The following is a 57,671-nucleotide window of genomic DNA, read 5'->3' as shown; positions in this document are numbered from 1 at the left end:
CGACGCCGGAAGGAGTAAGTCACCTATGTCAGAACAGACCACCGTCTGGGATTTAGTGCTGATCCAGAAGTACAATTATTCGGGCCCGCGATACACATCCTATCCCACAGCACTTGAGTTCAGTGAAAGCTACGACAACATCGCTTTCGAAAATGCGGCCGCCCGTTATCCGGCGCGTACGCTCTCATTGTATGTGCACATTCCTTTCTGCCATAAACTCTGCTACTTCTGCGGCTGCAATAAACTGGTCACACGCCAGCAGCATAAAGCCGAAGAATATCTTAACGTGCTTGAAAAAGAGATCAGCCACCGTGCACCGCTCTTTAAAGGCCGTCAGGTCAGTCAGCTGCACTGGGGCGGTGGTACACCGACTTACCTCAATAAAGCGCAGATAAGCCGTCTGATGGGCCTTCTGCGGGCACACTTTGATATCCTGCCCGATGCAGAAATGTCACTGGAAGTGGATCCTCGTGAAATCGAGCTGGATGTGCTCGATCACCTGCGCAGCGAAGGTTTTAATCGCCTGAGCATGGGCGTTCAGGATTTCAATAAAGAAGTGCAGCGTCTGGTGAACCGCGAGCAGGATGAAGACTTCATCTTTGCCCTGATGGAACGCGCCCGCGCGCTGGGTTTCAATTCGACCAATATCGACCTGATCTACGGGCTGCCGAAACAAACGGCGGAGAGTTTTGCCTACACACTGCAACGCGTGGCTGAGCTTAATCCCGACCGGCTGAGCGTATTCAACTATGCGCATATGCCAAAATTGTTTGCTGCTCAGCGTAAAATCAAAGATGCCGATTTACCCGGCGCGGAAGAGAAACTGAAAATTCTGCAGGAAACCATCGCCTCGCTGACCGCCTCCGGTTACCGTTTTATCGGCATGGATCACTTTGCCCGTCCTGATGATGAACTGGCGGTTGCCCAGCGAGAAGGCAAACTGCACCGCAATTTCCAGGGCTATACCACCCAGGGCGACAGCGATTTGCTGGGGATGGGCGTTTCGGCGATCAGCATGCTCGGCGATACCTACGCGCAGAACGAGAAAGATCTCAAAACGTATTACGCCAGAGTGGAAGAGCAGGGGAATGCGTTATGGCGCGGTCTGGAAATGACCGATGATGACTGCCTGCGCCGCGACGTGATCAAATCGCTGATCTGCCATTTTGAACTGAATTTCGCTGAGATCGAACAGCGTTACGGCCTTCAGTTTACCGACTATTTTGCCGACGATCTGGCGCTGCTGAAGCCGCTGGCAGAAGACGGGCTGGTTGAGGTAAGCGACACGCATATTCAGGTGACGCCGCGCGGACGTTTGCTGATCCGCAATATCTGTATGTGTTTTGATATTTATCTGCGCCGTCAGGTGCGTCAGCAGCAGTTCTCCCGCGTGATCTGATTTTCTTCGCTGAGCAAAGCAAAACAGCCGCATAAGCGGCTGTTTTGCTGTCTGGTACACAGAAGGATTATTCCATGCCCAGTTCTTTCAGCTTACGGGTCAGGGTATTGCGTCCCCAGCCCAGCAACCGTGCGGCTTCCTGTTTATGTCCCTGAGTGTGGCGCAGCGCCGTGGTCAGTAACGTACGCTCCATTTCAGGTTGTGCTTCTGACAGCAGGTTTTGATGACCGGAACGCAGGGCGCGGTCTGCCCATTGTGCCAGCAGCGTTGCCCAGCTGTCCGGCAGACTCTGACCGCCGGTTTCCGGGGCTGACGTCTCAAACAGTTCGCTGGGCAGATCCTGAATCAGCACTTCCTGACCCGCTGCCATCACGGTGAGCCAGCGACAGGTATTTTCCAGCTGGCGCACGTTGCCTTGCCACGGCAGACGCGTCAGTGCGGTTTCCGTTTCCGGATGCAGGTTTTTCGCTTCCACTCCCAGTTCTTTGGCTGCCACTTGCAGGAAGTAACGCGCCAGACGCGGAATGTCTTCACGGCGTTCGCGCAGCGGTGGCAGATGGACGCGGATAACGTTCAGGCGATGGAATAAATCCTCACGGAATTTGCCTTCCTGTACCCGCAGTTCCAGATTCTGGTGCGTCGCGGCGATGATTCGCACATCCACTTTCACCGGCGCATAACCGCCCACACGGTAGAACTGACCATCTGCCAGCACGCGCAGCAGACGGGTTTGCACGTCGAGTGGCATATCACCGATTTCATCGAGGAACAGCGTGCCGTTATCGGCCTGCTCAAAACGCCCCTGACGAATGGTATTGGCACCGGTAAATGCCCCTTTCTCGTGGCCGAATAATTCGGATTCGATCAGGTCTTTCGGGATTGCCGCCATGTTCAGCGCGATAAAGGGCGCTTTGGCGCGCGGGCTGTGACGGTGTAAAGCATGCGCGACCAGTTCTTTACCTGTACCGGATTCCCCGTTAATCAGCACGCTGATGGAAGAGCGGGACAAACGGCCGATGATGCGGAACACGTCCTGCATGGCTGGCGCTTCGCCGATAATGTCGGCAGTCGGGCCACTTGCCGGCTGGCTGCGTGCCGGTTGCTGTTGTTCCTGATAATGACTGATGGCGCGTTCAACCAGTGCCACGGCTTCGTCAATGTCGAACGGTTTTGGCAGATAATCAAAGGCACCTTGCTGATAGGCGCTGACTGCGGCATCCAGATCGGAATGCGCTGTCATTATGATGACCGGAAGCATCGGGTGACGTTGTTTAATCTGCTTTAACAGGGCTAAACCGTCCATCCCGGGCATACGGATATCCGATAACAACACGTCAGGGGTTTGAGTCGCAATGGCATCAAGCACTTCATTGCCGCTGTCAAACGTGGTGCAGGTTAAACCGGCTCCAGTGAGCGCACGTTCAAGTACCCAGCGGATGGAGCTATCGTCATCGACGATCCAGACTATCCCTCGTTGCATAAGAACCTCACTGGCGAATAGGCAGGAAAACCGAGAATTCGGTATGTCCTGGCCAACTGTTAAATTCAACTTTACCCGAATGCTGATCAATCAAACTGCGCGCGATAGACAGGCCCAAACCGGTGCCCCCTTCGCGGCCACTGACCATGGGGTAAAAAAGGGTGTCCTGCAAATGCGCCGGTACGCCGGGGCCGTCATCTTCAATATCGATACGGGCCACCAGGCGGTAACGCACGCCATGTAACGTGATCTGGAAAGCGGTACGTGTGCGTAATGTAATTGTGCCGCCTTCCTCCCCCAGCGCCTGCAAGGCGTTGCGGGTAATATTTAACAAAATCTGTTCTATCTGATCGGGATCGTGTGCCAGTTCCGGCAGGCTCGGGTCATAGTCCCGCACCAGCTGAACATTATCCGGCTTCTCCATCGATACCAGCTGGCAAACCCGTTCCGCCACCTGATGGATACTTTGCGTCACATGCTGGCTCGGACGTTGCGGCCCAAGCAATCTGTCCACCAGATTACGCAGACGGTCAGCCTGCTCGATAATGACTTTGGTGTATTCCAGCAAGGCTGGATCAGGCAGCGCTCTGGATAACAATTGCGCGGCACCGCGTAATCCGCCGAGCGGATTCTTTATCTCGTGCGCCAGACCGCGGATCAAATCACGCGCAGCAACCTGTTGAGCATGCTGCAATTGTTCCTGACTCAGGCGACGCTGATTATCCATCGGCGCCAGTTCCACCAGAATGAAACCTTCCGGCAGCATCTGCGCGGTCAGCGACAACACATGCGCACGACCGTCAACCACCAGCGTCACTTCACTGTCTGTAAAGCCCTGTCCGGCTGTCAGACTTTCACGCATTAACTCGATGTTCAGCGAAAAATATCCCACCAGTTCTGGCAAAGGGGTGCCAAAAAGCTTTCGGGAACTTTGCGCCAGTAACTGCTGAGCCGCCGGATTGGCGTAATGCACCGCCAGTTCGTCGTCCAACAGCAGAACGCTGTTGATTAAGGAATTCAGGATCTGCCCAGCATCGGGCAGTTTGCCAGTTGCCATACCGCAGTCTCCCGCACCTGATTGGTGCATTTTATCTCGCTACCCGGGGAAATCACGGGCCTGAGGGGTTAAGCAGGAAAGAGTGTGGAGAAAAAAGCCCATCCGGAGATGGGCTGAAAGTTTCCACGGCAACAAATATAAATCGTCATACTTAATTTTGACGCTGAAGGAGTTGTTAACGCCGTCCTCCAGTCGGGTATTTCTCTCAGCGCCGGTCGGAAAACCGGCGCTGAGGTCAGGTTCAATTAAAAATTAAACGCTGTTTTTTTAGACGCTGTAGTACAGTTCGAACTCAACCGGATGCGGAGTCATACGCACGCGGTCCATTTCTTCTTTACGCAGACCGATGTAAGCATCGATAGCGTCGTCAGTGAACACGCCACCACGGGTCAGGAACTCGCGGTCTTCGTTCAGTGCGTTCAGTGCTTCTTCCAGTGAACCTGCAACTTTTGGAATTTCTGCTTCTTCTTCCGGTGGCAGGTCATACAGGTTTTTGTCCATCGCATCGCCAGGGTGGATCTTGTTGATGATACCGTCGAGGCCAGCCATCATCAGTGCAGCAAACGCCAGGTATGGGTTAGCCGCTGGATCAGGGAAACGTGCTTCGATACGCATCGCTTTTGGCGTTGATACGTGTGGAATACGGATGGATGCAGAACGGTTACGCGCGGAGTAAGCCAGCATCACTGGCGCTTCGTAGCCCGGGACCAGACGCTTGTAAGAGTTGGTGGTCGGGTTAGCGTAGGCGTTGATTGCTTTAGCGTGTTTGATGATACCGCCGATGTAGAACAGTGCCATTTCAGACAGGCCGCCGTATTTGTCGCCAGCGAACAGGTTGTTACCGTTCTTGGACAGAGACATGTGGCAGTGCATACCTGAACCGTTATCGCCAAACATTGGTTTTGGCATGAAGGTCGCGGTTTTGCCAAATGCGTGAGCCACGTTGTGAACCACGTATTTGTAGATTTGGATTTCGTCGGCTTTCTTGGTCAGGGTGTTGAAGCGGGTTGCCACTTCGTTCTGACCTGCAGTTGCCACTTCGTGGTGGTGAGCTTCAACAACCAGACCCATTTCTTCCATGGTCAGACACATGGTAGAGCGCAGATCCTGGGAGGAGTCGACCGGAGGAACCGGGAAGTAACCGCCTTTCACTGCAGGACGGTGGCCTTTGTTGCCGCCTTCGTATTTGGTGCTGGAGTTCCATGCGCCTTCGATATCATCGATAGCCACGTGAGAACCGGAGATGCTGCTGCCGAAGCGCACATCATCAAACAGGAAGAATTCTGGCTCTGGCCCGAACAGAACGGTGTCCGCGATACCGGAAGAACGCAGGAAGTCTTCTGCACGTTTTGCGGTAGAGCGTGGGTCGCGGTCATAACCTTGCAGCGTAGTTGGCTCAAGGATGTCGCAACGAATGATCAGGGTGGTTTCTTCGTAGAATGGGTCCAGAACAGCAGTGCTCGCATCTGGCATCAATACCATGTCAGATTCGTTAATGCCTTTCCAGCCACCGATTGAAGAGCCATCAAACATTTTGCCTTCTTCGAAGAAGTCAGCGCTAACCTGGTGTGCAGGAATGGTGACGTGCTGTTCTTTGCCTTTGGTATCAGTGAAACGTAAATCTACGAATTTCACTTCATGCTCATTCAGCATCGTCAAAACGTGTTCAGCGGACATACTAGTTCTCCCGAATTTCTCATTATCGTCGTGGAACGAATAACCATTTTTGGTCTTTAGTTGGAAATAACAGCTTTACTTGAACTGGCGTGTGGACTGAACAGCGCTATTATTTGACTGGTCAGACGCTTCACCCTGTAAAAACTTTTTTTTACCCTAAAAACTATTAGCGAAAAGTGTGCCAACTTTGAGAAAATGCAAACAACGCCATTTTACAGGGCTCTTGCACTCGATAAGTATGCACCATAACGGAATTTCTGCACTATAATGGTGCTAACTCTGAGATGCATGGCACCAAAACGGTGCGTCATAATGGTTCAGTGGTCTTTTTGCACCGTGAAAGGGATCACAAAGTAACCATCCATAAGTTGTTTCATCAAGATCCTTGTGATCTTGTTTAGAACCTCGCTTAATACGTGTACAATAGCGCGCTATTTCTAATGCCTGAGGCAAAGCTGTGATCGAAAATTTGCGTAACATCGCCATTATTGCCCACGTTGACCATGGTAAAACCACCCTGGTCGACAAGCTGCTGCAACAATCCGGTACTTTCGGAGAGCGTGTAGAAGCCACTGAACGCGTAATGGACTCCAACGATTTGGAGAAAGAGCGTGGGATTACCATCCTCGCAAAAAACACCGCCATTAATTGGAAAGACTACCGCATCAACATCGTGGATACCCCAGGACACGCCGATTTCGGCGGTGAGGTAGAGCGTGTGATGTCAATGGTCGACTCGGTGCTGCTGGTTGTGGATGCAATGGATGGCCCAATGCCGCAAACCCGTTTCGTGACCAAAAAAGCCTTCGCTAATGGTCTGAAACCGATCGTGGTAATCAACAAGGTTGACCGCCCTGGCGCGCGTCCTGACTGGGTTGTTGATCAGGTCTTCGACCTGTTCGTTAACCTGGACGCAACCGACGAACAACTCGATTTCCCAATCATCTATGCATCAGCATTGATGGGTATCGCGGGTAACGACCATAACGATATGGCCGAAGACATGACCCCGCTGTATCAGGCGATCGTTGACCACGTATCTCCGCCACAAGTTGAGATGGATGCACCTTTCCAGATGCAAATCTCTCAGCTGGACTACAACAACTATGTTGGCGTCATCGGCATCGGCCGCATCAAACGCGGTACCGTTAAGCCTAACCAGCAGATCACTGTCATCGACAGCGAAGGCAAAACCCGTAACGGTAAAGTCGGTAAAGTTCTGACCCACATGGGTCTTGAGCGTATCGAAGCGGCCGTTGCTGAAGCGGGCGACATCATCGCCATCACCGGCCTGGGCGAACTGAACATCTCCGACACTATCTGTGATCCGGCGAATGTTGAAGCTCTGCCAGCGCTGAGCGTTGATGAACCAACAGTAACCATGTACTTCAACGTCAACACCTCTCCGTTCTGTGGTAAAGAAGGTAAGTATGTGACTTCACGTCAGATCCTTGACCGTCTGAACAAAGAACTGGTGCACAACGTTGCCTTGCGTGTTGAAGAAACTGAAGATGCTGATGCATTCCGCGTTTCAGGCCGTGGTGAACTTCACCTGTCGGTTCTGATCGAAAACATGCGTCGCGAAGGTTTCGAGCTGGCGGTTTCCCGTCCTAAAGTAATCAACCGTAAAATCGATGGCCGCATGCAAGAGCCATTCGAGAACGTGACACTGGATATCGAAGAGCAACACCAGGGTTCTGTCATGCAGGCCATGGGTGAGCGTAAAGGCGATGTCAAAGACATGATCCCAGACGGCAAAGGTCGTATCCGTCTTGATTACCTGATCCCAGCACGTGGCCTGATCGGCTTCCGTACCGAATTCATGACCATGACTTCCGGTACCGGTCTGCTGTACTCCACGTTCAGCCACTACGATGACGTTCGTCCGGGCGAAATCGGCCAGCGTCAGAACGGCGTGCTGATCTCCAACGGTCAGGGTAAAGCTGTTGCGTTCGCACTGTTCAGCCTGCAAGACCGCGGTAAATTGTTCCTGGGCCACGGCGCAGAAGTGTATGAAGGCCAGATCATCGGTATTCACTCACGTTCTAACGACCTGACCGTGAACTGCCTGACCGGTAAGAAACTGACCAACATGCGTGCGTCCGGTACTGACGAAGCAACGACTCTGGTTCCTGCTATCAAAATGTCTCTGGAGCAAGCTCTGGAATTCATCGATGATGACGAACTGGTCGAAGTGACTCCTCAGTCTGTACGTATCCGTAAACGTCACCTGACCGAGAACGATCGTAAACGTGCAATGCGTGGCCCTAAAGAAGGTTAATCTTCTTCCACGTTAGCCGTTACACAGAAACAGGGTGCCTCCGGGTACCCTGTTTTTTTTATGTTTTTTTCTTCTCCGTTCGTTAAGCCCCGCAGAGATGTCACTGTTCACCTGTACGTTTTACCGCTAAAGTTAACTGTTATCGTTGAAATCAGGAGCGTGCAATGCTGTACATTTTTGATATGGGAAACGTCATTATAGATATTGATTTCAAACGTGTGCTGGGGGTGTGGAGCCATCTGAGCGGAACGCCGCTGGCCATGCTGACCGAGCGTTTTTCAATGGGCGAGGCGTTCCAGAAACACGAGCGCGGTGAAATCAGCGACGAACAGTTTGCCGCCGATCTGTGTGATGAAATGGGCATTGCGCTCAGCTTCGAGCAGTTCAGTGCGGGCTGGCACGCCGTTTTCGTCGGTCTGCGTCCGGAAGTCATTACCTTATTCCAGAAGCTTCGCGAAGAAGGTCATCGCGTCGTCGTGCTGTCAAATACCAATCGCTTACATCTGGATTTCTGGCCGCATCATTATCCGGAAATCGAAGCCAATACGGATGCGATGTACCTCTCGCAAAATCTCGGTATGCGCAAACCGGAACCTGAAATATTCCGGCACGTTCTGGACACCGAAGGGTTTACCGCCGATCAGGCCGTGTTCTTTGATGACGTTGCCGAAAATATTGAAGCTGCCCGGCAGGCAGGCATTCAGGCTGTGTGGGTGGAAGATAACCAGACGGTACCGCAATACTTTTCCTGAAGGATGTACGGATGCAGAAAAGGGCACTGAGCCACTACCTAAAATCATTGTGGAGATTCACGCACCTGCTGCTGAAGCGTTCGGATAAAGATGGCCTGACGCTTCTCGCGGGCCATCTGGCTTATGTCTCTTTGCTTTCGCTGGTGCCGCTGATCGCCGTGGTGTTTTCGCTGTTTGCGTTATTCCCGGTTTTCTCAGACATCAGCATGCAGCTGAAAACTTTCATTTTTTCCAACTTCATGCCCGCCACCGGCAACACCATCCAGCGTTATCTGGAACAGTTTGTTGCCAACTCCAGCAAAATGACCGCCGTGGGCACCTGCGGATTAATCGTCACCGCATTGCTTCTGATCGCCTCAGTAGACAGCGTGCTGAACAAAATCTGGGACAGCAAAACCAAGCGCCCGATCGTCTTCTCCTTTGCCGTCTACTGGATGGTTTTAACGCTCGGGCCTATTTTGCTGGTCGCCAGTGTGGCGGTCAGCTCGTATCTGCTCTCCCTGAACTGGCTGAATATCAGCGGCGTGCATTCGGTGATCGACCACGCGCTGCGCATCCTGCCGTTGCTGATTTCCTGGGTGACATTCTGGCTGCTTTATCAGGTCGTGCCGACGGTGAGAGTTCCGGCAAAGGATGCGCTGGTGGGCGCGCTGGTTTCCGGGGCTTTATTCGAGTTAAGTAAAAAAATCTTCACCTTATACATTCAGCTTTTTCCGTCGTATCAGTTGATTTACGGTGTACTGGCTGTGATCCCCATTTTATTTCTCTGGGTGTATGTCAGCTGGTGTATCGTACTTCTCGGGGCGGAAATTACCGTCACACTGGGAGAATTCCGTTCTCTGAGGAAATTGCAGTCCGCGCAACACATCGCAGAAGAATAATCAGTCCGAAGGATATGTATGATCGCGTTAATTCAGCGGGTATTGAATGCCAGCGTCACGATAGAGGGCGAAATCTGCGGCCAGATAGGGCCGGGATTACTGGTGTTACTGGGTGTTGAACAGGGCGACGATGAGCAAAAAGCCAAACGCCTCTGTGAACGGGTGATCGGGTACCGGATTTTCGGTGACGAAAACGACAAGATGAATCTGAACGTGCAGCAGGCTGGCGGCAGTCTGCTGGTGGTGTCGCAGTTCACACTGGCGGCAGACACGCAAAAAGGCATGCGCCCGGGATTCTCACGCGGGGCGGAACCTCAGGAAGCTGACCGGTTATATCAGTATTTTTGCGGGCAGTGCCGGGAAAAAGGCATAGCGACCGAAACCGGTCGTTTTGCAGCGGACATGAAAGTGGCACTGGTGAACGACGGACCGGTGACCTTCTGGCTACAAGTCTGACCGACAAGGCATAACGCCGGAGAGAAAGTATCTATGTATCACCTGAGAGTACCGACGACCGAAAAAGAACTGGCCGCCTATTACCGATTCCGCTGGGAAATGCTGCGTAAACCGCTGCACCAGCCGGAGGGTTCAGAGCGTGATGCCTACGATTCTATCGCACATCACCAGATGGTGGTGGATGAACACGGCGAGCCGGTGGCGGTGGGTCGTTTATACATCAATGCCGATAATGAAGCCTCTATCCGCTTCCTGGCGGTGGATCCGAATGTGCAGGACAAAGGGCTGGGAACACTGGTGGCGATGACCCTGGAGTCTGTGGCGCGTCAGGAAGGGGTGAAACGTGTGGTCTGTAGCGCCCGTGAAGATGCCGTGGATTTCTTTGCCAAATTGGGCTTTGTGAATCAGGGGGAAATTACCACCCCGCAAACCACGCCGGTTCGCCATTTCCTGATGATCAAACCGATCGAAACGCTGGATGATATTCTGCATCGCCCAGACTGGTGCGGTCAGCTGCAACAGGCCTGGTATGACCATATTCCGCTCAGCGAAAAAATGGGCGTCCGTATCAGTCAGTACACCGGCCAGCGTTTTGTGACCACGATGCCTGAGACGGGCAACCAGAACCCGCACCACACACTCTTCGCCGGCAGTCTGTTTTCACTGGCGACGCTGACCGGCTGGGGGCTGATCTGGTTATTGCTGCGTGAGCGCCATCTGGGCGGCACCATTGTGCTGGCCGATGCCCACATCCGCTACAGTACGCCGGTGACCGGCAGGCCGCGTGCGGTGGCCGATCTCGGCTCTGTTCGCGGTGACCTCGACCGTCTGGCCCGCGGGCGCAAAGCGCGCGTGCAGCTTGAAGTGAATTTATACGGTGATGAGGTGGACGGCGCGGTGTTTGAAGGCACCTATCTGGTGCTTCCAGCGGCACCCGGCGCACCGCTGGAACCTGAAATCAACTGACCTGAATTACGGCGTAGCGGGTACTGGCGCTGCTGTTGTGGCCGCGCCGGACACCAGTCCGTTGACCATTCTTTCCGTCACGGACTGCCCGCTGGCGCTGTTCACCTGCAATGTCCCGCTGAGTGTCGGTGTGTAATCCACATTTGCGGGCATCTGCCCTTGCAGATTGAGCTGCATATTCGCATTCCCTTCCAGCGCCAGATGCTGCCATCCCCAGTTTTCCAGCTGATTGGCAGGCACGGAACGGCCTGTCATTTTCAGCGAGAAATGACGCTGCGGCTGCTGGTCAACCGTCGCACTGGCTTCCAGCAATCCTTCTTTGGTGAACGCACTCAGTTCGGAAATGTTCACCTGACTGTCGTTCGCATTCAGTGTAATGGAGGGACGACGCACATCATTGCGGTTAAAGGTCGCTTCACTGGCATTGAGATTCAGCGTGCCGTTCCAGATCCCCCACTGGTGATTACGCGCCAGCAGCAGATTGTTGCCGAGGCCATCAAGCGCCGTCAGCTGGAACGGGAATTGAGGATTGATATCAATGATCAGATTGCGGTTAGCAATGAACCGGCTGATAAACACCTCTGACAGCGAATCCGGCAGTGCCTGATTCCACAGCTGTTTCCAGTTTTCCGGCAATGTGTATTCCAGCCCCGCGACAGACACTTCATCAAGCTGCAGGCGTTTGTTGGCGCGCAGCCAGTTGCCGGTTGTGCGCAGTAAACTGCGTTCCCAGCGCGCCGTGGCTTGTTTGATCGCAATGCCCTGCGGTGAAAGGTCGAGGCTGATGATCGGATCCTGAATATGCAGATTGCCGTCAATCATGTCGGTTGCATTCAGCGTGATTTCGCCGTCATCGCTTTGCCAGTCACCTTTTTCCAGCGTCAGATCCTGTACAGACAAATCAACGTCGCTGAAGGCCCAGTCCGTTCCCTGCAAACGCGCGTCGATCAGATCAAGACGCTGGAGGGTCACTTTGGGCAGGGTCTGGAAGTCATCGAAGAAAGCGGAAAGCGGTTTGGAGGTTTGCAGACGCACATTGCTCAGGCGCAGGTTTTCGATATTCCAGCTGCCGTCGGCGGCCTGTGTGGCTTTGCCGGTCAGCTGACCGCGCGCCAGATCACCGCCAAAATTACTCAGCGTGAGATTTTTATGATTGATATTGCCCTGAATCAGCACATTTTCGGCTGGCAGTCCGTTGACCGTCAGGCTGGCGGCGCTTAGCTGGAAGTCGGCTTTATCGCCTAAAAGCTGATGAGGTTTCGGCTGCCATGGCGAAATACCGGCATTAATCTGCTGCCCCTGAATATCCAGGCCGGCGGCATTGCCGGTGAGCGCCATCTTACTCAGTTGCAGGGTATTGGCCTGCAACGGCAAATTCATTGAGGAAGGACTGACGTTAAGACGCCCGTTAATCAGAACGACGCGATCGAAAAAGCGCGGTTCAGTGATCTGACGCCAGCTTAAATCCAGATCGACTTCCCCGGCACTGAGAATTTCCGGCTGATTCTTTTGCCCGAAGACCACATTGTTTAACGTCACGCGCCCCGGAGATGACCAGTTATGGTCGAGTTTCTCAACGGAGACCCGGTACTCGCTGTTGTTGCTGATCCAGCGGCTGACCCAGCCAGCGGCCCAGCGCGTTTGCAACAGGACGTACACCAGCACGATCGCCAGTACCAGAAGTAAGGCGAACGTCAGCAAAATTTTACCGATAAATCTCATCGTCTGGAGCCCTGTAGCGGGAAAGTGGAAAAAAGATTCTTTGTTTATGCCGCAAACAGCGACTTTTCTCAACAGGTTAGCAGAATGGAGACAATAAAAAGCGGCAGGGGTTCCAGACCCTCTGCCGCTGTTGCACGCGGATTACATCCTGTGTTTACTTCTCGTGAGGGAAAACCAGATTCAGAACTATCGCAGTAATCCCGCCTGCCGCAATACCGGATGACAGCAAGGTTTTCAGCCAGTCGGGCGCGAATTGCAGGATCAGCGGTTGCTGGGAAACACCCATACCGACGGCCAGAGAAAGCGCCATGATCATAATCGCGCGGCGGTTCAGGCGCTCGCGGGAAACAATACGCACACCGGATGCGGCAATGGTGCCGAACATCACGATGGTCGCACCGCCCAGAACCGGTTCAGGAATATGCTGCACAAACCCGGCCACCGCCGGGAACAGACCCAGTACGATCAGCATCAGCGCGACAACGAAACCGACATAACGGCTGGCAACACCGGTCAGCTGGATGACGCCGTTGTTCTGTCCGAAGCAGGAATTCGGGAACGTATTAAACACCGCTGACAGCATGGAGTTCAGGCCATTGGCCAGCACGCCGCCTTTGATGCGCTTCATATACAGCGGGCCGCTGACCGGCTGCTCAGACACGTCTGAGGTCGCGGTAATATCACCGATGGTTTCCAGCGATGTCACCATGAAAATCAGCATCAGCGGGATCAGCAGATTCCAGTCGAAGCCCAGCCCGTAATACAGCGGCGTCGGTAAGGTTATCCAGTTGCTTTGGGTGGCTGGCGCAGCCGCTGTCGGTAACATCCCCATCATCCAGGCCACCAGATAACCCACAGCCATGGCGATCACCAGAGATGCCACGCGCAGATATGGGTTGCGCTGACGGTTCAGCAGAACAATCACCACCAGCACCACGGCGGCCAGCAACAGATTTTTCGGTGCGCCGAAAGTGTGATCACTCATGGCGGAGTAACCGCCGCCAATCGATGTCAGCCCGACCTGAATCAGTGACAGCCCGATAATCATCACCACGATGCCGGAAACCAGCGGCGTGATAATGCGGCGCGCGAGATGCAGAAAACGGGACAGAATGATTTCAGTACAGGAAGCCAGCATCAGCGTGCCGAACAGGGCGGCCATCATGGTCGGTACATCTGCGCCGCCGTTCTTCAGTGCCATTCCGCCCATGATCAGCGGTGCCACAAAGTTAAAGCTGGTGCCCTGAATGGACAGCAAACCGGAACCGACCGGCCCCCAGGTTTTGATCTGCAAAATAGACGCAAGACCGGAGGCGAACAGCGACATGCTGATGATGTGCTGAGTGTCCTGTGCAGGCAGACCCAGCGCCTGACAAATCAGTAATGCCGGTGTGATCACCGCAACAAACATCGCCAGCAAGTGCTGACAGGCGGCAAATAACGTCTGAGGTAAAGGCGGGCGGTCTTCGAGCCGGTAAATCAGTTCACTTTTTTGCTGGCGGGAGAGATCGGGGTGCTGTGTTTCTTGTTCTGCGGTTTGCGAACTCATGTTGTGGCATTCCAATAAGCGGCAAAGCGGGCATTTTTATTGAAATTAACGACAAAAGCAATCGTTTGCTATCAGCAATTTTCAGTGGCTGGTTTGAGTTTAGGTGGCGTTTATGGCCTGTTTTTCTTGCGTAATGCAGCGTGAATGACTTCTAATTCAGCCTCTGGGAAAAAAACGGTAAGCGAAAAGTTTATAACGTAATAATTTTATTGGATTTATTTTAGAATGGAGTTCGTCAATGATTCAACTCGATACCTACGGCACACTGGTTGCCGCCACGTTGGTACTCCTTTTAGGACGAAAATGCGTCCAGTCGGTCAAATTCCTCAATAAATACACCATTCCTGAACCCGTCGCCGGAGGGTTACTGGTCGCTTTGCTGCTGCTGATCGCCAATCAGATGTTCGGCTGGGAAGTCGGTTTCGACATGTCCTTAAAAGAGCCACTGATGCTGGCATTTTTTGCGACGATCGGCCTTAACGCCAATCTGGCAAGCCTGAGAGCAGGGGGAAAATCCCTTTTCCTGCTGGTTTTTGTGGTTGTGGGTTTATTGCTTTTGCAAAATGCCATCGGTATCGGCATGGCGAAAATGCTCGGTCTGGATCCGCTGATGGGGCTGCTGGCGGGGTCGATTACCCTTTCCGGTGGTCACGGCACCGGCGCGGCGTGGAGCAAGCTGTTCACCGAGCGTTATGGTTTTGAAAACGCGACAGAAGTTGCCATGGCCTGTGCGACCTTCGGTCTGGTACTCGGTGGGATTATCGGTGGCCCGGTGGCGCGCTATCTGGTGAGCCATTCTTCCACACCTCACGGTACCCCTGAGGATACGGTCGACCCGAGCGCCTTTGAGAAACCGTCGATTGGCAGAATGATCACGCCCCTGGTGATGGTGGAAACCATCGCGCTGATTGCGATCTGCCTGACCGCGGGGACGCACATCTCCGGCCTGTTGCAGGGTTCGGCATTTGAAATCCCGACATTTGTCTGCGTGCTCTTCGTCGGTGTGATCCTGAGTAATGTGCTGGCATGGCTGGGTTTTTATCGTGTCTTCGATCGCGCAGTGTCCGTGCTGGGTAATGTCAGCTTGTCGCTGTTCCTCGCCATGGCATTGATGAGTCTGAAGTTATGGGAGATGGCGTCACTGGCGCTGCCGATGATGGCGATTCTGATGGTACAAACCCTCGCGATGGCACTTTACGCGATTTTTGTCACTTATCGCGTGATGGGGAAAAACTACGACGCGGCGGTGCTGGCGGCCGGGCACTGCGGTTTCGGACTGGGCGCGACGCCGACAGCCATTGCCAATATGCAGGCGATCACCAATCAGTTTGGTCCTTCGCATCTTGCGTTTCTGGTGGTGCCGATGGTTGGGGCCTTCTTCATCGATATCGCCAATGCGATTGTCATTAAACTCTATCTGATGCTGCCGATATTCCCGGCTATCAGCTAAAAAAACAGGCACAGAAACATCGCTTCTGTGCCTGTCTCCTTCCTTCCCTGCCTGTTATTGCGTGGCGTCGGCCTTTTCAGAGAACACCTGTTCAGCTTCGGCGGCTTTCTCCTGCGTCATTAACTGCTTCTCGTAGACCTTGAAGAACGGATAATAAATCACCATCGACAGCGCCATCAGCAGAACGACCAGAATCGATACTTTGAAATCCCAGCCCATTGCCCATGCCGCCCCGACAGGTGCCGGAGACGTCCACGGAACCAGTGAAATCATATGCGGAAGCAGATCGGTCGACACGGCCAGATAGGCGATGACGGCGTTGACCATGGGTGCCAGCAGGAAGGGGATAAAAAAGACCGGATTCATTACGATAGGCGTGCCGAAAATGACCGGTTCATTGATATTGAAACAGCTCGGCACCAGACTGAGTTTCCCCATTGTGCGCAGGTGCGCTGACTTACTGCGACAAAACAGCAGCACCAGTCCTATGGTCGCGCCGGACCCGCCAATCACGATCAGGAAATTCCAGAATGCCTCAGTCATGATATGCGTCATCGGTAAACCGGCAGCGAGGGCTGTCTGATTAAGCCCGAGATTGGTCAGCCAGAATGCCTGCAACATGCCGGAAACGATGGCTGAGCCATGAATACCGGCAAACCACAGCAGATGACAAATCAGCACGGCCAGCAGCACCGCAGGCAGCGAGTCAGCGGCGGAAATCAGCGGCTCGAACAGCGCCATAATTGCCTGCGGCAGCAACATATCAAACCCGTATTGCACCAGCAAACTCAGCGGGAAAAGCGTCACTACCACAGCAATAATCGGGATCAGCAAATCAAATGAATGCTTAATGTTTGACGGTACCTGCTCGGGTAAGCGGATGCCGATATTGTATTTTTTCAGTAACCGCGTCAGCTCCGTGACGTAAATGGCAACCAGAATGGCGGTAAAGATCCCCACACCGCCCAGCGCCGCCGTCGGCATCTTTTCATCAATTTGTGGCGCGGCCACCAGCAGGAAAGACATCAGCGCCAGCATGGCTGTCATGAACGGGTCAAGTTTGTAACTCCGTGCCAGATTGTAGGCAATCGATGCCGAGATATAGATCGACATGATGCCCATGGTCATATTGAACGGCGTCAGGATCTGCACTTCATATTTTGCCGAGAGCGCCAGCCAGCTTCTGGCGAAACCCCATGACGATTCCGGCGAAAAGGGCGGATGCACGAAAACCAATAAAAATGATCCAACAATCATAAAGGGCATTGCTGAAATGAAGCCGTCGCGCACCGCCATGACATGTCGCTGAGAGGACAGTCGTGCGGCAAAGGGGCTGATTTTCTGTTCTATAAAAGTAAAGAGGGATTGGCTGATACTCATGATGATTTGGCCTTATGTTGAGGACATCAGACAGGGTTGCCTTAATTATCATCAGTGTAGTGGTGGGGTGTGGAACCGGTTACCGGCTTTGCCTCACTCTGTGAAGGTTATCAAATAACCGATGCAGAAAGCGCAGTTGAGGGAGGATAAGGAGAAATGGAAAAAATGTGTTGAGGGTGAAACATCATTTTCAATAATGTTTCGAGGGTATAAAAGCAGGAAAAGGAGACTCAGGCGTTGGTATAGCGGACGCGTTCTGGCAGCCAGCGCTCAATCAGGGCCCTGGCATGTTCAGGGAACTGCTGCTGCAGATAACGCGCAATGCGCTGTACATCGGGGATCATCGCCTGGTCACGCAACAGGTCCGCGACTTTAAACTCGGCACTGCCGGTCTGGCGCGTACCCAGTAATTCGCCCGGCCCGCGGATTTCTAAATCCTGCTGGGCAATGACAAAGCCGTCGTTGCTGTCGCGTAAAACCTGCAAACGTTTCTGCGCAGTTTTACTAAGGGGCGTTTTATAGAGCAGAACGCAGTGAGACGCGACAGCACCGCGCCCGACGCGTCCGCGTAACTGGTGCAACTGCGCCAGTCCTAAACGCTCCGGGTTTTCGATAATCATCAGGCTGGCATTGGGAACATCGACGCCCACTTCAATCACGGTGGTGGCAACCAGCAGTTGCACTTCACCCTGTTTGAACGCCTGCATGACGGCCTGTTTTTCCTGCGCTTTCATGCGCCCATGAACCAGTCCGATATTGAGTGCCGGAAGCGCCTCTTTCAGCCCTTCCCAGGTGGCTTCTGCGGCCTGAGCTTCCAGCATTTCTGATTCTTCAATCAGCGTACACACCCAATAAGCCTGACGGTTTTCCTGTTCGCAGGCACTTTTCACCCGGCTGATGATGTCGCTGCGGCGGGTATCAGGGATCGCGACGGTTGTCACCGGCGTACGGCCCGGAGGCAGTTCGTCGATGACGGACGTATCCAGATCCGCATAGGCAGTCATCGCCAGTGTGCGGGGGATCGGCGTAGCGGTCATGATCAGCTGATGCGGGTGGAAGCCCTGTTGCAGCCCCTTTTCCCACAGCGCCAGACGCTGATGTACACCGAAACGGTGCTGTTCATCAATAATGACCAGGGAAAGCGAAGAGAACAAAACCTGTTCCTGGAAGATGGCATGCGTTCCCACCACCATCGACACCTGTCCGCTGGCGATCGCGTCCTGCTGCGCCTGCCGCGCTTTACCTTTTTGTTTTCCTGCCAGCCAGCCGACCTGAATGCCCAGCGGTTCAAACCACTGACGGAAATTATTGGCGTGTTGTTCGGCCAGCAATTCAGTGGGTGCCATTAATCCGACCTGCTGCCCCTGCGCGATAGCGCAAAGGGCGGCAAGTGCAGCGACCAGCGTTTTACCAGAACCGACGTCGCCCTGAACCAGGCGCATCATCGGATAACTTTTCGCTAAATCCTGCTCGATTTCAGCCACCACGCGCTGCTGCGCACCGGTCGGACTGAAAGGAAGGGACGCGAGAAACTGATTCTTCAACCGGTCGTCATGATGCAACGGCAGGGCTTTATAACTTTGTGTACCGGCGCGGACGGCCAGCATACTGAGATTGTGTGCCAGCAGCTCTTCCATAATCAGACGGCGTTGTGCCGGATGATGACCTTTTTCAAGATCGGCAAGCTGGATATCAGGCGGTGGGCGGTGCAGCAAATGCAGCGCCTGAGGAAGCGGGATCAACGACCGGCTCAGTTCTTCCGGCAACAGTTCGGCAATTGGCACGGTGTCGAGCAGTTCAAGTGCCTGATCGGTCAGTTTACGCAGCGTTGCCTGACGAATGCCTTCTGTTGTCGGGTAAACCGGTGTCAGCGATTCCTGCAAAACCACTTCGCTGTTTTCACCCTGAATGCGGTATTCCGGATGAATGATTTCTGCGCCGATTGTGCCGCGTTTGATTTCACCATAAGCAGTGACACGACGGCCTGCGGCCAGACTGTTTTTCATCGCGGCGTTAAAGTTGAAGAAGCGTAATGTCACCATGCCGGTACCGTCGCTTATCTGACAGGTGAGCATTCTGCGGCGACCAAAACTGATATCGCTGCGCAGGACTTCGCCTTCTATGGTGGCGAAAATACCGGGCTGCAAATCATTGATGGTGTAAAGGCGGGTACGATCTTCATAACGCAAAGGCAGGTGAAGCAGTAAATCCTGAATAGTTTCAAGGCCGAGCTTAGCGAGTTTATCTGCCTGACTGGCTCCGACGCCGGAAAGCGACGTCAGCGGGATGGCGTCGAGCAGGCGACCTTTCATCTTTTTTTAACCGTCATTTGCATCGCAGACCACCATTCATCATCGGCAATAATTTGCCCCTGATCGTCAATGAAAGGGCGTGGCAGTTTTTTGCGTTTCGCCACATTCGACAGCACCGGATAGCCACCTTCAAACAGCAATCGCTGTTGCTCTTTCTCGCTCAGAAGGCTGGTGTCGCGGCGATACATGCCGGCGTTTTCACGCTGGCGCTGGGCTTCATACAAAATCAGCGCCGAAGCAACGGAAACGTTAAGAGACTGCACCATACCGATCATCGGAATGATGATATCGCTGTCTGCCAGGGCTAATGCTTCAGGCGTGATGCCCGTTTTCTCCTGACCCAGCAAAATACAGGTCGGACGGGTGTAATCAATCGCGCGGAAGTCGACGGCTTTCTCTGACAGGTTGGTGGCCAGAATTTGCATGCCCTGCGCCTTCATTTTGGCGACGGCATCCTGAATGGTTTTGTGAGTTTTGACCTGAACCCAACTGTTGCTGCCTGCCGCCGAAGAGACCAGCGTCTTCATCCGGGTGGTGGGCCAGACAGCATGGATTTCGTGAACGCCAACGGCGTCTGCCGTACGGATCACGGCAGAAACGTTATGCGGTTTATGCACCTGTTCCATGCAGACCGTCAGGTCTGGCTGTCGGGCCGCAAGCATTTCGCGGATGCGCGCATAACGTTCTGGGGTCATAACAATCAGTTTCGGTTGCGGGTAACTTTGATGACGTCCGGCATGATACGAATTTTACGCATGATATTCGCCAGATGAACGCGGTCGCGGGTCGTCAGGCGGATAAAGGCGCTGTAGACGCGACCGTCTTTTTCTTCAGTGCTCAGACTCTGAATGTTCGACTGTGCCGCATTGATCGCTGCGGTCAGGTTCGCCAGTGCACCCTGATGGTTGAACATATCGACTTTGATTTCAGCGATAAATTCCTGATCGGTTTCCTGGTGGTCATCCCAGTCAACGGCCATGAATTTCTCAGGTTCTTTCTGATAGCCACGAATATTACGGCAGGATTCATGGTGGATCACCAGACCTTTACCCGGACTGACGTGCGCAATGATCGGGTCACCAGGGATCGGACGACAGCATTTTGCGAACGTGATCAGCACGCCATCTGCACCTTTAATCGGCAGATTGCGGGTGCCGGACGTGGCCATTGAAGACTGGTCACCCATCAGATTTTTGGCAACCACCACGCTCATGGCATTGCCGAGGCCGATTTCAGCCAGCAGGTCATCCATCGCGGCGAGCTTCATGCGATCCAGCTCGTTTTTGATGTTTTCCGGCGGAATATCTGAGAGTTTTTTACCGGCGCCCAGCGCATGATTCAGCAGACGACGGCCAAGTGAAACGGAATCATCACGTTTCAGGTTTTTAAGCATCTGGCGAATTTTGGCACGAGCGCGCGAGCTGACAACAAAGTTCAGCCAGGCGGCATTCGGACGGGCACCCGGAGCGGTAATGATTTCGATAGTCTGACCGCTGGTGAGCGGCTGTGAAAGCGGATAAGGCTGGCGGTCAACGCGCGCGCCCACACAGGCATGGCCGATATCGGTATGCACTGCGTAAGCAAAGTCGACCGGCGTCGCGCCCGCAGGCAATTCGACGATACGACCTTCCGGGGTAAAGACATAAATCTCATCCGGGAACAGATCCGATTTCACACTCTCGATAAATTCAAAGGAGTTGCCTGCGCTTTGTTGCAGCTCAAGCAAACTCTGCAACCAGCGTTGAGCGCGGATCTGCGCCGTCGTGCTGGTTTCACTGTTCTCTTTATAAGCCCAGTGAGCCGCAACCCCCATCTCTGCCATCTGATCCATATCTTCAGTACGGATCTGCACTTCAACCGGCACGCCGTGCGGGCCGATAAGTGAGGTATGCAAAGATTGATAGCCGTTGGCTTTTGGGATTGCGATGTAATCTTTGACCCGACCCGGACGCGGTTTGTAGAGGCTATGAGCCTGCCCTAACACGCGATAGCAGGTATCGAGGTCTTTAACGATCACCCGGAAGGCGTAGATATCCATGATGGAATGGAAACGCTGTTCCTTGAGGTGCATTTTGCAATAGATAGAGTACAGGTGTTTTTCGCGGCCACTGACACGGCACTGAATACCGGCTTCGGTTAAACGGCCTTCTATCTCAGAGAGGATTTTTTGGATCATCTCTTTACGGTTACCACGCGCGGCTTTCACCACTTCTTTGATGACGCGATAACGGTTTGGATAGAGTGCTTCGAAGCCCAGCTCTTCGAGCTCGGTTTTCAGGTGATGAATACCCAAACGGTGTGCCAGCGGGCTGTAAATTTCCAACGTTTCGCGGGCAATGCGGCGACGTTTATCCGGGCGCAAAGAGCCCAGCGTGCGCATGTTATGGGTACGGTCAGCGAGTTTGATCAGAATGACGCGGATGTCTTGCACCATCGCCATGACCATTTTGCGGAAGTTTTCCGCCTGTGCTTCTTTCTTATCGCGGAACTTCAGCTTGTCTAACTTTGAAACGCCTTCAACCAGCTCAGCAACGCTCTTGCCAAACAGTTGTTCCATATCCTGGTAAGTTGCAGGCGTGTCTTCGATAACGTCGTGTAATAACGCCGCCATCAGAGTCTCATGATCGAGCCTCATTTCAGCCAAAATACAGGCCACGGCCACCGGGTGAGTAATATACGGCTCACCGCTGGAACGTGTTTGCCCCTCGTGCGCATCCCGCGCCACGAGGTAAGCCTGCACGAGGCGCTTAATTTGCTCCTCCGGCAGGTATTTTTGAATCAGTTGATTCAGGCTTTCAAAGATATACAAGTGAGATCCGTTTCGTTAATTAACGACGGCCTTCAGCGATGGCAGTCACTGCCTGAATCTCTGCGGCTTCCTGCTCTTGTTGCTCCTGACGGTCACGAACGTCGAGGATCTGATTAGTGATCAGGCCTTCTTCGATTTCGCGCAGGGCAATAACGGTGAATTTATCGTTTTCTTCAGCGACCAGTGGATCTTTACCACCAGATTGCAGTTGGCGTGCGCGACGAGCAGCCACCAACACCAGGTCAAAACGGTTACCAATTTTCTCAACAGCGTCTTGAACAGTTACGCGTGCCATATATGTGCTACTCCACAGGGTGACGAAAGACTGGGCATAATACTGAAAGTGACTTCAGTCTGCCAATAGTTTGGTGATTAATCCGTCATGACGGAGCCGCTGACGGCTCAGACGCAGACGTTCGGCGCGAATAATGGTTTTTAAATCCGATAACGCCAGATCAAAATCATCATTCACAATTAAATAGTCGTATTCAGCAAAGTGCGTCATTTCCGCAACAGCTTGTGCCATACGTTTTGCGATAACGTCTTCGCTGTCCTGACCGCGGCCACGCAGGCGGCGGTCAAGCTCATCTTTGGATGGCGGCAATACAAAAATACTGCGTGCCTGAGGCATTTTTTTCCGGATTTGCTGAGCGCCTTGCCAGTCGATATCCAGGAAAACATCCACACCAGAAGCTAAAACCTGCTCAATGGTTTCACGCGAAGTGCCGTAGTAATTACCGAAAACTTCTGCGTGTTCTAAAAAGGCATCACGTTCAATCATCTCGCGAAACTCTTCTTTAGAGACAAAGAAGTAATGTTCGCTGTGTTTCTCGCCCGGTCGCATTGAACGGGTGGTATGAGAAATAGAAACCTGTGTGTCGTAGAGCGGTTGTGTTTTAAGTAAAGCCTGAATCAGACTTGATTTACCTGCTCCACTAGGGGCGGAGACAATATATAGCGTGCCTTGAACCATGATGACGTTTCAACTGAATGGGTTGATAGGAAGTATGCGAAGAGTGATCTCTCGCACAGTATACACGCTCGCCGCATTCGGTGCAGCGCCCAGACGTATTTCATCGCAACTTCACCCGAGAAAATAGCCTTTCCTGACAGATTTACGTGCCGCATTCCAAATTTTTTCTTCGTTACTGCAACAGATGAAATAACCCGGAAAGCATCTCGCAAGAACCGGTGATGCCAGTGGCGGGAAACGCCATACCCGCGTTTACTGGCGGTCACAAGGAGGTGCCTATGCGCCAGTTCATTTTTCTTATCTGCCTGTTCTCTTTTACTTTCTCTGTGTCCGGTCAGGATATGCCGCCGCAGGAATGTCCGGCCTGGTCATCGTCACGCTTGTCGCAGGAAACCCGCCATCTCACGGATCAGCTGACCCGATGGGATACGGCTTATCATCAGTCCGGCAGCAGCCCGATAGAAGATTCGGTCTATGACCAGTTACGTCAGAAACAACGTGTCTGGCTACAGTGTGCCAGCCAGCCTGTGCCCGAAGTGACCGTGCCCGCCGGTGATACTGCTGAATTTCCGCATCCGGTCGCCCATACCGGCCTGCATAAAATGAAAGATAAACAGGCCGTCTCGAACTGGATGAAGGGACGAAAGAATCTCAGTATTCAGCCCAAAATCGATGGCGTGGCGGTGTCGCTGGTTTACCGGTACGGGCAACTGGCTGCATTGATCAGCCGGGGGAACGGTGAGAAAGGACAAAACTGGACGTCGAAAGCCGCATCAATACCGGCGATCCCCCTCACCATTCCGGACGTGAGCCCGGAGTTAGTGCTGCAGGGCGAGCTTTACCTGAAGATGACCGGTCATCAGCAAAGTGTCGATGGTGGCATGAATGCCAGATCAAAAGTCGCGGGTGCAATGCGGCGTACGTCGGCTTCTGACATCCTGAAACAGGTGGGTGTGTTTATCTGGTCGTGGCCGGATGGGCCGATCCTTATGTCAGACCATCTTGAGAAACTGAGCCGGTTCGGATTTCCGGTTGTTGCTCAGTTCACGCTGCCGGTCAGCACACCGGAAGAGGTAGAAAAATGGCGCGAGCACTGGTTCCGCCAGGCATTACCTTTTGCTACTGATGGTGTCGTCATCCGTCAGGAAGAAGAGCCAGCGGGAAAATATTGGCAAAATACGCCTCCCACATGGGCTGTCGCCTGGAAATACCCCCCCGCCAGACAGCTTACTGATGTTACCGGCATCACGACGACGACAGGGCGAAGCGGGAAGGTGACGGTCATCCTCAACCTGAACCCTCTGAGGCTGGACGATAAGTTAGTCAGTAAGGTGAGTGTGGGGTCCGTCAGTCGTTTCAGGCAATGGGATGTGCTTCCCGGTGATCAGGTTGCCATCACACTGGCAGGGCAGGGGATCCCGCGTCTTGATGAAGTGACATGGCGGGTCAGTGAGCGTTCGCCGGTGTCATTGCCCGATCCGCAGCGTTATAACGCCTTTTCCTGTTTTACGCCCGGTCCGGGTTGTGCGGCGCAATTTCTCTCACGTCTTATCTGGCTCAGCGGCCCTGAAGCCCTGGATATGGCAGGATTTGGCGGGGCGACATGGCAAAAGTTGCTGGATGCAATTCCTGCCGACTCCCTGATCAGCTGGTTAGCATTGAATGAAAAAGACCTGGCTGCGGTTCCGGGAATCGGAGTTAAACAGGCGCAAAAACTGATGGCACAGATTCACTTTGCCAGGGAGAAGGACTTGCGACACTGGCTGTCCGCGCTGGGATTTCCTTCTTATGCCCTGAAATTTGCCGGGCAACAGCAGGGCTGGAGCCAATTGAAACAACTGACGTCTCACGACTGGGCAAAGGCCGCAGGAATGGGGGAAAAAAGAGCCGCTCAGGTTTTTGACTTTATACATCACCCGGCTGTCATGGCAATCACCGGGGCGTTACAGCAGGCGCAATTGCCTGCTTTCCGCTAACTGAAAACCCGCGGGGCAGATCAGTGGTCAGAGTGCGGATAATTGAAGACCGGCAACCCAAGGCGGAAACGTAATGCGATCAGTCGGGCGGTAAAGCCGACCAGCAACGTGATAATCACCACCAGATTGTGCGGCAGAGAGAAATATTGCAGCCCGATATAAACCCAGGCAGAGGCAAATGAAACGCCGGCATAAATTTCTTTCTGAAAGACCAGCGGGATCTGATTACACATCATATCCCGCAGCACGCCGCCAAAAACGCCGGTGATGACGGCACAGACAGAGGCGATGATGGCACCATGCCCCATATCGAGTGCGACTTGTGTCCCGATGATTGAAAACACCACTAAACCTAAGGCATCAAGCACTAAGAAGAGCCGGCGAAGATGTTGCATCAGTGGGGCAAGCCAGGTGGTCATGAGTGCCGCGATAGCCACGATCACAATGTATTCCGGATGCTTAACCCAGCCCAAAGGATAATGGCCCAGCAACATGTCACGGACAGAACCCCCGCCAATAGCCGTCGCAGACGCGATAATAATGACCCCAAAGGAGTCCATTTTCCGGCGTCCGGCGGCAAGGGCACCGGTCATGGCTTCTGCGGTGATCCCGATAATATAAAGAACGGTGAGTAACATGGATGTACGCCAGACAAATCAGTAATGAGAAAGCGGTAGCCGCGCAGAGTAATGCGTTTTTCTTCAGCTCTCGACTGAGTTTTTCTTTTAGATTGATTTTGACATTATTAAATCTAATGCGAATATCCGATATTCAGCCCAGTACTTAAGGATGAGACAGAATGTCGGTTTATTTTAGATTAGAAAAAGCGCGATTGCGTGTTTATCTGGTCATTCCCCTCACATATATGGCTGACGTCTCTTTTTCATCAGAGGTGTATTTTCGTCGTTTATAAGTTACGATTAATTGAAATCGTCACTCATTGACGCACTGCATAATTGTTTTATCAGCCCGGAGGAGTGTATGAAGCCCGATATTCCGGTTGCGTTAACACAGCGTGGACCTGCCGAGCATGAACGGCGCGAGCAAATCATTGATGCGGCTTTTGAGCACTTCCGCCTGTATGGTTACGCCAAAACGTCGGTCGCCGATCTGGCCAAATCGATTGGTGTTTCAAGTGCTTATATTTACAAGTTTTTTGAGTCGAAACAGGCGATTGGCGAAGCCATTTGTTCACAGCGTGTGGGACAGATAGATGATGCACTGATGCTTATTGCGCAAAGCCACCAAAGTGCAACTCTGCGCCTGCGATCTATTTTTAAAACACTGCTGACACGTAGTCTGGAGCTCTTCTTTCAGGATAGAAAATTGCATGATCTGGCGGCCACAGCCTCCGCACAACAATGGAAGTCGACACTTAATCATCGGGCGATGATGTACAGCATCGTGGAAAAAGTGGTCACTGACGGGCGGGAATCCGGTGAGTTTGAGCGTAAAACGCCGCTGGATGAGGTATGTATGGCGATCACCAGTGTGACGACGCCGTTTTCTCATCCGTTATTGCTGGAACAAAAAACACCGGAACAGCTTGAAGAACGCGTTCAGGCCATCACCAGTCTGGTGTTGCGCAGTCTGGCAAAGTAGCCACGAAAAATTTTTGGTTACGGGTTTACAAAATCGTAATTCGTCACATACTGTCAGCCTTATTCGCTGAAACCCGTTTTTGTCAGGTTTGCAGAAGTCCCGGCAGAAACTTACGTCTTAAACAGACAGAGAGGAATGTTTTATGACTCATCGTCGAGTGGTTATTACCGGCATGGGGGCTGTGAGTCCTCTGGGCTGTGATATCGAAACTATCTGGAAGCGTCTGCTGGCCGGTCAGTCTGGTATCCGCGTTTTGCCGGAAGAAATTGTTGAAACCCTGAGCGTGAAAATCGGTGGTCAGGTACAAACGAAAGAGCAGGACCCTGAATCAGGCTTCGATCCGGATCAGTTCGTGGTACCGAAAGACCAGAAAAAAATGGACCGTTTCATTCTGTTCGCGATGGCTGCTGCCGATATGGCTGTTGCTGATGCTGGCTGGAAAGCGGAAACCCCTGAACAACAGGAACGTACTGCAACGGTCATCGGTTCCGGTATTGGTGGCTTCCCGGCGATTGCCCATGCGGTGCGTACCAACGACAGCCGTGGTGCCAAACGTTTGTCGCCTTTCACCATTCCTTCATTCCTGGTGAATCTCGCGGCGGGTCAGGTTTCCATCAAACATCAGTTCAAAGGCCCGATTGGTGCACCGGTCACGGCTTGTGCGGCGGGTGTTCAGGCCATCGGTGATGCTGTTCGTTTGATCCGCAACGATGAAGCGGATGTTGCACTTTGCGGTGGTGCTGAAGCGGCTATCGATACTGTCAGCCTGGGCGGTTTCGCGGCGGCAAAAGCCATGTCTACCGGCCATGAAGATCATCCTGAGAAAGCATCCCGTCCGTTCGACAGCGCACGCGATGGTTTCATCATGGGTGAAGGCGCAGGCATGCTGGTCATTGAAGAGCTGGAACATGCGAAAGCGCGTGGAGCCAAAATCCTGGCTGAGATTGTCGGTTACGGCACCAGCGGTGACGCTTATCACATGACTTCCGGTGCGGAAGACGGCAACGGAGCGGGCCGCGCGATGAAAATCGCCCTGCGTCAGGCAGGCATTCAGCCTTCAGATGTTCAGCACCTGAATGCTCATGCTACCTCTACGCCGGTGGGCGATCTGGGTGAAATCAATGCGATTAAAACCCTGTTCGGAACCGACGGTAAGCTGGCGGTGACGTCCACCAAATCTGCGACCGGCCATCTTCTGGGCGCGGCTGGCGGGCTGGAAACCATTTTCACCATTCTGGCCGTGCGTGACCAAATCGTTCCTCCGACGCTGAATCTGGAAAACAAAGATGAAGCGGCTGCGGGTCTGAATATCGTGGGTAATACCGCGCAAAAGCATGACATTACCTATGCCCTGTCAAATGGCTTTGGTTTCGGTGGCGTGAATGCCTGCGTGCTGTTGAAACGCTGGGAAGATTAATTTCTCTCTTCGTTAAAGCATAAAAAAACGCCTCGGGTTTTGATGACCGGAGGCGTTTTTTTTGTGCGTGAGGCAATGAACCCGTTGTCGTTATTTTTTATTCAGACGCTTTGCCGCTGATTCAATTTGCCTGATGCTGTGTTCCAGAGCGGGGAGATTTTCCGGCATGGTTCCGCCTAATTCTTCGATTGTTTTCCGAACCTTACTACCCACATCAAAATGTGTCTGATTAGCCTGTTCTTTTGAATCCACCTGATCGCGTCGCAATTTCTCCTCTGTCTGAGTTGCTCTGAACAAGTTGGCGGCCAGTTCAGTGGATCCCATATGATCGAGGATCTTTTGACTCTTTTTGAGCCCCTTACGCTGATGGATAGCTTTTTGGTCTAACCCACCATACAGCCCCTGATAGCCGTGATTCTGAAACACGGCAAAGTCCAGCGTTGTTGCTACTCCTGCCTGTTGAGCGACTTCAACCAATTGTTTATTGTGCTCTTTTAGTTCGTTACGCAGGAATAAACGCTTTTCATCTTCTCTCAGCTGTTTAAACGTAGCGTCATCCGCCAGCTCTTGCCGTCTGGTCTGGAGGGCGAAGTAAGTCTGTCCGGCTGCGATGACGGGTTTGCCGGGGTCACCATTCTGGACAACCAGATAACATGCATACCTCGACAAGTGAATGTCCTCTAATTCACGTTGTGCTCCGGAACCAAGAATTACCATTTTGGTGGCATCAACGAAATGGTCGCTTAACTGTTGATTGCTGGTTTCACAAGCTTGCGCCGCTCTGGATAGAACATTTTGAAAGTTACGCCAATCTCTATAATCCAGCAACGGGGCCAGATCTCTTGCTGACCAATATTCATTGTTGTCATTGCTGTGCTGGCGAAGTTCTTCAAAAGGTTGATGGTTCTTTTTCATTTTAATCTCCCTATCGCAAATGATGCCGGTAGCCAATGCCCGGAATGGCGAATTTTACAGCGCCTTTATGATAGCGCGTGAAAATTAAAAAGCCCGTCTGTAGACGGGCTTCTCGGGGTACCGATGCTTCATAATTAATGAAGATTTACTCAATATTCTGAATCTGCTCGCGCATTTGTTCGATCAGCACTTTCAGCTCGATGGCTGATGTCGTGACGTCGGCATTGATCGATTTTGAGGCCAGAGTGTTCGACTCGCGGTTAAATTCCTGCATCATGAAATCAAGACGACGGCCAACGGCTTCTTCTTTCTTCATGATTTTGTGCGTTTCTTTGACGTGCGCTTCCAGACGATCCAGCTCTTCAGCCACATCCACACGCTGTGCCATCAGCACCAGTTCCTGCTCAAGACGGGTATTTTCCAGCTGTACCTGCGCGTCTTCCAGCTTGCTGACCAGACGCTCGCGCTGCCATTGCAGAATATTTGGCATCTGGGCGCGGACTTTCACCACTTCTGCGCTCACACCGTCGAGGCGTTGTTCGATCATCGTTTTCAGTGCGGCGCCTTCGCTTTCGCGTGCGCTGATGAAATCGTCCAGCGCGGTTTCCAGCGCCAGCAGCAATTCAGTACTGATGGCGTCCAGATCTTGTTCTTCAGCCAGCATCACACCCGGCCAGCGCAGGACTTCCAGCGGATTGATTTCGCCTTCATCACTTTGCATTTTCACCCATTGCGCGGCTTCCACCAGTTGCTTCGCCAATTTTTCATTGAGTTGCAGCGTGCTCTGCGCGCTCGGGTCGAGGTCAAAACGCAAATTACATTCGACTTTACCGCGGGTCAGTCGGGCGCGAATACGCTCACGGACAACCGGCTCCAGGCTGCGGAATTGCTCGGGCAGACGGATGTAAGTTTCGAGATAACGTTGGTTTACCGAGCGGAGTTCCCACGCTGCGCTGCCCCAGTTACCCTTAATTTCGCGTCGGGCATAAGCGGTCATACTACGGATCATGTATGCGTACCTGTTAATGTAAAGATGCAGCGATTATAGCCTCCACGGGCGGGTCATGATAGGCATTACCTCGCGAAGTCCGTATAATGCGCAGCCAAACACGAATCGCGACCCGGAGAACTATCCATGCGTCCAGCTGGCCGAAATGCACAACAAGTGCGCCCCGTAACACTGACCCGCCATTACACTAAACACGCTGAAGGTTCCGTGCTGGTGGAGTTTGGTGATACCAAAGTGCTGTGTACCGCGACGGTGGAGGAAGGTGTTCCGCGTTTTCTGAAAGGTCAGGGACAAGGTTGGATCACCGCAGAGTACGGCATGTTGCCGCGTTCTACCCATACGCGTAATGCGCGTGAAGCCGCAAAAGGCAAACAAGGTGGCCGTACTCTGGAAATCCAGCGTCTGATTGCCCGTTCCCTGCGTGCTGCGGTAGACCTGAAAAAGCTGGGTGAATTTACTATTACGCTCGACTGCGACGTATTGCAGGCTGACGGCGGCACACGTACGGCGTCTATTTCCGGGGCTTGCGTTGCTCTGGCCGATGCGCTGAACGCGCTGGTGGCGACAGGTAAACTGAAAGCTAACCCGATGAAAGGTATGGTGGCGGCAGTGTCAGTCGGCATCGTGAAAGGCGAAGCGCTGTGCGACCTTGAGTATGTCGAAGACTCGGCAGCTGAAACCGATATGAATGTGGTGATGATGGAAGATGGCCGCATGATTGAGGTGCAGGGCACCGCCGAAGGCGAGCCGTTCAGCCATGAAGAACTGCTCGGTTTGCTTGCCCTCGCCAGAGGGGGAATCGACACCATCTTCCAGGCGCAGAAAGCGGCGCTGGCGGAATAATTTTTTAAGGCGACTGAGAAGTCGCCTTTTTTATGGCCTGCGGGCTGACAATGAGAAATAAGACATTATCTAGGAGACCATCAATGAAAGCCTATCAGCGCCAGTTTATTGAGTTCGCACTGAACAAACAGGTTTTGAAATTCGGTGAATTTACCCTGAAGTCCGGGCGTATCAGCCCTTACTTCTTCAATGCCGGTTTGTTTAACACTGGCCGTGATCTGGCGTTACTGGGACGTTTTTATGCCGAAGCATTGGTGGATTCCAAGATTGATTTTGATTTAGTGTTTGGCCCGGCTTACAAAGGTATTCCTATTGCCACGACCACGGCCGTTGCGCTGGCTGAACATCATGAACGTGACGTGCCGTATTGCTTTAACCGTAAAGAAGCAAAAGATCACGGCGAAGGCGGCTTACTGGTCGGCAGCCCGTTGCAGGGGCGCGTCATGCTGGTGGATGATGTGATCACCGCTGGCACTGCTATCCGTGAATCGATGGAAATCATCAATGCCAACAAAGCCACGCTGGCAGGCGTATTGATTTCTCTGGATCGCCAGGAACGTGGACGCGCGGACATTTCTGCCATTCAGGAAGTGGAGCGTGACTATCACTGTAAAGTGATTTCAATCATTACACTGGTTGATCTGATTGAGTATCTGGAAGAGAAAACCGAAATGGCTGACCATCTGGCGGCGGTCCGGACTTACCAGCAGACTTACGGCGTATAACCGCTGATGAAAACAAAAGGGCCTTTCGGCCCTTTTTGATATCTGACGTCTGACTCTGCGGCGTGCCTTTATTGCAACTGAGCAGAGATGAGCGGCCAGCGGGTATCGAAGTCCTGAGTCGGTTTGTACTTGAATTCCGAACGTACAAAACGCGACAACATCCCTTCGCAAAAGGCCAGTAACTGGCTGGCAAGCAGGGTTTCATCACTGATGAATCCGCTGCCTTCACGCATTTTCTTTTCCCGCAACACCTGACGCAGTTGCGCTTCAATTCGCTCAAAAAGCTGGTTGATGCGGCCTTGCAGGCGATCCTGTTCAAACATCAGGGCGTGACCGGTCATAATGCGGGTCAGCCCCGGATTACGTTCTGCAAACCCTAAAATCAGCAGCAAAATCAGACGTATTCTGTTCAGCGTATCCTTTTCATCCTGCAGGATGAGATTGATACGGGTGATCAGACTGTCTTCGATAAACTCGATTAAGCTGTCAAACATCCGCGTTTTACTGGGAAAATGACGATAAAGAGCTGCTTCTGAAACACCTACGCTGGCGGCGAGCTTTGCAGTCGTGATCCGCTGGCTGCCATCGCTGGACTGAAGCATTTGCGCTAATGCCTGCAAAATCTCTTCGCGCCTGTTCCTTTTTGTCGTTTCTTTCTCTGCCATGTCTGAATAGACCCTTGCTAAAAAACGGCTAAAATCATGGAGAAACCGCACAACTGCCGCATGAATCGCTGTGATCCTGCGGCTTATTTCGTTCCCTTCGCGTTGTGACGGTCTGATAGTGATAAGGATCTGTTCAATATCGCGTCAGAATCAGCGGTGCTGAACAGGTTCTTATTGGCGACCTGAGTGGCCAAAGCCCCCTTCGCCGCGTTCACTGGCGTCAAAATCTTCCACCAGATTGAATTCTGCCTGAACAACAGGCACAAACACCATTTGAGCAATACGCTCGCCCGGTTCGATAACAAAGGTCGTCTGACCGCGGTTCCATACCGATACCATCAGCTGGCCCTGATAATCAGAATCGATAAGGCCGACCAGGTTGCCCAGCACGACGCCATGCTTATGGCCCAGACCGGAGCGCGGCAGAATTACCGCCGCCAGATTAGCATCACCAATATGGATAGCCAGACCTGTTGGCAGCAGCGTAGTCTCGCCCGGTTTCAGTTCAACCGACGCATCCAGACAGGCGCGTAAATCCAGACCCGCCGACCCTGGTGTCGCGTAAGCCGGTAAAGGGAAAGTCGAACCGATGCGCGGGTCGAGAATTTTAATGTCGATTTTTTTCATCATAACGGCTGACAATCTCTTCTAATAAACGTTGGCCAAGCAGGGACTTATCGCTGAGCGGTAAGATTTTATCCCCGTCCTGCCAAAAAAGATGCAAAGCATTGGAATCACTGTTGAAACCTTGCCCGGCAAGTGAAACATCGTTGGCGCAGATCAGATCCAGATTCTTGCGGATCCTTTTTTGCCGCGCGTATTCTTCCACATTCTGGGTTTCAGCGGCAAACCCCACGACGTAAGGGCGGTTTTCTGTCATGGCCGCAACACCGGCAACAATGTCAGGGTTCTTAATCATTTTTACGGTGATTTCATCGCCTTGCTTTTTGATTTTCTCATCTGCAATGCGTTCCGCACGATAATCTGCCACGGCGGCACAGGAAATGAAAATCTGCTGCGAGGCTGCTGAAAGCCGGACGGCTTGCTGCATCTCCAGCGCGCTTTCCACATCAATACGGCGGACATTAGCGGGTGTCGGCTGCGATACCGGTCCGGCGATCAGCGTCACGTTAGCACCCCGTTCAGCGGCGGCTTTGGCTATCGCAAAACCCATTTTTCCGGAGCTGTGATTACTGATGAAGCGAACCGGATCCAGTGGCTCGCGCGTCGGACCTGCGGTGACCATAATGTTCAGATGTGCCAGATCCTTGCGCGCAGAAAAATGGCTGTTCGCCATATCAACAATCACCAGCGGATCCAGCATGCGTCCCGGGCCAACATCGCCGCAAGCCTGACTGCCGCTGTCCGGACCCCACACTAACGTGCCGCGTGCCGTCAGGCTTTGCAGATTTTCCTGCGTCACCGCAGCGCGGTACATTTGCTGATTCATTGCAGGCAGCACGGCGACCGGTGCCGCTGTCGCCAGACACACCGTCGTCAGCAGATCATTGGCCATGCCAGCGTTCATGCGGGCCAGCAAATCCGCCGTCGCGGGCGCGATAATGACTAAATCGGCCCATTTGCCTAATTCGATATGCCCCATCGCCGCTTCGGCAGCCGGATCAAGCAGGTCGTCAGACACCGGATAGCCAGACACTGCCTGCAGGCTCAACGGCGTCACGAAGGATTTCGCCGCTTCAGTCATGACGACGCGGACTTCTGCGCCTCTTTCACGTAAGCGACGTACCAGTTCTGGTGCTTTATAGGCAGCGATACCACCGCTGATACCGAGCACAATATGTTTGCCGGAAAGTCCCGTCATCATCATTGTCCGATTGGTTGAAAGCTGAAAGAAGCGACATTTTAGCATAACGGGGAATGATGACAGCTATTGGCGATGCGCCGAAATCTGAAGAATAAAAATTTTGCGTAACGTCTCGCAAGCTTACTCAGTGAGCGTCTTAGCGGAAGGAATGTTGTGCCACAATCGCGGCGAAAAAGGAGTCAGGATGACGAAACAAGCAGACCAGTGGCCGGGAATGATGCCACCACGGGAAAAATTGTTGCAGCAGGGTGCGAAGGAACTGACAGATCAGGAATTGCTGGCGATCTATCTGCGTACAGGATGCCGGGGATTACATGTGATGGATCTGGCAAAGAACCTGCTGGAAGAATTCGGTTCATTGCATAAATTACTGATGGCCGATTTTGAGGCCATGGCGCGTACGAAAGGGATGGGCGTCGCCAAGTTTTCGCAGCTGGTGGCGGTGTCTGAATTATCACGCCGCGCCTATTTGCGTCACCTGAGTGCCGAAAATGCGATGCTAAGCCCCGAGGTCATCAGGGAATATTTGCAGAATTTGCTCGTTTTTCGGGAAAGAGAGGTATTTCTGGTACTTTTTCTCGACAACCAGCATCGCGTTATTCGCCATGAGGAGATGTTTGCTGGTACTATTGGGCACGTAGAAGTGTATCCCCGCGAAATTGTTCGTGGTGCGATGAAGGTTAATGCGGCAGCCCTAATTCTGGCGCATAATCACCCATCCGGTCGGGCTGAGCCCAGTCTGATGGACAGAAAAGTGACTGAACAGATTATCCGAGCGTGCCAGCTGCTGGAAATTCGTGTCCTTGACCATTTGGTTGTAGGTCACGGAGAAACGGTATCTTTTGCCGAACGCGGCTGGATTTAGCGTCGTTTTTTGAAGATCCTTTGGGATCTTTAGCTGTTCGGGACTTGAGCACTTACGCTACAGAGCGTATACTACGCCACCTTTGAGAATCTTGGGTTTGGCGTTAAGAGCCTATCTCAGCAGGTTTCTAACCTGATGAATTGGTTTTTACCCGACGACAGTGAGTCGGTTCTCAGTGGAGTTTGCTGAGATGGGCTCTAAAAGCCTGACGAGGCGGCCATACCCTATACGAAGCTCGAGCTGATTTGATTTTTGGAGAATAGACATGTCCCGAGTCTGCCAAGTTACTGGCAAGCGCCCGGTGAGCGGTAACAACCGTTCCCACGCAATGAACGCGACCAAACGCCGTTTTCTGCCGAACCTGCACTCCCACCGTTTTTGGGTTGAGGCTGAGAAGCGCTTTGTAACTCTGCGTGTATCTGCTAAAGGTATGCGTGTTATCGATAAGAAGGGTATTGAGACGGTCTTGGCCGATCTGCGTGCCCGCGGTGAGAAGTATTAAGGAACTGCATCATGGCTAAAGGTGTTCGCGAGAAGATCAAGCTGGTTTCTTCTGCTGGTACTGGTCACTTCTATACCACCACGAAGAACAAGCGTACTAAGCCGGAAAAATTGGAACTGAAGAAATTCGATCCAGTTGTCCGTCAACACGTGATCTACAAAGAAGCTAAAATTAAATAATTTTAGTGGATTGCTAAAAACCCGGCTCCGGCCGGGTTTTTTATTGCCTGAATTTTGTGGTTTTCATTCGGCGTGACTTTTATTTGCCTGATATCGACGACTGCGACACACTCTGTAAACGATTCTGCTCAAGGGGAAATTATGCCGGAATTACCTGAGGTTGAAACCAGCCGCAGAGGGATTGAACCCTATCTGAAAGGTCACACGATACTGCATGCCATCGTGCGCAATCCACGCCTGCGCTGGCCTGTCTCGGCGGAAATCTTAGCGTTAAGCGATCAGCCCGTTCTGAGTGTGCAGCGCCGGGCAAAATATCTGCTGGTCGAGCTGAAAACCGGCTGGATCATCATCCATCTGGGTATGTCCGGCAGTTTGCGTGTACTGCCGGAAGAAACAGAAGCAGGCAAACATGACCATGTTGATCTGGTCATGGATACCGGACATGTGCTGCGTTATACCGATCCGCGACGGTTTGGTGCCTGGTTGTGGTCTGCTGATCTGGCGGCCAGTAATGTTCTGGCGCATCTGGGGCCGGAGCCGTTAAGCGAAGATTTCACAGCAGAGTATTTGTTTGAGAAATCGCGCACAAAAAAATCGCCGATCAAACCCTGGCTGATGGACAACAAACTGGTGGTCGGGGTAGGGAATATCTACGCCAGCGAGTCCTTGTTTGTTGCCGGTATTTCACCTGACAGACCTGCTCATTCGCTCAAACGTGATGAGACGGAATTACTGGTGAGAACGATTAAAGCGGTATTGCTACGCTCTATTGAACAGGGCGGGACGACGCTGAAAGACTTTTTACAGTCGGATGGAAAGCCGGGATATTTTGCGCAGGAATTGCAGGTATACGGACGGGCTGGCGATCCTTGCCGGGCATGTGGTACGCCTGTTGAGAGTAAAAAACACGCTCAGCGCACCACGTTTTTCTGCCCGCGCTGTCAGCGCTAACGCATGATTCAGGCGCTGATTTTTTCCATCAGTGCCTGAGTAATAACCTGTGGCAGGAAGGGGGTGATATCCCCGCCGTGGCGGGCGACTTCTTTGACCAGTGAAGAGGAGATAAACGACCATTCTTTCGAAGGCATCATAAACACGCTTTCCAGCGTCGGCAGCAAATGGCGGTTCATATTGGCCAGCTGCATCTCATATTCAAAATCAGACACCGCACGTAATCCGCGTACCAGCACGTTAGCCCCCTGTGCTTTGGCGAAATTCGCCATCAAATCACTGAAACCAATGACCTCGACGTTATCCAGATGCGAGGTGACCTGTGTTGCCAGCGCCACGCGCTCATCCAGGGTAAACATCGGTTTTTTGCCCGGGCTGGCGGCAATCGCAAGAATGACGTGATCGAACATCAGCGCCGCACGGGTGACGATATCAAGATGCCCGTTGGTCATCGGGTCAAACGTACCGGGATAAATTGCCTTAGTGCTCATGATGGCTCACTTTTGCAGTTGGTGACTGAGTGCCCACAGGGCGGCATATTTATTGAACGTATATTGTGCATTGACGCCCGCCAGGATCAACCCCTGCTTTCCATCCAGAAACCCAGCCCGCAGGATCCAGGTTTTGCTGAAGGCGCCCAGCGTATGCGAAATGATCGAGAAGAAGCTGCAACGGCGGCCTTGCCGGTGACGCTGCTCCGCCCATGCCTGCGCATAGCTAAGCTGCTTACGCTGGAAAACAAAAAGGTCGCGGCAGGTGAGATGCAACAAGTCACCCTGCAACGGGATCACGCTGGCATTTTCCGTCTTCAGTGATTCATGCACCAGATCATCGTTATAGCGGAAAGCGGCAGGATACAGGCGGTTGACGCGATCAGGATACCAGCCGCTGTGGCGCATGAATCTTCCGAGAAAAAAATTACTGCGCCCGAGGCTATAAACAGTGTTATCGCGCGGGGTATGCAGAACGTTTTCGATGGACTGGCGTAATTCAGGGGAGACGCGCTCGTCGGCATCAATCATCAAAATGTAGTCGCCGGTGGCATGACTTTGCGCCAGCTGGCGCTGTTTGCCAAACCCTGGCCAGACGGTGTTCTGAAAGACTTTAGCGCCGTAGCGACGGGCAACGTCCTGCGTGGCATCTTCACTGCCGGAATCGAGCAGAATAATTTCATCTGCCCAGGCCACTGATTCCAGGCATTCCGGCAACAAATCCGCTTCATTGCGGGCAATCAGCACGACGGATAAACGCTTTTTATCAGCCATTAATGACTCCGGACAGGCAGATAAGGCTCCAGTAAATGCAGCAGGCGTTGCAATGCACCCTGATTCTGATGCAGCACTTCGACCGCGTGACGCCCGTAATAGAGACGATAATCTTCATCCGTCAGCAGGGTGGAAATCTCTTTCACCAGCGACGCCGTGTCGGTCACGGTGATCAGGCCATCGTCCTGAGCCAGTTTGGCGCAGATGTCTTTGAAATTAAAGGTGTGTGGCCCCATCAGTACCGGGATCGCATGTGCGGCTGCTTCCAGCGGATTATGCCCGCCACGCTCCACCAGACTGCCGCCGACAAATGCCAGATCGGCAATGCCGTACAGCAGCATAAGTTCACCCATGGTATCGCCAATCACCACCTGCGTAGCCGAAGAAGGAACTTCACCTGAGCTGCGCTGAATGAATGACAGACCCGCTTTACGGGTGAGGTCGCACGCGACCGGGAAACGTTCAGGGTGGCGTGGTACCAGAATCAGTAGCAAGTTCGGGTGCGTTTTGAGTAATTCTTTGTGCGCTTCCAGCAGCAAGGTTTCTTCACCTTCATGCGTGCTGGTCGCAATCCATACCTGACGGCGTGACGCCCACTGGCTGCGCAATGCGATGGCTTTGGCGGCTAATTCCGGCGTGACAGAGATATCGAATTTCAGACTGCCGGTGACCGCGAGCTGATTGCGTTTCAACCCTAAAGACAGGAAGCGTTCGCCGTCTTCCTGATTCTGTGCGGCGATCAGGGTGATGCGTTGCAAAATGGTACGGATGAATTTACCCAGCTTCTGATATCCCTTCGCTGAACGGGCAGAAAGGCGGGCATTGGCGATCACCAGTGGAATTTTGCGGCGATGCAGGGCGCTGATCAGGTTCGGCCAAAGCTCGGTTTCCATGATGATCACCAGCTTCGGGTTGACCTCATCCAGGAAGCGGTTGACCGATCCTGCCAGATCATAAGGCAGATAAACGTGATGCACGCCTTTGCCGAACGCGGACTGCACGCGCTCCGAACCGGTCGGTGTCATCGTGGTCACGGTGATGGGCAACGACGGATAACGGTGGCGTAAGGCGCGGACTAACGGGATTGCCGCCAGTGTTTCACCCACGGAGACTGAATGCAGCATAATGCCGCCGGAGACAACCTTCCCTTTGCAGAAGCCATAACGTTCAGCCCAGCGTTTACGGTATGCAGGCGACTTGCGGCTGCGCAACAGCAAACGGATCCAAATCAATGGCTGAATTAAATATATGATTATATTATAAAAAATATTCATCTTTTATGAGGCGTTGCGTTAGGGAAAGTCAATTTCATATAGCGAAAATAGTCCCGGCGGATAGATTGGCACATGGTATCAGATAAGTGCGATCGACTCATCATGTCAGCACAAACGTCATCAGACCAGTAATGAGTGATAGAGTGCAACTAACTGTTGTGAAAGGTTTTTAGGGCTGTAAGGCAAAATTCGCGCTCTGGCGGCTTTCCCCATGTCGTCATTTTCCTGACGCGAAGGGATTTTCTTCACGAATTCGCTCAGGCTGGCAACATCCAGCGCATCGCAAACAAAGCCCTCTTTCCCCTGTGTGATGAATTCGGCCCCGCCGCAGGTCTGGCTGGTGATCACCGGTAAACCGCAGGCCATCGCTTCCAGAATGACGTTCGGGAACGGGTCATATAACGTCGGCAAAATCATGCCGTCTGCGGCGTGGTAGTAAGGCAGCACATTGTTTTGCACGCCGGTGAAGCGGACGCGGTCAGCACAGCCTGATTGTTGCGCCAGCAACTTATACTTTTTCTGATCTTTATCCTGCCCGACAACGATGAGGTAGCGATCACCGGAAGCAATGGCTTCAATCGCCGGTTTCAGGCCCTTACGCTCAAATCCTGAACCCACATAGATCAGTGCGACGGCGGCTGAAGGGATGGAAAGCGCCTCACGTGAACTCCGGCGCTGTTCCTCTGTTGCAGGCATAAATTTTTCAGAATCGATGGCGTTATAGATCACTTCAAAACGGCTCTCATCAACGCCGTAACAGCGCATGATGTCGCGCTTTACCATCCCGGAATTACAGATGATTTTTTTCAATTCCGCAGAGTGAAACATGGCTTCTTCAGCCTGCAGAACGTAGCGGTGATAAGGGCTGATGCGGGTGAGAAACCGCTGGAAGGGCGAAATAACGCGTGCTCTTTGTTCCAGCCAGACGCGGTGCGCGCCATCACCGGCGCGGAAAATATCGCAACCCGGAATGCGCTCGTGACTTTGCACAATGTCGAAATGTTGCTGCTCCCAGCACTGGCGGGCGGCCACGGCAAATCCTTTCTCCCGCGATACACGGCCATATTTTGACGGATTGCACAGGTGAATTTTCCATTGCGGATTGGGCTTGCCTTCCCACTGGCGGGTAATGATATTCAGATCAATATTCTGGTCATCCAGGGCTTCCAGCGCGCGGGAGATGAACCGTTCCGCGCCGCCATCCGGGCGATATTTTTGCCGGACAATGGCTAAGCGAATACTTTTGGTCTCGGCGGCATCAGTCATGCAGATAACTCCTGGCGGCATCAATCACATCGCTGACAGGGATTGCATGCAAATAACGTTGCTGGGTTTTGGTATCGATTGAATCCGGCGATGGAAGTGGTGCGTAATCACCCGCCCAGAGTGTTGTATTATTGTGACCCCACGGGCGCCAGTGCTGCATCTTCGTCGGACCAAACAGGGCCACGCAAGGCGTATTGAGCGCGGCAGCCATATGCATCGGTGCGGAATCGACACCAATAAAGAGTTTTGCGCCGTCAATCATTGCCGCCAGTTGCGTCAGGGAAAGCTGACCTGCAACGGAAATCACCTGCGTGTTATGAGTCAGATCCTGGATTTTGCGCACCATATCCAGCTCTTTCTTATCCGGACCGGCGGTCATCACTATGGTGAGACCGGTATCGCCGAGGCCATCAATTACGCTGGCAAATTTGTCATCGTCCCAGCATTTGAACGTCCAGCGGGACGTCGGCTGGATCACAATATAGTCGCCAGCGACCTGATTTTTCAGAAGTAACTGCTGACAAAATGCCTTGTCACTTTCTGAATAATGCATCGAGGTCTGGGCATTCTCTGTCGATACGCCCAGCGGAGACAGAATCGACATATTCTGCTCAACGGTATGCAAAATGCTGTGATTTTCGGTGGTCACTAACTGTGTGTGACCCGTGCGCCAGATCAGTGAGCGGCGCTTTTTATAGTCGAAGCCTAACCGGATTTTAGCACCGCTGAACAACGCCAGCAGGGCGCTTCGCCATTGGTCGGCGAGGTTAATCACCAGGTCATAATGCCGTGCGCGGATTGCTTTGAGTAACTGATATTCTTGCTGTAGCTGATAGCGAATCCCCTGCTTTTTCCATGATCTGTCAATGACATGGATATGCGACAGGGCAGGATGCTCACTGAGGATCGGTCGGGTTTCTTTATACAGAAGCACATCAATTTCAGCATCGGGATAATGCTGACGCAGCCTGTTTATCACCGGCGTTGTCAGCACCATATCTCCGTGATGACGGAGTTTAACCAGAAGAATTCTTCTGGGTTTTAGTGCTGCATATTTGGCTTCGGAGTTAGGCATTCTATTATCTGATATTAGAATATAGTGAATTGATTTTAGGTGAAGAATCGTATGCTGTGAAGTTATTTATCTGACTGATATAGAAAGATAAATAACGACGTTTATGAACCCGTTATAATGGAGTTAAGAACGTAAATGAATCGTCCCTTTCTTAAACATCTTACGCGAGTCTTTTACGTAACTTGTGCAGGCGGATGAGCCACAGCACGAGCTGCCACCACTGCTTCGGGCCGCGGGCATTACGCAGCATTATCTTACGTGTTCCGGAGGTATAAATATCCTCGATCATGGCTTTCTGAGCCGCCGGGTCCGGTTCACGACGAACAGAATGGCATACCGTCAGGGCTTCACGGGTGACCTGACGTGGAAACTCGGGATAGATGTGGACCCGGTCTTTATACCGTTGATTCAGCTCATCCAGCATTTTGGCAATTTTCAAATAATGCCGTTGATATTCAACGTTTTTCATCCCCGTCCGCTTCTGGTTACTGATTGACTGACCATGAATGTAATAGCGGTAAAGGATCTGCTGGGTATATCTCACCCGACGGGCGTTGAACATTAACTCGGTCGTCCAGGGAATATCCTGATGATGCAAACCGGGCTCAAAATACAGGCCATTTTTCTTTATCAATTCAAGCCGGTAGACCCCCAGCCACACCACATGCAGATAACGGTTGGTTGCCAGCGCCATTTTCAGCCAGGTTGCGCCATCCAGCACACCTGTCGAGGTTAAACGGTCAACCGGTATGATCGGTTTTACTTTCTCAGACCCGACAAAATAACGCTCGCCATTGCATTGCGCGACATCCAGATCATCCTGTTCACACATGTCTGTCAGTGTCTGATACATCGCCGGATCCAGTATGTCATCGGCATCCGGGAAGGTGACATACTGACCTTTGGCAACGTCCAGACCGGCATTGCGCGCCCGGGACACGCCACCGTTGGTCTGATGGATGACACGAATGTGCGGATATTTGTCGGCATATTCCTGAGCCACCTTATCAGAACCGTCCGTTGAACCGTCATTAACAATGATGATCTCAAGGCTTTCCAGCGTCTGAGCGACGAGCGAATCCATAAAGTTTCGAAACATCTCCCCGGCATTAAACAGAGGAATGATGGCGCTGAGCCGGATGTTTTCGGATGTCGTTGTCATGATCATTTCACACAATTTCCACTGATAAAGAGGGCATACAACCGGACGGCGGGTCAGCCCCGCCGTCCGGAAGGGTCAGGATTTACCCAATGAAGTGCGGGTGCTCATTCTCAGCATCAGCAGGTAGCCGAAGACCAGAATGATAAAATAGGGGGATTCACGATTATAAAACTGGGTATCGCCCTGACTGAAGTAAATGACCGGAACCGAAAGCAGCAGGAATTCGTAGCCTTTGGGTACCAGTCTGAAAGGGTAGAGCAGCAGGACGGCAAAGAAGATGACCAGAATGATGGCGCCAAAAATCCCCTGCAGTGACAGCGTGTCGATAATGTCGTTATGCAAATGGAACTGCAGATTGCGCAGGGCTTCCGGGTTACCGCCTTCATGCTGCTGGATAAACGTGGTGGCCAGCGCGTTGCGACTGTCCGCCGACTGACCCAGCGGATGTTGTTCAAAAACATTTATCCCCGCGCGCCACATTGAGAAGCGTGCCCCGACGGATGAATTACGATGTCCTTCGCTGTAAGAGGACACTTCTTTTTGCAGATTATCGATACGGGCCAGCGCTTTATTATAATAAGGATGACCGGAGACAACTGCAGCGATAATTAAACCGCCGATGGCAAACCCGTAGATCATTTTCGACGTGTGCGAACTTTTGGCGAAATCGTAAAGAACGCTCAATACGCTGAATAAGGCAAAAAGCATAATGGCCGAACGGGTTTGCGTGGCAGCCAGTACCGCAAAGGTTAATGTCATCACAACCAGACAGGGTAACCTGTAATGTTTGAATGAATAATATTTAATGCTGTACATCACCAGCAGCGAGAAGATGGTGAAGATATATCCCCCTGACGTCGGGGCATCAGAGTTTATTTTTATTCTGTGGCCGGTTTTAACAAACACCACAATATGAATGACGGAAATGAAAATAAACATCAGCGACATAATAATGACGCCCGCTCTGACGGTAGTGCGCGATAATGTCCATTTGCGCAAGTTATGTTCAATGGCATAGAGCACAAAGGCGGCTAACATCATGCGTTTTCCGCTGATCTGATAGTGATAGGCGATCAGAGGATAGTGCTCATTGGTGGTCAGCATCACCCACAGTAACTTGCTTAACCCCAGCAGGAAAACGACCCAGGAGAAAAGATAAAAATGGACTTTCTTCTCGACTTTGAAAGTCAGGTATAGAAAGTAAATAATTGAAATATAGGTAATTATGTAGAAGAAGTTTCGGGTAACTTCGCCTGAGTACATAAAGAAAGAAATAGAAATCGTGATAAATAAGAAAAATACAGCAGCCAGCTTCTCATCAAAAGACGATTGTCTGACGGATGCCATTAACTTCCTGATCATAAATGACTCTTCCTGAAGATCTTGTTGTTCATGTATTTAGTCATCCAGCACAGGCTGGTTATATATTGACGTTCATGCCAAAGCGCCTGCGCGTAACGTTTCATTTCTTTATAGGACACGGGATGATCGTGTGGCACACCATGCCACGGAGATTTATCGTAATATTGATTATAAATCGCCGATAACTCACCCAACCCCCACAGATGCCAGGGCTTACATTTTCCGGTGTAATGCATCAGGATTGTATCCTGCGGTACAGGGGTTTTCTTCCCAACTTTGTTTAAAATGATGTCACAGATGAAATTGTATTTTTTAGGTAACAATAACACTTCATTTTCCAGCGCAATATTCAGGGCGTCCTGATCCGGGAATTTTAATTCACCTTCGCGTTGAGAAAGGACCTGAATAATTCTTTCGGTCGTTTTTCTCTCGATCCACTGCGGGATGTTGATATATAAAAAACCCGAGTTGAAGTAGTTACCCTGCACCAGCCCTAACTGAGGGCAGAGTTTATTTCGCGCCCTTTGGGTGTCATTCACCGCCGCCAGCGTGTAACCACTGATATCCATGTCATTCAGTGGCTTATAACTGCCCAGACACAATGTATCTGCATCAAGATAAAGCAGTTTTGACGTCACGTCAGCGAGAATGTACGGCGTAAACAGACGGTAATAAATGGCCTGTGGATAACGCCCCATCAGCGGTAAATCCGCAAATGCCGACTCTTTAAAGACATAGCAAGTGATGGCCAGAGGACGACCGGCGGCCAATTCGAGCAGGAGGGATTTTGATTTTTGATCCAGCGGGCTGCCAAAAACATGAATATGAAACGCCAAATCTGGATTATTTTCCATAACAGAAAAAACAGTGATGCCCATGCCGCGTGCATAGGCGTTGTTGATCCCGAACGCAATATGAACAACCGGCAATACTGAAAACCCTAAATTGTTTACGAGCTCTTCTTTCTGCTCGAGATAATTCAGGTATTCATGATTAGGCATGATTCTGTTCCTGACCCATTTTGCTGATGACAAAAGAACGTATCTGATTTAACTGTTCATCACTGAGAGCAAAAAGCTGTTCTGCGCTGTGCCTGAATGAATAAGGTGCCGAGAAGATAAACGATTCAGGAGCCAGACCCTCACCCTGCGGTGTAAGGATCAGCGGCGAAAACGTAGGATGTTGCTCGCGCAGATCACAGGGACCCGCCAGACACACCACCGGTACCTCTACAGCATCTGCAATATAGACATTCCCTGAATCGGAAGCGATATACATATCCATCAGTGAAATGGCGTGTGGCACCTCGTGTAATTTTAGCTTACCAATCAGACTGATGATATTTTCACTGTCACCTTTTTGCGCCAGTAACTGATCCAGATATTTTTGCTCATTCTCAGGACCAAACACATAAAACTGGCAGGGAAGGTCTTTCAGGGAATCAAGGATTTTAATCCATATTGCCGTCGGGATCGTTTTCGCTTTGTTACCGGCAGAAATACTGATGCCGATTTTGATGTGTTCACTCTCCACCAGTGCTGACAGCCTTTCCTGCGGGATCCACAAAGGAAAAGTGGCGTGCTTCTTATAACTGTCGGCAGTCAGGGATGGATTCGCCAGCTTCAGATAACTTTCCAGCGTAAAGTCTGTTTTCTTATGCAGAACAACAACATCTGCGGTCTGATAAAAAATGCTGTGATACCACTTGCGGGTATAGGCAATCAGAAAGGCTTTATGTCGGGCATTACAAAAGGCTGCGTAGAACGCGTTGATACTGTTAGGTTGCAGCAGATACACATTGTCGTAACGGTTGAGCAGTCTAAAGGCCAGACGAATTTTGCTGATGAGAGATTTTTTATGATCTTCAATCAGATAGAGGTTCTCAATGGTGGAATCACGTTCCGCGAGGGGTAAAACGGTTTTACTGATCAGCACGTCTGATTTTTTCAGGTGTTTCAGCAGCGGAGTGATATTCACAAAGTCGCCAATTTTGGCGGTTTGGATGACCAGATTTCGCCCCTTTCCCTGATGAAAAGGTTTCATCAGCATTTTGAACGGCCACAACAGAATGAAGATAATCACATAGCTCATGCTCAGTTCACTTCCTCTGTTGCTGATATGATGTCGTTCAGACGCTCAAAAACGCGTTTTGCGGGCAGATTTTGCAACGCGTTATCTTCCGCCTTGAGGATAAACTGATTTTTTCCATAGCCGCCAATAAGGCCGGGGTCGGTGGGGCCGTACAGCGTAATGTTCGGCCGATCCAGTGCCGCTGTCAGATGGCTCAGGCCGGTATCCACAGAAATCACGGCTTTGGCGCCCGCCAGCACTTCGGCTACCTTTTCCAGGCTCAATTTCGGCAAGACCTCGACGAAAGGAAATCCGTCGGCCAGACGCATCGCGCGCTGATATTCATGCTCGGCTCCCCAGGGAAGTTTGATGCGGATATCCTGCCCGCTCAGCATGCTAATCAGTTCACGCCAGTGTTCTTCCGGCCAGTGTTTATCTGCGCGGGTGGTGGCATGGAGAAACACCAGATACTGCCCCGCATCCGCCGGAAGGTGCGAAAGGAACCGTGCCGCGATGGCGTAATCCCCCTGCGTTTCAGGTTTCTGATACCCGAGGCTCTTGGCGAATAATTCGCGGGTGCGTTCTACAGCATGCTGTTTTTTATCGATTTCATGACGTTGGTTGTAGAACCAGCTCGCGAACGGTTCACGGGCGCTTTTACAATCCTGACCGTGTTTATCACCTTTGGCGACACGGGTGATCAGCGCGGCGCTTTTCATCAGCCCCTGCGCATCAATGATCGCATCATAGGTTTGAGACTGCACTTCTCGCTTAAAATCACAGCGTTGCTGACGGGTTTCAGATCCAAACCAGTTTTTGCGCCAGCGGCGGATGGCGACCGGTATCACGCGATCAACGGCCGGATGCCAGCCGGGGATTTGCGTAAATCCTTCTTCCACAACCCAGTCAAAGCGGATCCCGGGGATAGCCTGCATGGCATCCGTTAACGCCGGAAGCGTATGCAGAACGTCGCCCATGGACGAGGTTTTGACGATGAGTACCCGCATTACAGCTCCTTCCTTGCACTCAGTAACTGGCTTAATTCCTGATAAACCTGCTCTGGTTGAATATCAATTAAACTCTGGTGATAACCTTCTTCTGCATCGCCTTTACGGACTTTATGGTAACCGGTGATCAGCCTGATCACTTTCGCCTGATGGCTGAGTGGCGGCGTGAAATCCGGGCTGCTTGGTCCGTAAAGTGCGACCAGCGGTTTATCCAGTGCAGCGGCGACATGCATAAGACCCGAATCATTGCTGACGACGGCATGACAGGCGGCAATCATCACGACGGCCTGATCCAGCGAGGTTTGACCGGCCAGATTCAGACAGAAAGGTTGCGCATTGTCCGTCAGTGCCAGACGGATTTGTTCGCCCGCCGCGTTATCTTTCGCCGAGCCAAAGAGCACCACCTGATAGCCTTCGCTGATCAGTTTTTCCGCCAGTACGGCATAGTGATAATGCGGCCAGCGTTTTGCCGGACCAAATTCCGCGCCCGGACAGAAGCCAATCAGCGGGCGGGCATTATCCACAGAGAATGAGGTTTTGACGGCGGTGACTTCCGCTTCACTGACCTGTAATTTCGGCCAAAGAATGGGTTGCGGCAGGTCGGCAGCGGTGTTGATTTGTCGGGCATCGTAGCCCAGTGCAGCATAACGCTGAACCATCAATGGAAACGCGGGCTTATCCAGCACCCGCAGATCATTGAGCAGGCCATAGCGCATTTCACCGCGCCAGCCGGTGCGCTGAGGGATACGTGCAAAGAACGGCACCAGTGCCGACTTAAACGAGTTAGGCAGGACATAGGCGCGCTGATAATGTTCATTGCGCAGTGAAATGCCCAGACGGCGACGCTCGCCCAGTTCCAGAGCGCCATGCCCCAGTGGCATAGCCAGCGCCTGATGCACTTCCGGCATGCGATCCAGTAAAGGACGGCACCAGGCAGGTGCCATCACATCGATCTGCGCTTGCGGATGCGCCGCTTTCAGGGTGCGGTAGAGACTTTGTGACATCATCATGTCACCGACCCATGACGGCCCAATTACCAGTATTTTCATACCGTTAATCCATTCCTCAGTGTGCAGCGCTTATACTGTGCGGTTAAGCCAGCTCATGTATTCCGTCACACCTTCGGCAACCGTTTTGAAAGGTTTGTCATAACCGGCATTACGCAGCGCCGTCATGTCAGCCTGAGTGAAGGACTGGTAACGACCTTTCAGTTTTTCCGGGAAAGGAATGTATTCGATATCGCCTGATTTGTGGTACGCGACCACGGCATCCGCAACTGCCTGGAAGGATTCAGAGCGGCCGGTTCCGCAGTTGAAAATACCGGACACGCCGTTCTGCCAGAACCACAGGTTTACCGCTGCCACGTCACCCACATAAATGAAGTCACGCTTGAAGCCTTCGCTGCCAGAGAACAGCTTCGGATTTTCACCGGCTTTAATCTGGTTGTTCAGGTGGAATGCGACGCTGGCCATGCTGCCTTTATGACCTTCGCGTGGTCCGTAGACGTTGAAGTAACGGAAACCACAAATCTGGGATTCTGCGTGTGGCAGGATTTCGCGAACATACTGGTCAAACAGGAACTTGGAGTAACCGTAGACGTTCAGTGGCTGCTCATATTGACGATCTTCAACAAAGCTGGTGCTTTGGCTGCCATAGGTGGCGGCAGAAGAGGCGTAAAGGAAAGGAATGCTGCGATCCAGGCAATAATGCAGGATATCTTTGGAGTACTGATAGTTGTTATCCATCATGTACTTGCCGTCCCACTCAGTAGTGGACGAACACGCGCCTTCATGGAAGATCGCGTCAATATCACCTAAATCGTCGCCTGCAACGATACTGGCAATGAAATCTTCTTTGTCACAATAATCCGCAATATCCAGATCCACCAGATTGACGAACTTGGTGCCGTCTTTCAGGTTATCGACCACCAGAATATCGCGGTATCCCATATCATTGAGCGATTTAATAATATTGCTGCCGATAAAACCAGCGCCGCCAGTGACGATTATCATGGGATCCACCTTTAATCATTTGAAGAACTGCGCACCATGCGCAGCTACTATATTGGGTAATATCATAACACTTCAGAATGAAGCTCACATTGGGAAGGTGTCCGATAACCTGCATTCTTGTGTTTCAGTCCGTAAGGCGTGAACTCTGCTGCAAAACAAAGATATTGTGAGTGGTTTCATCGTTATTTCATATGCAGATTAGTAATGTATTCCGTGAATGAGTCATTTCAGGAGAATACTGTATGTCTGTTTCGTTTTATCGCCAGCTTGAAGATCAGCTCGACCAGGCGCGGGTTGAGGGGCTGTTTAAAGAAGAACGCATTCTCACCACGCCGCAGCAGGCTGAAGTTTCAGTGGCTGGCGGCACGCCGGTCATCAATTTCTGCGCCAATAACTACCTCGGATTAGCGAACCATCCGGCGCTGATCGAAGCCGCCAAAGCAGGGCTCGACAGTCACGGTTTTGGTATGGCATCTGTCCGCTTTATCTGCGGCACGCAAGATACTCACAAAGAACTCGAACACCGTCTGGCGGACTTTCTCGGCATGGACGATGCGATCCTTTATTCCTCCTGTTTTGATGCCAACGGCGGCTTGTTCGAAACACTGCTGAGTGAAGAGGATGCCATCATTTCGGATGCGCTGAATCACGCATCGATTATTGACGGCGTCCGCTTGTGTAAGGCGAAACGCTATCGCTATGCCAACAATGATATGTCAGAACTGGAAGCCCGTTTACAGCAGGCCAAAGACGACGGTGCCCGCCATATTCTGGTGGCGACGGACGGCGTGTTTTCAATGGATGGCGTGATCGCCAACCTGAAAGGTGTATGCGATCTGGCTGAACGGTTTGATGCGCTCGTGATGGTGGATGATTCCCACGCGGTCGGTTTTGTCGGTGCAGAAGGACGCGGAACCCACGAATATTGCGACGTGATGGGGCGCGTGGACATTATCACCGGCACGCTTGGCAAAGCACTCGGCGGCGCTTCCGGCGGATATACCGCAGCGCGTCAGGAAGTGATCGACTGGCTGCGCCAGCGTTCGCGGCCGTATCTTTTCTCCAATTCACTGGCCCCGTCGATTGTCTCGGCATCCCTTAAAGTGCTCTCGATGCTCGAAGAAGGCAGCGAACTGCGCGAGCGCCTGCTCCGTAATTCAGCATTGTTCCGTGAAAAAATGACGGCTGCCGGGTTCACGCTGGCAGGCGCCGATCACGCGATTATTCCGGTCATGCTGGGCGAGGCGCGTCTGGCTCAGGAGTTTGCGTCGCTTTTGCAGCAGGAAGGGATTTATGTCACCGGTTTCTTTTACCCGGTGGTGCCTCAGGGGCAGGCGCGTATCCGCACGCAAATGTCAGCGGCGCACAGCACAGAACACATCGAGCAGGCAGTCGATGCCTTCACCCGTATTGGCAAAAAACTGGGCGTGATCGCCTGAGGAGTGTCGATGAAAGCCTTAGCAAAACTCAAACGTGAAGAAGGCATCTGGATGACGGATGCGCCGGTACCGGAATTAGGCCATAACGATTTGCTGATCAAAATCCGCAAAACGGCGATTTGCGGGACGGATGTGCATATCTACAACTGGGATGAATGGTCGCAAAAAACCATTCCCGTGCCGATGGTGGTCGGGCATGAATACGTCGGCGAAGTGGTCGGTATCGGGCAGGAAGTGAAAGGCTTCAGCATCGGTGATCGGGTGTCCGGTGAAGGACATATTACCTGCGGACACTGCCGCAATTGCCGGGGCGGTCGCACGCATTTGTGTCGCAACGCCCAGGGTGTCGGGGTCAACCGTCCGGGTGCCTTCGCGGAATATCTGGTGCTGCCAGCCTTTAATGCCTTCAAAATCCCGGACAATATTTCTGATGATCTGGCCGCGATTTTTGACCCGTTCGGCAATGCGGTGCATACCGCACTGTCGTTTGATCTGGTCGGTGAAGATGTGCTGATCAGCGGCGCAGGGCCGATTGGGATTATGGCGGCGGCGATATGCAAACATGTCGGAGCACGCCATGTGGTGATCACCGATATGAATGAATATCGCCTGGAACTGGCGCGTAAAATGGGCGTCACGCGGGCGGTGAATGTCAGTCAGCAAAGCTTGCAGGACGTGATGGATGAACTGGGCATGACGGAAGGGTTTGACGTCGGGCTGGAGATGTCTGGCGCGCCTGCGGCGTTTCGCAGCATGCTCAATGCCATGAATCACGGCGGGCGGATTGCAATGTTAGGCATTCCTTCAACCGAGATGGCGATCGACTGGAACCAGGTGATCTTCAAAGGTCTGTTTATCAAAGGGATTTACGGCCGGGAAATGTTCGAAACCTGGTACAAAATGGCTGCTCTGATCCAGTCAGGATTGGATCTTACGCCTTTGATAACCCACCATTTCCCGATTGATGAATTTCAGAAAGGGTTTGATGCGATGCGCTCCGGGCATTCCGGCAAAGTTATCCTTAACTGGTGATCTGGCGCGATAGAAAGGCAAAAGCCCGCTGAATGAGCGGGCTTTTTTATGACAACGGACGGAGGCTTTATACCGCAGGGTCTGCCTTTTGTTTCTCTGCATCCGTCAGATAGCGCACTTTGCGTGTGTAATCTTGGCCTTTGAATAACAGCGCATTATCCGGTGACGCCAGATACTTTTGCCATTCGGTCAGCGGGAATCCACCATGAGCGCCGATCACTTCTTTCGGAATAATGGACGGCGTGCCGCCAATTTTTTTCGATACCGGCCAGTTCATCCAGTCGCCTAGGTTGACAGTTTTGATGTCCAGCGTATCGAGCATTGCCGCCAGAGGCAGCTGGTCAGTCGGTGGCTGATTGTCGGGCAGAATGTTCCAGGTATCTCTGAAGAACATAATCCACAGCGGACATAACCGTTGCCAGGTCTTACGGGTGGCGGCCAGAAATGCGCCATTCACGTGGTCAACAATATAAGGGCGTACGCTGTCTTTGTAATAAGCCGGGATGGTTTCAGGATCACAGCCGTCAAGTTTGGCAATCATTTTGCCCTGACGGAAGCTGGAATAAATGTGATTTTCATGCAGCTGTATTTCCGGCATTTTGAGCAGATTCAGGTCTGAATCGATCATCAAAATACCGTCGGTTTTGGCCTGTAAGGGGGCCATCAGCTTAATCAGACGGCTGAGGTAAATTTGCTTATAGCGATAATCGCCAGATTTGGTTTCAGGACTGAGTGTCACGATGCGAACTTTCTCAGGCAGCGGACGGAACTGGCTGGCCTCCTGATCGGTAACAATCACGATTTCCTGCAAACCGGTTGCGAATTTGTCAGCAAATTCCGCGCACAGACAGGCTTCTTCAATATAGTCAGCGCCTGCGGAAGGGATTACAACCGACGTCACGCTATTCTTTGGTTTGCCCGCAATAACAGTATTTGCATAAGGCAAATTATGGCGCGAAAGAATGCGACGATATTTGGAGTTCAGGAATTTAAACATATTCAGCCTTGTTTCTTTTTCACGCTGCTTAAAACGGTTTCCACACCAGAGACATATTTTTCAATGGCAAATTTATCACGAACATTCAGGTTCGCCTGTTCTGCAATTTCATGTCTCAGATGCGCGTTGAGGTACAGCGTTTTCATATGATTGAAGAGCATCTCGACATCGCCATACTCAAATAACATGCCGGTTTCTGCATTTCTTATCAGTTCGGCCGTTCCCGTTACATTTGATCCGATGACCGGGGTTTTCAGTAACATGGATTCCAGAACGACACGCGGAAGCCCTTCACTTTTAGAGCCCAAGATAAAGGCATCAAAAGCGGCCAGATATTCCAGCGCATTACTTTGAAAACCGGTAAATATGACTTTATCCATCATATTCAGCGCGGAAGTTTGCTGGATAAGACGCCGTAAATTCGGGCCTTCGCCGACAAATACCATCTTCCATTTCGCTTCCGGGAAGGCGCGGTTAAATTTGTCGAGCGCCAGTAAGGTAAAATGATGCGCCTTGCGGTTAATCAGCGATCCGATGCTGCCAAAGATAAAGGTCTCATCAGTGGCCCCTAATTCTTCGCGAATTTTTGCGCCATCAGGTAACGGCTGGTGGATATCAATGCCGTTGAACACCGTGAAACACAATTCTTTGCGTACGCCCCGCTTGAGAAGCTGTTCCTGAACGCCCTGTGACACAGAGATAATGCTGTGGCAAAACCGGTTAACGATCCGCACAACATCGCGATTCAGCACCGGCTCAATGCGGCAATGTTGCACGATTTCTGTTGGCAGGCCTTCAGTAGAATAATAGCCTTCAACGTTAGAGCTTGGCTGGTTGTTCATATATAAAATATCGAACTGACCCAGTTCAAGCAGAGAATGGATCTTGCGAATATTTGGGTTAATTCGCCAGATTTTATCAATCGAATAGATGGCTTTCTGACGCAGACCCGCACTAAAGAAAAACAACGTCCTCAGGACTTCTTTGCTCATTTTCGCCCATGTGGGTTGTTTAACCTGAGGAATGAAAAATACCGGCACATTCAGTGAGTTTAATATCTGACTGATGGTTTCGCCGTTATCTCTGGCGTAATCGTTGTAAAAACAACAACTGATTTCAAACCGTTCACGATCGATTCTTTTCAGCAGTTCTAACATACTGTTAGTTCCGCCTCCCCATTCCTTGCCGCTATCCAGCAGCAGAATTTTAGATCGATCTTGTCCCATCGGTTAGCGCCCTTGCTCAGTCCGGTCAAAAAAAATATGCAATGCTCATTATAAGAGGCAATGTCTATAACCTCTACTTATTTAACCTTGTCAGTAACCGCATCCATATCAATATATTGGGTGGACTTCGGGGATGTATTTATCCCGCAGATATCATTAAGCCCGAATCAATGAGAAGGATCCTTAATTCTGGGTAAAAGTCGTCATGACGGCGTACTGATGTTGTGCAAACTGCACGGCCGGTAAAGATTGCAGACTTTCGCCGAGGATTTTAAACATGCTGTCGGCATAAATCTGCGGCAGAGGTTGTTTCACGCGGCAGAGGCTGATCCGTTTACGTGCTGATGCAGGCGGCGGCGTTTTCCCGGCTGGCGTGCTGCGCTGAGGTTCGTTCAGCAGATCGCTCGGGCGGACCAGTTGGATATCGGCAGGCAAATTCGGCAGCATCTGTTGCAGCACTTTCACGGTAGTGGGATGGGGGTGTCCGATCGCAATGGCATATCCGTTCCGGCGTGCGAGCTGAATGGCGCGCTCAAACTGATGGCGGATTTCAGCTTCGTTCTGCACATCATCCAGAAACACGTTACGTTTAATGACTTTTACCCGCGTACCCTGTGCCGCTTTCACCGACTGGGTATTACCGATAGTCATGCTGTCGAGGAAGAACAGGTTATGGGCGTTCATCGCCTGCATGACGTTTTCCATCCCGGTCAGGCTGGAGGTCATGGCGCTGCCCATATGGTTGTTGATGCCAATCGCGTAAGGGATATTGCTGATAGCCTGATCGACAATGCGCTTCACTTGCTCAGCACTCATGGACGGTGTCAGGGTATCTTTTTCCAGCGGCTGTTTGCTCAGTGGCGCCATCGGCAGGTGGATCAGAATTTCACGGCCTTGCTGATGCGCTTTGTTCATCATCATTTGCGAATCAGGTGCATTGGGGAAAATCGCGACGGATACCGCTTTTGGCATCTGAAGTACCTGGTTTTCCTCATGCTGGCGATAACCAAAGTCATCAATCAGGATGGATAATTTCGCTGCCTGAACCTGACAAACGAAAAACGCAGTACCACAAAGGGCAGCTAAAACGGACTTTTTATATCGCAATGCTATCTTCCCAACCACGGCTGTGGGTTAACTGCCTGGCCCTGACGACGAATTTCAAAATACAGCGATGGCTGGCCTTGTCCGCCGCTGTTCCCCACTTTAGCAATGGCCTGACCGCTTCTGACCTGATCGCCCACGCTGACCAGCGCGTCCTGATTGTAGCCATACAGACTCATATCGCCTTTGCCGTGATCGATAACCACAACCAGCCCGTATCCCTGCAACCAGTCCGCCAGAATGACGCGTCCGTCGGCGATAGCCCGCACATCACTGCCTTCTCTGGCTGAAATCACAATCCCTTTCCAGCGTAGTTCACCCTGCAATTGTTCGCCGAAGCGGTGTATCAACGAACCGTTAACAGGCCACATATTCTGACCGGATGGCCTTCCCAGACCGCCCGTCCGGGCCATCAGCGACTGTTCGCTTTGGGTCGGTTTATAGGTTGAGCCCGATTTTTTCGCCTGCTGTTCTTTTGCCCTGACTGCCGCCGCTTCACGTGCTTCTTTTTCCGCCCGTGCTTTGGCTGCACGTTCAGCTGCCGCAATTTTGTTTTGCAGGCTGGATTCGTTGGCGCGCAATTCCGTCAGGCTCTGCTCATCTTTTTGCAATGAGGATTCCAGCGCCGTGAGGGTTTGTTTTCGGGCTGCGCGTGCCTGCTCAAGTTTTTGCTGCTGCGTTTGTTGTTCGTTTAACAGCGTTTTTTGCCGGGTTTGTTTGGCCTGCAAAGAGACCCGCTGTTCCGCCAGCATGGTACGCGTTTGTTTCAGTTCTTCGATGGTTTTCTGTCGTGATTCATTCAGATAGCCGAAATAAGCGAGGATCCTCTCGCTGCGTTCGCTTTCTTCGCTGCTTAACAGCAACTGCAGGCCTTTGTGCTGGCCGATGCGGAAGGCGGCATCGAGCTGCCGGGCGAGAAGGGTTTCCTGCGTCTTTTGCTGTTTTTGTAATTTATCGATGGACGCATTAAGCCCGGAAATGTCTTTTCCCAGCGTCGCGAGGGTGGACTGGGTGCCACGAAGTTCGCTGCTGGCGGAGGCGATGGTTTTTTCCTGCGCCTGTAACTGCTGCAATAATGTGCCGCGTTGTTGCTTCTGCTGTTTGACGCTTTTTTCTTTTTCCGCAATGTTTTGCTGAATGGTTTTGAGCTGATCTTTATTGTCGTCAGCGTGGGCACTCACCCCGGGAAAAAGCAACGAAGCGCAAAGGAATAAGGCTGGAGATGGGAAGGCAGATACGGCCTTGTCCTGAGCGGAAAGGCGGGTTCTCATCAGGCTGAAATGAATGAATTTGCTCAATCTTTTTTCCGCTTGTCGACCGTGAATGATAGACAATATGGCTGTCCCTTTTCGTATCGTAACACTAATCAACCGGCTGATGCACAAACAAAAAAGGCGTACCAACCGGTGTCAGCACGCCTTTATTTCACTGCTTTAACAAAAATTAGCGGGCGATAAACAGCGGTTTGCCGCTCATTTCTGCCGGAATTTCCATGCCCATCAGGGAAAGCATGGTCGGCGCGATATCAGACAATTTACCGCCTTCAACAGCTTGTGCGTCCCCGCCAATATAAATCAGCGGCACCGGCAGGCTGGTGTGTGCGGTATGCGCCTGACCGGTTGCCGGATCACGCATTTGTTCCGCATTACCGTGGTCAGCAGTGATCAGCAACTGGCCGCCGACGGCTTTCACCGCATCGACAACCTGAGCCACGCAATTATCGAGCGCTTCAACCGCATTGACCGCCGCCTCGTAAACACCGGTATGGCCGACCATGTCGCCATTCGGGTAGTTACAAATAATGGTGTCGTATTTGCCGCTGTTGATCGCGCCCAGCAGTTTTTCGGTCAGTTCAGCAGAACTCATTTCCGGTTGCAGGTCATAGGTCGCCACATTCGGTGATTTAACCAGAATACGGTCTTCGCCTGCAAACGAGTCTTCCATGCCACCGTTAAAGAAGAAGGTGACGTGGGCATATTTCTCCGTTTCAGAGATTCGCAGTTGTGTTTTACCGTGAGCCATCAGCCATTCGCCCAGCGTGTTTTTCAGGGAGGCTGGCGGGTAGGCGCAGGCCGCATTAATATCTGCGGCATATTCGGTCAGCATGATGAAATCGCCGAAATTAATCACTTTTTCACGGGTAAAACCGCCAAAATCCGGGCTGATAAAGGCGCGGGTGATTTCGCGGGCACGGTCAGCGCGGAAGTTCATAAAGATCAGAGCATCGCCGTCATTGATGGCCGCGGATTCTTCGCCTGCCGCCTGCAACACGGTGGGTTTAACAAATTCATCGTTTTCATCACGCGCATAAGCGGCTTGCAGACCTGCAAGTGCGTTATCGGCAGTGAATGCGCCTTTGGCCTGTGACATCAAATCGTAAGCCAGTTGCACGCGATCCCAGCGGTTATCACGATCCATGGCGTAATAACGGCCCACGATAGATGCGATACGGCCTGTACCAAGTTGTGCGAATTTCTCTGAGAAGCGTTTCAATGCCGCTTCAGCACTGCGTGGCGGTGTATCGCGGCCGTCGAGGAAGGCGTGCAGATACACGGCTTTCGCGCCGCGACGGTGCGCCAGTTCGACCATCGCCATGATGTGGTCTTCATGACTGTGTACGCCACCGGCAGACAACAGGCCCATAATGTGAACCGCTTTGCCTGCTGTAACGGCACGATCTACAGCGCCGGTCAGTACGCTATTATTAAAGAAGTCGCCTTCTTTGATTTCTTTGTCCAGGCGGGTGAGATCCTGATACACGA

Annotated in this window: 52 protein-coding genes (1 of these 52 only partly in view); 18 read left to right on the top strand and 34 right to left on the bottom strand. The window is 52.1% G+C overall.

The genetic code is table 11. The features are described 5' to 3' along the window. The first annotated feature begins 25 nt into the window (after positions 1-25). On the top strand, positions 26-1,399 hold the full coding sequence (gene hemN / locus EYY67_RS15570; RefSeq protein ID WP_131693840.1) for an oxygen-independent coproporphyrinogen III oxidase: 1,374 nt from the start codon (positions 26-28) through the stop codon (positions 1,397-1,399). Between the two features lie 67 nt (positions 1,400-1,466). Here hemN and glnG read toward each other — a convergent pair whose 3' ends face one another. The 3 genes from glnG to glnA all read right to left on the bottom strand — a co-directional run bounded on the left by glnG (position 1,467) and on the right by glnA (position 5,613). Continuing rightward, complete coding sequence (gene glnG, locus EYY67_RS15565) at positions 1,467-2,879, bottom strand: nitrogen regulation protein NR(I) (protein WP_095924078.1); 1,413 nt, start codon at positions 2,877-2,879, stop codon at positions 1,467-1,469. A 7-nt stretch (positions 2,880-2,886) separates the two neighbouring features. Next, positions 2,887-3,936, bottom strand: coding sequence for a nitrogen regulation protein NR(II) (glnL, locus tag EYY67_RS15560; RefSeq protein ID WP_013577653.1), 1,050 nt, complete (start codon positions 3,934-3,936; stop codon positions 2,887-2,889). Positions 3,937-4,203: 267 nt separating this feature from the next. Next, entirely contained in the window at positions 4,204-5,613 is a 1,410-nt protein-coding gene (glnA, locus tag EYY67_RS15555; RefSeq protein WP_013577652.1) for a glutamate--ammonia ligase, read from the bottom strand. Positions 5,614-6,070: 457 nt separating this feature from the next. Between glnA and typA the strand changes: the two genes are divergently transcribed. From typA to fabY, 5 genes are all read left to right on the top strand, one after another. Next, positions 6,071-7,894, top strand: a complete 1,824-nt coding sequence (gene typA / locus EYY67_RS15550; RefSeq protein WP_095924079.1) for a ribosome-dependent GTPase TypA — start codon at positions 6,071-6,073, stop codon at positions 7,892-7,894. Between the two features lie 164 nt (positions 7,895-8,058). Next, the gene (yihX, locus tag EYY67_RS15545; protein ID WP_095924080.1) at positions 8,059-8,646 is read left to right on the top strand and encodes a glucose-1-phosphatase; all 588 of its coding nucleotides are present in this window, start codon (positions 8,059-8,061) and stop codon (positions 8,644-8,646) included. 11 nt (positions 8,647-8,657) lie between these two features. Next, complete coding sequence (locus tag EYY67_RS15540) at positions 8,658-9,527, top strand: virulence factor BrkB family protein (RefSeq protein WP_095924081.1); 870 nt, start codon at positions 8,658-8,660, stop codon at positions 9,525-9,527. Positions 9,528-9,545: 18 nt separating this feature from the next. Next, positions 9,546-9,983: a D-aminoacyl-tRNA deacylase gene (gene dtd, locus EYY67_RS15535; protein ID WP_095924082.1), complete on the top strand. Its 438-nt coding sequence runs from the start codon at positions 9,546-9,548 to the stop codon at positions 9,981-9,983. A gap of 33 nt (positions 9,984-10,016) precedes the next feature. Continuing rightward, complete coding sequence (gene fabY / locus EYY67_RS15530; RefSeq protein ID WP_095924083.1) at positions 10,017-10,949, top strand: fatty acid biosynthesis protein FabY; 933 nt, start codon at positions 10,017-10,019, stop codon at positions 10,947-10,949. Between the two features lie 6 nt (positions 10,950-10,955). On the opposite strand, the gene EYY67_RS15525 is transcribed toward fabY, so the two are convergent. Together EYY67_RS15525 and EYY67_RS15520 are read right to left on the bottom strand one after the other, a co-directional pair. Further along, positions 10,956-12,671 carry an AsmA family protein gene (locus EYY67_RS15525; RefSeq protein ID WP_131693839.1) on the bottom strand — a complete coding sequence of 572 codons (1,716 nt, stop codon included), beginning with the start codon at positions 12,669-12,671 and terminating at the stop codon, positions 10,956-10,958. 154 nt (positions 12,672-12,825) lie between these two features. Beyond that, entirely contained in the window at positions 12,826-14,220 is a 1,395-nt protein-coding gene (locus tag EYY67_RS15520; protein ID WP_119823941.1) for a nucleobase:cation symporter-2 family protein, read from the bottom strand. Positions 14,221-14,458: 238 nt separating this feature from the next. Between EYY67_RS15520 and gltS the strand changes: the two genes are divergently transcribed. Further along, complete coding sequence (gltS, locus tag EYY67_RS15515; protein WP_095924086.1) at positions 14,459-15,670, top strand: sodium/glutamate symporter; 1,212 nt, start codon at positions 14,459-14,461, stop codon at positions 15,668-15,670. Positions 15,671-15,724: 54 nt separating this feature from the next. Here the strand turns inward: gltS and EYY67_RS15510 are convergent, their stop codons facing one another. From EYY67_RS15510 to gmk, 6 genes are all read right to left on the bottom strand, one after another. After that, positions 15,725-17,050 (bottom strand): PTS sugar transporter subunit IIC, encoded by a 1,326-nt coding sequence (locus EYY67_RS15510; RefSeq protein WP_131693838.1) that lies wholly within the window; start codon positions 17,048-17,050, stop codon positions 15,725-15,727. 230 nt (positions 17,051-17,280) lie between these two features. After that, the gene (recG, locus tag EYY67_RS15505) at positions 17,281-19,362 is read right to left on the bottom strand and encodes an ATP-dependent DNA helicase RecG (RefSeq protein ID WP_095924088.1); all 2,082 of its coding nucleotides are present in this window, start codon (positions 19,360-19,362) and stop codon (positions 17,281-17,283) included. Continuing rightward, positions 19,359-20,057 (bottom strand): tRNA (guanosine(18)-2'-O)-methyltransferase TrmH, encoded by a 699-nt coding sequence (trmH, locus tag EYY67_RS15500; RefSeq protein WP_119823938.1) that lies wholly within the window; start codon positions 20,055-20,057, stop codon positions 19,359-19,361. The genes recG and trmH overlap by 4 nt, the downstream gene beginning before the upstream one ends. 5 nt (positions 20,058-20,062) lie before the next feature. Beyond that, a complete protein-coding gene (gene spoT, locus EYY67_RS15495; protein WP_120509389.1) occupies positions 20,063-22,171 on the bottom strand; it encodes a bifunctional GTP diphosphokinase/guanosine-3',5'-bis pyrophosphate 3'-pyrophosphohydrolase in 2,109 nt (702 codons plus the stop codon). A gap of 19 nt (positions 22,172-22,190) precedes the next feature. Beyond that, positions 22,191-22,466 (bottom strand): DNA-directed RNA polymerase subunit omega, encoded by a 276-nt coding sequence (rpoZ, locus tag EYY67_RS15490; protein ID WP_015699238.1) that lies wholly within the window; start codon positions 22,464-22,466, stop codon positions 22,191-22,193. Between the two features lie 54 nt (positions 22,467-22,520). Further along, positions 22,521-23,144 (bottom strand): guanylate kinase, encoded by a 624-nt coding sequence (gene gmk, locus EYY67_RS15485; protein WP_112289301.1) that lies wholly within the window; start codon positions 23,142-23,144, stop codon positions 22,521-22,523. Between the two features lie 278 nt (positions 23,145-23,422). Between gmk and ligB the strand changes: the two genes are divergently transcribed. Continuing rightward, positions 23,423-25,120 (top strand): NAD-dependent DNA ligase LigB, encoded by a 1,698-nt coding sequence (gene ligB / locus EYY67_RS15480; protein WP_131693837.1) that lies wholly within the window; start codon positions 23,423-23,425, stop codon positions 25,118-25,120. Positions 25,121-25,140: 20 nt separating this feature from the next. Here ligB and EYY67_RS15475 read toward each other — a convergent pair whose 3' ends face one another. Next, positions 25,141-25,758 (bottom strand): trimeric intracellular cation channel family protein, encoded by a 618-nt coding sequence (locus EYY67_RS15475; RefSeq protein ID WP_095924093.1) that lies wholly within the window; start codon positions 25,756-25,758, stop codon positions 25,141-25,143. Positions 25,759-26,101: 343 nt separating this feature from the next. Here EYY67_RS15475 and EYY67_RS15470 point away from each other — a divergent pair, with 343 nt between their 5' ends. Together EYY67_RS15470 and fabF are read left to right on the top strand one after the other, a co-directional pair. Beyond that, complete coding sequence (locus EYY67_RS15470; protein WP_131693836.1) at positions 26,102-26,722, top strand: TetR/AcrR family transcriptional regulator; 621 nt, start codon at positions 26,102-26,104, stop codon at positions 26,720-26,722. 142 nt (positions 26,723-26,864) lie between these two features. Then, complete coding sequence (gene fabF / locus EYY67_RS15465; RefSeq protein WP_095924095.1) at positions 26,865-28,139, top strand: beta-ketoacyl-ACP synthase II; 1,275 nt, start codon at positions 26,865-26,867, stop codon at positions 28,137-28,139. 90 nt (positions 28,140-28,229) lie between these two features. Here the strand turns inward: fabF and dinD are convergent, their stop codons facing one another. Continuing rightward, on the bottom strand, positions 28,230-29,054 hold the full coding sequence (gene dinD, locus EYY67_RS15460) for a DNA damage-inducible protein D (RefSeq protein ID WP_131693835.1): 825 nt from the start codon (positions 29,052-29,054) through the stop codon (positions 28,230-28,232). Between the two features lie 145 nt (positions 29,055-29,199). Beyond that, positions 29,200-30,063 (bottom strand): YicC/YloC family endoribonuclease, encoded by an 864-nt coding sequence (locus EYY67_RS15455; RefSeq protein ID WP_095924097.1) that lies wholly within the window; start codon positions 30,061-30,063, stop codon positions 29,200-29,202. Between the two features lie 126 nt (positions 30,064-30,189). On the opposite strand from EYY67_RS15455, the gene rph reads away from it, so the two are divergent. Further along, entirely contained in the window at positions 30,190-30,906 is a 717-nt protein-coding gene (gene rph, locus EYY67_RS15450) for a ribonuclease PH (RefSeq protein WP_131693834.1), read from the top strand. 83 nt (positions 30,907-30,989) lie between these two features. After that, entirely contained in the window at positions 30,990-31,631 is a 642-nt protein-coding gene (pyrE, locus tag EYY67_RS15445) for an orotate phosphoribosyltransferase (RefSeq protein ID WP_131693833.1), read from the top strand. Positions 31,632-31,699: 68 nt separating this feature from the next. Here pyrE and slmA read toward each other — a convergent pair whose 3' ends face one another. From slmA to coaBC, 3 genes are all read right to left on the bottom strand, one after another. Further along, complete coding sequence (gene slmA, locus EYY67_RS15440) at positions 31,700-32,296, bottom strand: nucleoid occlusion factor SlmA (RefSeq protein ID WP_013577628.1); 597 nt, start codon at positions 32,294-32,296, stop codon at positions 31,700-31,702. Between the two features lie 171 nt (positions 32,297-32,467). Further along, positions 32,468-32,926 (bottom strand): dUTP diphosphatase, encoded by a 459-nt coding sequence (gene dut / locus EYY67_RS15435; protein WP_013577627.1) that lies wholly within the window; start codon positions 32,924-32,926, stop codon positions 32,468-32,470. Further along, complete coding sequence (gene coaBC, locus EYY67_RS15430) at positions 32,904-34,121, bottom strand: bifunctional phosphopantothenoylcysteine decarboxylase/phosphopantothenate--cysteine ligase CoaBC (RefSeq protein WP_162928605.1); 1,218 nt, start codon at positions 34,119-34,121, stop codon at positions 32,904-32,906. Before coaBC ends, dut begins: the two co-directional genes overlap by 23 nt. A 184-nt stretch (positions 34,122-34,305) precedes the next feature. Here coaBC and radC point away from each other — a divergent pair, with 184 nt between their 5' ends. The 4 genes from radC (at position 34,306) to mutM (ending at position 36,618) form a co-directional block, all read left to right on the top strand. After that, the gene (gene radC, locus EYY67_RS15425; RefSeq protein ID WP_095924100.1) at positions 34,306-34,986 is read left to right on the top strand and encodes a RadC family protein; all 681 of its coding nucleotides are present in this window, start codon (positions 34,306-34,308) and stop codon (positions 34,984-34,986) included. A 265-nt stretch (positions 34,987-35,251) separates the two neighbouring features. Beyond that, a complete protein-coding gene (gene rpmB, locus EYY67_RS15420; RefSeq protein WP_004931195.1) occupies positions 35,252-35,488 on the top strand; it encodes a 50S ribosomal protein L28 in 237 nt (78 codons plus the stop codon). Positions 35,489-35,499: 11 nt separating this feature from the next. Then, positions 35,500-35,667, top strand: a complete 168-nt coding sequence (gene rpmG, locus EYY67_RS15415) for a 50S ribosomal protein L33 (protein WP_004392084.1) — start codon at positions 35,500-35,502, stop codon at positions 35,665-35,667. A 141-nt stretch (positions 35,668-35,808) separates the two neighbouring features. Next, entirely contained in the window at positions 35,809-36,618 is an 810-nt protein-coding gene (gene mutM / locus EYY67_RS15410; protein ID WP_131693832.1) for a bifunctional DNA-formamidopyrimidine glycosylase/DNA-(apurinic or apyrimidinic site) lyase, read from the top strand. An 8-nt stretch (positions 36,619-36,626) separates the two neighbouring features. Here mutM and coaD read toward each other — a convergent pair whose 3' ends face one another. The 12 genes from coaD to rfaD form a co-directional block, all read right to left on the bottom strand. Further along, positions 36,627-37,109 (bottom strand): pantetheine-phosphate adenylyltransferase, encoded by a 483-nt coding sequence (gene coaD, locus EYY67_RS15405; protein WP_095924102.1) that lies wholly within the window; start codon positions 37,107-37,109, stop codon positions 36,627-36,629. Positions 37,110-37,115: 6 nt separating this feature from the next. After that, positions 37,116-37,883, bottom strand: coding sequence for a glycosyltransferase family 2 protein (locus tag EYY67_RS15400; protein ID WP_131693831.1), 768 nt, complete (start codon positions 37,881-37,883; stop codon positions 37,116-37,118). Continuing rightward, positions 37,883-39,157: a lipid IV(A) 3-deoxy-D-manno-octulosonic acid transferase gene (waaA, locus tag EYY67_RS15395; RefSeq protein WP_131693830.1), complete on the bottom strand. Its 1,275-nt coding sequence runs from the start codon at positions 39,155-39,157 to the stop codon at positions 37,883-37,885. Before waaA ends, EYY67_RS15400 begins: the two co-directional genes overlap by 1 nt. Before the next feature lie 120 nt (positions 39,158-39,277). After that, a complete protein-coding gene (locus tag EYY67_RS15390; RefSeq protein WP_131693829.1) occupies positions 39,278-40,423 on the bottom strand; it encodes a glycosyltransferase family 4 protein in 1,146 nt (381 codons plus the stop codon). Further along, a complete protein-coding gene (gene rfaQ, locus EYY67_RS15385; RefSeq protein ID WP_131693828.1) occupies positions 40,416-41,498 on the bottom strand; it encodes a putative lipopolysaccharide heptosyltransferase III in 1,083 nt (360 codons plus the stop codon). The genes EYY67_RS15390 and rfaQ overlap by 8 nt, the downstream gene beginning before the upstream one ends. A gap of 160 nt (positions 41,499-41,658) precedes the next feature. After that, positions 41,659-42,666 (bottom strand): glycosyltransferase, encoded by a 1,008-nt coding sequence (locus tag EYY67_RS15380; RefSeq protein WP_131693827.1) that lies wholly within the window; start codon positions 42,664-42,666, stop codon positions 41,659-41,661. Between the two features lie 69 nt (positions 42,667-42,735). Further along, the gene (locus EYY67_RS15375) at positions 42,736-44,022 is read right to left on the bottom strand and encodes an O-antigen ligase family protein (protein WP_131693826.1); all 1,287 of its coding nucleotides are present in this window, start codon (positions 44,020-44,022) and stop codon (positions 42,736-42,738) included. Further along, the gene (locus tag EYY67_RS15370) at positions 44,019-45,023 is read right to left on the bottom strand and encodes a glycosyltransferase family 8 protein (protein ID WP_095924109.1); all 1,005 of its coding nucleotides are present in this window, start codon (positions 45,021-45,023) and stop codon (positions 44,019-44,021) included. The genes EYY67_RS15375 and EYY67_RS15370 overlap by 4 nt, the downstream gene beginning before the upstream one ends. Beyond that, positions 45,016-46,113, bottom strand: coding sequence for a glycosyltransferase family 9 protein (locus EYY67_RS15365; protein WP_131693825.1), 1,098 nt, complete (start codon positions 46,111-46,113; stop codon positions 45,016-45,018). Before EYY67_RS15365 ends, EYY67_RS15370 begins: the two co-directional genes overlap by 8 nt. 2 nt (positions 46,114-46,115) lie before the next feature. Further along, positions 46,116-47,099 (bottom strand): lipopolysaccharide heptosyltransferase RfaC, encoded by a 984-nt coding sequence (gene rfaC, locus EYY67_RS15360; protein ID WP_131693824.1) that lies wholly within the window; start codon positions 47,097-47,099, stop codon positions 46,116-46,118. After that, positions 47,099-48,148, bottom strand: coding sequence for an ADP-heptose--LPS heptosyltransferase RfaF (gene rfaF, locus EYY67_RS15355; RefSeq protein ID WP_119823924.1), 1,050 nt, complete (start codon positions 48,146-48,148; stop codon positions 47,099-47,101). The genes rfaC and rfaF overlap by 1 nt, the downstream gene beginning before the upstream one ends. 30 nt (positions 48,149-48,178) lie before the next feature. Continuing rightward, positions 48,179-49,111: an ADP-glyceromanno-heptose 6-epimerase gene (gene rfaD / locus EYY67_RS15350; RefSeq protein WP_131693823.1), complete on the bottom strand. Its 933-nt coding sequence runs from the start codon at positions 49,109-49,111 to the stop codon at positions 48,179-48,181. A gap of 242 nt (positions 49,112-49,353) precedes the next feature. On the opposite strand from rfaD, the gene kbl reads away from it, so the two are divergent. Together kbl and tdh are read left to right on the top strand one after the other, a co-directional pair. Further along, a complete protein-coding gene (kbl, locus tag EYY67_RS15345) occupies positions 49,354-50,550 on the top strand; it encodes a glycine C-acetyltransferase (RefSeq protein WP_095924114.1) in 1,197 nt (398 codons plus the stop codon). Positions 50,551-50,559: 9 nt separating this feature from the next. Next, positions 50,560-51,582 (top strand): L-threonine 3-dehydrogenase, encoded by a 1,023-nt coding sequence (gene tdh, locus EYY67_RS15340; protein ID WP_119823920.1) that lies wholly within the window; start codon positions 50,560-50,562, stop codon positions 51,580-51,582. Positions 51,583-51,649: 67 nt separating this feature from the next. Here tdh and EYY67_RS15335 read toward each other — a convergent pair whose 3' ends face one another. The 5 genes from EYY67_RS15335 to gpmM all read right to left on the bottom strand — a co-directional run. After that, a complete protein-coding gene (locus EYY67_RS15335) occupies positions 51,650-52,579 on the bottom strand; it encodes a hypothetical protein (RefSeq protein ID WP_131693822.1) in 930 nt (309 codons plus the stop codon). Between the two features lie 2 nt (positions 52,580-52,581). Then, positions 52,582-53,805, bottom strand: a complete 1,224-nt coding sequence (locus tag EYY67_RS15330; RefSeq protein ID WP_131693821.1) for a glycosyltransferase — start codon at positions 53,803-53,805, stop codon at positions 52,582-52,584. 183 nt (positions 53,806-53,988) lie between these two features. Beyond that, positions 53,989-54,912, bottom strand: a complete 924-nt coding sequence (locus tag EYY67_RS15325; RefSeq protein ID WP_131693820.1) for a divergent polysaccharide deacetylase family protein — start codon at positions 54,910-54,912, stop codon at positions 53,989-53,991. Positions 54,913-54,914: 2 nt separating this feature from the next. Further along, positions 54,915-56,180: a murein hydrolase activator EnvC gene (gene envC / locus EYY67_RS15320; protein ID WP_415838657.1), complete on the bottom strand. Its 1,266-nt coding sequence runs from the start codon at positions 56,178-56,180 to the stop codon at positions 54,915-54,917. A gap of 172 nt (positions 56,181-56,352) precedes the next feature. Beyond that, positions 56,353-57,671 carry the 3' portion of a 2,3-bisphosphoglycerate-independent phosphoglycerate mutase gene (gene gpmM, locus EYY67_RS15315; protein ID WP_131693818.1) on the bottom strand. It continues 226 nt past the right edge of the window, so only the last 1,319 of its 1,545 coding nucleotides appear in the window; the start codon falls outside the window, past its right edge; its stop codon occupies positions 56,353-56,355.

The organism is Rahnella victoriana (genome assembly GCF_004330295.1).
Lineage (GTDB): Bacteria > Pseudomonadota > Gammaproteobacteria > Enterobacterales > Enterobacteriaceae > Rahnella > Rahnella victoriana.
The sequence above is the reverse complement of the archived record's forward strand: the minus strand, read 5'-3'. Positions and strand labels throughout refer to the sequence as shown.

Coding starts and splice junctions, on each gene's coding strand:
- coaD (WP_095924102.1), bottom strand. CDS start 37,109: ATGAGCACTAAGGCAATTTATCCCGGTACGTTTGACCCGATGACCAAC.
- fabF (WP_095924095.1), top strand. CDS start 26,865: ATGACTCATCGTCGAGTGGTTATTACCGGCATGGGGGCTGTGAGTCCT.
- rpoZ (WP_015699238.1), bottom strand. CDS start 22,466: ATGGCACGCGTAACTGTTCAAGACGCTGTTGAGAAAATTGGTAACCGT.
- EYY67_RS15540 (WP_095924081.1), top strand. CDS start 8,658: ATGCAGAAAAGGGCACTGAGCCACTACCTAAAATCATTGTGGAGATTC.
- EYY67_RS15400 (WP_131693831.1), bottom strand. CDS start 37,883: ATGGCTGATAAAAAGCGTTTATCCGTCGTGCTGATTGCCCGCAATGAA.
- mutM (WP_131693832.1), top strand. CDS start 35,809: ATGCCGGAATTACCTGAGGTTGAAACCAGCCGCAGAGGGATTGAACCC.
- glnG (WP_095924078.1), bottom strand. CDS start 2,879: ATGCAACGAGGGATAGTCTGGATCGTCGATGACGATAGCTCCATCCGC.
- dtd (WP_095924082.1), top strand. CDS start 9,546: ATGATCGCGTTAATTCAGCGGGTATTGAATGCCAGCGTCACGATAGAG.
- fabY (WP_095924083.1), top strand. CDS start 10,017: ATGTATCACCTGAGAGTACCGACGACCGAAAAAGAACTGGCCGCCTAT.
- EYY67_RS15335 (WP_131693822.1), bottom strand. CDS start 52,579: ATGTTTAAATTCCTGAACTCCAAATATCGTCGCATTCTTTCGCGCCAT.
- ligB (WP_131693837.1), top strand. CDS start 23,423: ATGCGCCAGTTCATTTTTCTTATCTGCCTGTTCTCTTTTACTTTCTCT.
- EYY67_RS15475 (WP_095924093.1), bottom strand. CDS start 25,758: ATGTTACTCACCGTTCTTTATATTATCGGGATCACCGCAGAAGCCATG.
- dut (WP_013577627.1), bottom strand. CDS start 32,926: ATGATGAAAAAAATCGACATTAAAATTCTCGACCCGCGCATCGGTTCG.
- rfaC (WP_131693824.1), bottom strand. CDS start 47,099: ATGCGGGTACTCATCGTCAAAACCTCGTCCATGGGCGACGTTCTGCAT.
- hemN (WP_131693840.1), top strand. CDS start 26: ATGTCAGAACAGACCACCGTCTGGGATTTAGTGCTGATCCAGAAGTAC.
- yihX (WP_095924080.1), top strand. CDS start 8,059: ATGCTGTACATTTTTGATATGGGAAACGTCATTATAGATATTGATTTC.
- glnL (WP_013577653.1), bottom strand. CDS start 3,936: ATGGCAACTGGCAAACTGCCCGATGCTGGGCAGATCCTGAATTCCTTA.
- slmA (WP_013577628.1), bottom strand. CDS start 32,296: ATGGCAGAGAAAGAAACGACAAAAAGGAACAGGCGCGAAGAGATTTTG.
- radC (WP_095924100.1), top strand. CDS start 34,306: ATGACGAAACAAGCAGACCAGTGGCCGGGAATGATGCCACCACGGGAA.
- EYY67_RS15365 (WP_131693825.1), bottom strand. CDS start 46,113: ATGAGCTATGTGATTATCTTCATTCTGTTGTGGCCGTTCAAAATGCTG.
- rpmG (WP_004392084.1), top strand. CDS start 35,500: ATGGCTAAAGGTGTTCGCGAGAAGATCAAGCTGGTTTCTTCTGCTGGT.
- gltS (WP_095924086.1), top strand. CDS start 14,459: ATGATTCAACTCGATACCTACGGCACACTGGTTGCCGCCACGTTGGTA.
- EYY67_RS15390 (WP_131693829.1), bottom strand. CDS start 40,423: ATGACTGATGCCGCCGAGACCAAAAGTATTCGCTTAGCCATTGTCCGG.
- pyrE (WP_131693833.1), top strand. CDS start 30,990: ATGAAAGCCTATCAGCGCCAGTTTATTGAGTTCGCACTGAACAAACAG.
- EYY67_RS15375 (WP_131693826.1), bottom strand. CDS start 44,022: ATGATCAGGAAGTTAATGGCATCCGTCAGACAATCGTCTTTTGATGAG.
- recG (WP_095924088.1), bottom strand. CDS start 19,362: ATGAAAGGTCGCCTGCTCGACGCCATCCCGCTGACGTCGCTTTCCGGC.
- EYY67_RS15470 (WP_131693836.1), top strand. CDS start 26,102: ATGAAGCCCGATATTCCGGTTGCGTTAACACAGCGTGGACCTGCCGAG.
- kbl (WP_095924114.1), top strand. CDS start 49,354: ATGTCTGTTTCGTTTTATCGCCAGCTTGAAGATCAGCTCGACCAGGCG.
- EYY67_RS15455 (WP_095924097.1), bottom strand. CDS start 30,063: ATGATCCGTAGTATGACCGCTTATGCCCGACGCGAAATTAAGGGTAAC.
- rph (WP_131693834.1), top strand. CDS start 30,190: ATGCGTCCAGCTGGCCGAAATGCACAACAAGTGCGCCCCGTAACACTG.
- rfaF (WP_119823924.1), bottom strand. CDS start 48,148: ATGAAAATACTGGTAATTGGGCCGTCATGGGTCGGTGACATGATGATG.
- coaBC (WP_162928605.1), bottom strand. CDS start 34,121: ATGATGACGGGACTTTCCGGCAAACATATTGTGCTCGGTATCAGCGGT.
- glnA (WP_013577652.1), bottom strand. CDS start 5,613: ATGTCCGCTGAACACGTTTTGACGATGCTGAATGAGCATGAAGTGAAA.
- envC (WP_415838657.1), bottom strand. CDS start 56,180: ATGAGAACCCGCCTTTCCGCTCAGGACAAGGCCGTATCTGCCTTCCCA.
- EYY67_RS15380 (WP_131693827.1), bottom strand. CDS start 42,666: ATGATCATGACAACGACATCCGAAAACATCCGGCTCAGCGCCATCATT.
- trmH (WP_119823938.1), bottom strand. CDS start 20,057: ATGACCCCAGAACGTTATGCGCGCATCCGCGAAATGCTTGCGGCCCGA.
- rfaD (WP_131693823.1), bottom strand. CDS start 49,111: ATGATAATCGTCACTGGCGGCGCTGGTTTTATCGGCAGCAATATTATT.
- EYY67_RS15370 (WP_095924109.1), bottom strand. CDS start 45,023: ATGCCTAATCATGAATACCTGAATTATCTCGAGCAGAAAGAAGAGCTC.
- EYY67_RS15525 (WP_131693839.1), bottom strand. CDS start 12,671: ATGAGATTTATCGGTAAAATTTTGCTGACGTTCGCCTTACTTCTGGTA.
- rpmB (WP_004931195.1), top strand. CDS start 35,252: ATGTCCCGAGTCTGCCAAGTTACTGGCAAGCGCCCGGTGAGCGGTAAC.
- tdh (WP_119823920.1), top strand. CDS start 50,560: ATGAAAGCCTTAGCAAAACTCAAACGTGAAGAAGGCATCTGGATGACG.
- rfaQ (WP_131693828.1), bottom strand. CDS start 41,498: ATGCCTAACTCCGAAGCCAAATATGCAGCACTAAAACCCAGAAGAATT.
- EYY67_RS15330 (WP_131693821.1), bottom strand. CDS start 53,805: ATGGGACAAGATCGATCTAAAATTCTGCTGCTGGATAGCGGCAAGGAA.
- EYY67_RS15520 (WP_119823941.1), bottom strand. CDS start 14,220: ATGAGTTCGCAAACCGCAGAACAAGAAACACAGCACCCCGATCTCTCC.
- gmk (WP_112289301.1), bottom strand. CDS start 23,144: ATGGTTCAAGGCACGCTATATATTGTCTCCGCCCCTAGTGGAGCAGGT.
- EYY67_RS15510 (WP_131693838.1), bottom strand. CDS start 17,050: ATGAGTATCAGCCAATCCCTCTTTACTTTTATAGAACAGAAAATCAGC.
- waaA (WP_131693830.1), bottom strand. CDS start 39,157: ATGAATATTTTTTATAATATAATCATATATTTAATTCAGCCATTGATT.
- dinD (WP_131693835.1), bottom strand. CDS start 29,054: ATGAAAAAGAACCATCAACCTTTTGAAGAACTTCGCCAGCACAGCAAT.